This window comes from Arthrobacter mangrovi, assembly GCF_026011795.1.
Lineage (GTDB): Bacteria > Actinomycetota > Actinomycetes > Actinomycetales > Micrococcaceae > Crystallibacter > Crystallibacter mangrovi.
In genome coordinates this window covers 1-54,586 of record NZ_BRVS01000004.1, presented here as the reverse complement: position 1 = coordinate 54,586, position 54,586 = coordinate 1, and the positions used below count along the sequence as shown (strand labels likewise).

Sequence of the window (54,586 nt, the reverse complement as noted above, 5' to 3'; positions counted from 1 at the left end):
CTCTCGTCCGCCGTGTTCGGGCTCTCCGGGTCTTTCGCCAAGTCGCTGCTGGAGGCGGGCTGGACGCCCGGTGCCGCCGTCGCCGTCCGCATGATCGGCGCCGCGCTTGTGCTGGCTATCCCCGCCATGCTGGCCCTGCACGGATACTGGCACCAGGTGCGGCGCAACTGGAGGACGATCGTGCTCTTCGGCCTGATCGGCGTAGCGGGCTGCCAGCTCTTCTACTTCAACGCGGTGATGACCCTCTCGGTGGGCGTGGCGCTGCTGCTGGAGTTCCTCGCGCCGGTGCTGATCGTGCTGTGGCTGTGGCTAACCAGCCGGCGCATGCCCCGGCCGGCGACACTGGCCGGGACCGTGCTGTCCGTTGCCGGGCTGATGCTGGTGCTGGACGTGTTCGGCTCCGTCCGCATGGATCCCGCCGGCGTGCTTTGGGGGCTGGGCGCGGCCGTCTGCCTGGTCATCTACTTCTTCATAACCGCCAAACAGAACGATTCGCTGCCGCCGCTGGTGCTTGCGGCCGGCGGGCTGCTAGTGGGCGGAGTGGTGATGCTGGTGCTCGGCGCCGTCCGCGCCGTGCCCATGGGGTTCAGCACCGCCGATGTCTCCCTGGCCGGCTGGAGCACCGAATGGTGGGTCCCGATGCTCGGACTCGTGCTGTTCTCCACGGTCTTGTCCTATGTCACGGGGATCATGGCGGCGCGGATTTTGGGCTCCAAGGTGGCCTCCTTCGTGTCGCTGACGGAGGTGCTCTTCGCCGTGCTCTGGGCCTGGCTGCTCCTGGGCGAGCTGCCCGCGGCCATCCAGTTGCTCGGCGGCGCGCTGATTGTCGCCGGCGTCGTGCTGGTGCGCCTCGACGAACTGCGGTCGCAGCCGCGCAGGATCAAGGCGGTGGAGCCGGTTCCCGTCCCGAAGCGCGGCGGCGCCGGAGCCTAGGCGGGCAACGCCGTCGTACTTCAGCTCCACCCGCCATTTGGTTCCGCCCGCCGGAACCGCGCCGCCCCCGGGTGTACCCCGCCACGCCGAACCTAGCGGTGAGCTTGCTCACAATGTGTGGCGGTCGACACGCGGCGGCGTGCCGGGGGCCATATACTTTTTCACTGATACCGAACGTTCGTTCACCTGTCGAACCGATCTTCTTCCCGAGCTGCACGGTTGGTCCAGGCATCAGCAAGAGTTAGGCCCCGAATGGATATCAAGTCGCGGATCGAAGCCGCACCCATGAAGCGGACGCAGATCGGCATTATCGCCGTCTGTGCCGCCCTGTACATGATCGACGGCTTCGACGTGCTCGTCATGGCGTTCAGCGCCAACGCCGTTTCCGAGCACTGGGGCCTGAGCGCCGGACAGCTGGGTATGCTGCTCAGCTCCGCGCTGGTCGGCATGGCCCTCGGCTCGATCTTCGTCTCCACGATTGCGGACATCATCGGCCGCCGGAAGACCCTCCTGCTGGGCGCCACCGTCGTCGCGCTCGGCATGCTGGCCTCGGCCTTCGTGCCCAGCTACGGCCTGCTGGTCGTGCTGCGCTTCGTTACCGGCCTGGCCGTCGGAACCCTGCAGGCCACCGCCAACGTGCTCGCCTCCGAGTTCGCCAACGCCAAGCGCCGTTCCACCTCGCTGGCCCTGGTCAGCATCGGCCAGCCCATCGGCGGCGTGGTCGGCGGCCTGATCACCGGCGTCCTGATCCAGGCCTACGGCTGGCGCGCGGCCTTCATGTTCGGCGCCATCATCACCCTGGTCATGATCCCGATCATCTGGCGCGCCGTGCCGGAATCGATCGACTACCTGCTGGTCCGGCGCCCGGCCAACGCACTGGATCGCGTCAACAAGGTGCTGGCCCGCATCGAGCAGCCGGCCGTCTCCGTGCTGCCCGATGCCGCCCCGGCCCCCGCCAAGAAGAAGTCCCGCTTCGGCGACGTGCTCACCGGAGCCAATGCCCGCCGCACCATCCTGATTTCGCTGAGCTACTTCGTCCTGATGGCCAGCTTCTACTTCGCCAACTCCTGGACTCCGAAGCTGGTCACCGCCAGCGGCTTCAGCCAGCAGGACGGCATCAACGCGGGTGTGCTCTTCAGCGTCGGCGCGATCGTCGGCGCCGTGACCCTCGGCTTCTTCGGTGCGCGTTTCCCGATGCGCAAGGTACTGGCCGTCTTCTTCATCCTCGGCGGCCTGACCTTCGGTGCCTTCTCGCTCTCCACCGGCTCCCTGGACGGCGCCCTGCTGGCGGCGTTCCTTGTCGGCTTCGGCTCCAACGCCCCGATCGCCGGCATGCTGGCCATCAGCCCGACCTATTACTCCTCCGAAGTCCGCGGCACCGCTCTGGGCCTGGTCATCGGGATGGGCCGGGTCGGCTCCATCGCCTCGCCGATCATCGCCGGCGCCCTGATGGACGGCGGGTGGCAGCCGACGGATCTGTACTTCCTGTTCATCGTTCCGATGCTGCTCGGCGCGGCGTTCATCTCGATGCTGGGCAAGCCGGTGCTGGCCGCCGCGGCCCCCTCCGGCGAGTCCAAGCCCGCCGGCCACGAACTCAGCGCAAGCCGCTGATCCCGCCGGGGCGGGCCGCGCCACAAGCGCTGTCCGCCCGGCTTTCCCCTAACGACGGCGGGGCCCGGCTTAATCAGCCGGGCTCCGTTTTCGTGTGCGCGGCACGGGCCCGGCTGGGGGATGGTGCCGGAATTGCTCCCCGGGGACGGTAGCGTGCGGCGACCGGGCGGGGCAGACTGGAAGGAGCCAGCCTGAGCCCGTTCCCGTCGAGGAGGCAATATGTGCCGCAACATCCGCCAGCTCCACAACTTCGAGCCTGCCGCCACGAACGCCGAGATTGAGGCCGCAGCCCTGCAGTATGTGCGCAAGGTCAGCGGCAGCAACAAGCCCTCCAAGGCGAACGAGCAAGCCTTCAACGAGGCCGTCCACGAGATCGCGCACATCACGGCGCATCTGCTCGACTCGCTCGTCACGACGGCGCCGCCCAAGAACCGGGATGACGAGGCGGCAAAGGCCAAAGCACGCGCGGCCGTCCGCTACGGCACCTAGCCGGACTCCCGCCGGATTGCCGAGGCCCGGGAGAGTCGACGCTACCCGTGAAAAGGCGCTGCCGGTGGAAAGGTACGCTGCCCCGTGAGGGGCGGCTAGCGGGCGAACCGGCGCAGCCGCAGCGAGTTGGCCACCACCAGGACCGAGCTGGCGGCCATCGCGGCCCCGGCGATCATCGGGTTGAGCAGGCCAAGCGCCGCCACGGGGATTCCGAGCGTGTTGTAGGCGAAGGCCCAGAACAGGTTGCCCTTGATCGTGGACAGCGTCCGGCGGCTGAGCTCGATGGACTGCACCACCTGGCCGAGCTCGCTGCCCATCACGGTGATGTCGGCGGCCTCGATGGCCACATCCGTGCCTGCGCCCATGGCGATCCCGAGATCCGCCTGTGCCAGCGCCGCCGCGTCGTTCACGCCGTCGCCCACCATCGCCACCGTGCGGCCGCCGGCCTGCAGCTGCTTCACCGCGGCGACTTTGCCTTCGGGCAGGACATCGGCCTGCACATCTTCGGGGGCAATACCGACGGCGGCGGCTACCTGAGCGGCCACTGCGGCGTTGTCGCCGGTCAGCAGGACCGGCCGCAAACCGAGCTCCTTGAGCCGCGCGACGGCGGCGGCCGAGCCCGGCTTGACGGTGTCCTTCAGGCTGAGGATGCCGGCCACCGCACCGTCCACGGCAACCCAGATGGCCGTCGCGCCCGCTTCCTGCTGCGCCCGGAAGGCCGCCAGCTGTTCCTCGTCCGCGGCGATGCCGTTCTCCTCGAGCCACGAGCCCCGCCCCGCCACCACGGTGACGCTGCCGCCGTCCGGACTGCCGCCGTCGTTCGCGGACACGGTGCCGCGCACGCCGCCGCCGGCCGCGCTGTGGAAATCGGAGAGCGCCGGCAGCGCCCCTCCGCGTTCCTGTGCCGCGGCGACCACCGCGCGGGCGATCGGATGCTCCGAGCCCGCCTCGACCGCGGCACCGAACCGCAGCACGTCCGCCTCGGCATATCCGTTCAGCGCCGCCACGGAACTGACCGCCTGCTTGCCGGTGGTGACCGTGCCGGTCTTGTCCAGCAGGATGGTGTCCACGTGCCGGGTGTCCTCGAGGATTTGCGGGCCTTTGATCAGGATGCCCAGCTGCGACGCCCGGCCGGTGCCGGTCAGCAGCGCCGTCGGCGTGGCCAGCCCCAGCGCGCACGGGCAGGCGATGACCAGGACCGTGACGGCTGCCGTAAAGGCGGACTGCAGATCGCCCGTGAAGACCATCCACAGCACGAACGTGAGCGCCGCGATGACCAGCACGATCGGCACGAACACCGAGCTGATCCGGTCCGCCAGCCGGGCGATCGGCGCCTTGCCGGCCTGCGCCTGGCTCACCAGCCGCCCCATCTGTGCCAGCGTGGTGTCCGAGCCGACGCGGGTCGCCCGCACCAGCAGCCGGCCGGAGGTGTTGATGGTCGCGCCCGTGACGGCGTCGTCCGGCTCCACATCGACCGGAACGGATTCGCCGGTGATCAGCGACGTGTCGACGGCGGAGCGCCCCTCCACCACGTAGCCGTCCGTCGCGATCTTCTCGCCCGGCCGGACCACGATCAGGTCGCCCGGCACCAGCTGCTCGGCGGCGACCTGGACCTCCGCGCCGTCGCGCAGCACGGTGGCTTCCTTGGCGCCCAGGCTGAGCAGCGCCTTCAGCGCGTCGCCGGCCTTCTGCTTCGCGTTCGCCTCCAGATAGCGGCCCAGCAGGAGGAACGTGACGATGACGGCGGCGGTCTCGAAGTACAGCGCTCCCTCCGCCATGCCGGAGTGCACCTGCGCCGTCATCATCGGATCCATGGCCAGCTGCCACGTCGAGAAGAGGAACGCAGCCAGCACGCCGATGGAAACCAAGGTGTCCATCGTGGAGGCAAGGTGGCGGGCATTGACCGCGGCGGCGCGGTGGAACGGCCAGGCGGCCCAGAACACCACGGGGACGGAGAGCGCCAGGGCCACCCAGCCCCAGTGCGGGAACTGCGCGCCGGGGACCATGGAGATGATGACGATGGGCACGGTCAGCAGCGCCGCGACCCGGAGCCGCGGGCGGAGCTGCCGTGCAGTGCCGCCGTGGGCCATGTGGTCTTCGTGTCCGGCGTGCTCTGCCCGGTCGGTGGCGACGGCGGCGTCTGCAGCGCCTACGGCACCGTCCCGGTCTTCGGGCGCGGCCGCGCCTTCCTGTCCGCGCGCATCCGGCCCGGGCGCTGCGGGCACCCGGCGACCCGGTACTGCCTTGACGCGTGCCCGGTAGCCCGTGGCGTTCACGGTCTCGACCAGTTGCTGGTCGGTGACGCCCGCGGGCACCGTCACCTGCGCCGATTCCAGCGGCAGGTTGACGCTCGCGTGCACGCCCTCGATCTTGCCGAGCTTGCGTTCCACCCGGTTCACGCAGGAGGCACAGGTCATGCCCTCGATCTCGAGTTCGACCAGGCGCGGCGGTACCGCCCCGCCTGCCACCGATATGTCCATGTCATGGGTCATCGCTGCCCCGTTCCCTCCTGCCAAGTCTGATGACGGCGCGGCACCGCCGGTGCCGCGCCGCGCCTGAAGCTGCGGTGCTTCGCTACGCCTCGTCCGCGACCACGAGGTAGCCGGCCTCGGCCACGGCCTCGCCGACCTGCTCCGGATCCAGCTGGCCCGCGGACTGGACGGTGGCGGTGGAAATCCCGCCCTTGTTCAGCTCGATCGCCACGTCCTGGACGCCCTCGATCGCGGTGAGTTCCTCGGTGACGGCCGCGACGCAGTGGCCGCAGGTCATGCCGTCGATGCTGACTTTGGTAATGGTGCTCATGGTGCTCTCCTTGGGGAAATGGGCGGTTCAGCGGAGCAGGCGGCCGATGGCGTCCGTGGCTTCCTTGACCTTGTCCTGCACGATCGCGGGGTCCGCGGAGGCCTCGGCTTCCTTGGCGGCGCCAACCACGCAGTGCGAGATGTGGTCTTCGAGCAGCCCGATGCTCACGGCGTGCAGCGCCTTGTTGACGGCGGCCACCTGCGTCAGGATGTCGATGCAGTACTTATCCTCATCGACCATCCGCGCGATGCCGCGCACCTGGCCCTCGATCCGCTTCAGCCGGCGCTGGTACGCCGCCTTGTCCGTCGTGTAGGCATGGCCGACGTGGGGGTCGACGGCGGACGCCTCCGCGGGTGCGAGGGCTTCCGTTTCGGCGTCGACGGCGGCCGGTTCCGGGTTCATGGCTGCTCCTTCCGTGTCCTGCCCGCACAGTTTATACCCCCTTGGGGTATGTGGCAACGGGCGCAGGCAGGTTCAGCGGAGGGCGATCCGGCTCAGGCCTGGACGCCCCGGAGGGTCCGGAAAGCCAGCCAGGCCGCGGCCACCATCAGCACGGCGGCGATGCCCGCGGTAATCGAGACGCCGCTGTCGAAGGCGCGGAAGGCCGAGTCCAGCAGTGCATCCGAGCTCCGCGCCGGGAGGCCCGCCGCCGTGTTGATCGCGCCGCCCAGTGTTTCGCCGGCGGCCGCGGCCTGCCCCGGGTCCAGGCCCGGCGGCAGTTCGACGTTGTCGCGGTACGAGGCCACCAGGATGCTGCCCAGCAGCGCCGTTCCGAAGACGGAGCCGACCTCGTATGCCGTCTCGGAGACCGCCGAGGCGGCGCCGGACTTGGCCGCCGGCACGCTGGAGAGGATCAGGTCGTTGGACAGGGTCTCGGAGGCGCCCACACCCGCCCCCAGCACGACGAAGGCCAGCATCAGCCAGCCGGCCAAGCCATCCTCCGAGGAGGCGACCATCCAGTAGGCCGCGGCCGAGAGCAGCAAGGCGCCGGACACCACCAGGTGCGGCTGGATGCGCCGGACCAGCGGGACGGCGAGCAGGCCTGCCGCAATCGTGACCGCGAGGCCGGGCAGCAGCACCAGCCCCGCTTCCAGGGGGCCGAGCCCGAGCACCAGCTGCAGGTGCTGCGAGACAAAGTAGAGGAAGCCCACCAGCGAGAAGATGGCCAGCAGGTTGACCAGCACCGCGCCGGTGAACGGCCGCACCGCGAAGAGGCGCACGTCCAGCATCGGGTTCGTGCGGGAGAGCTGGCGCCGCGTGAACAGCCAGCCGGCGGCCAGCCCGACGGCGGCGCTCGCCGCCGTGGCCGGCAAGCCGCCGTCGTTGGCCAGGTTCTTGATGGCGTAAACGACCGGCAGCATGGTGGCGATCGACAGCACGATGCTGACCACGTCCACGCCGCCCGGCGATGGATCGCGGGACTCGGGCACGAACGCCGGGGTCAGGGCGAGCATGAGCACCAGGACGGGCACGGCGAGCAGGAAGACCGAGCCCCAGTGGAAGTGTTCCAGCAGGAAGCCGCCCAGCAGCGGACCCAGGGCGGCGCCGGCGGAGAAGCCGGCCGCCCAGATCGCGATGGCCAGCCGGCGCTGGCCGCGGTCGTCGAAGATGTTGCGGATCAGCGAGAGTGTGGCCGGCATCAGCATGGAACCGAAGATGCCCAGTCCCGCGCGCGCCGCGACGAGGAGCTCGGCACTGGGGGAGAAGGCGGCGACCGCCGACAAAGCCGCGAACCCCGCCGCGCCGATCATCAGCATCCGCCGACGGCCGAAGCGGTCGCCCAGGCTGCCCATGGCGACGAGCAGTCCGGCCAGGACCAGCGGGTAGATATCGATGATCCAGAGCAGCGTGGTGCCGCTCGTGTTGAAGTCCAGCGAGATTGCCGGCAGGGCAAAGCTCAGGACCGTGTTGTCGACGGCGACCAACAGGACGGGCAGCATGAGCACCGCCAATGCGGTCCACTCCTTGCGGCCGGCGCGTTGGGTGATCGTGAGCATGCTGCACCTCCTGGGTACGAATGGGAACGGCAATACTGTACCGTCCGGACGGTTTAGGTACAATTCGGTGACCCGTAGGATGGGTGCATGGCCAGCGCGAAAGACCGGATCCTCGACAGCTTTGAAGACATCCTCATCAAAGAGGGAGAGCGGGCTGCCACCATGGATGCGGTGGCCGCCGCAGCAGGAGTCTCCAAGGGCGGACTGCTCTACCACTTCCCGTCCAAGGAGGCGATGGTGGAAGGGCTGTGCCAACGGCTCGAGGCGCTGACCGAGGACGACGCGATGAAGATCGGGGCCGCGCCGGAGGGGGCGGCGCGCTACTACGTGCGGACCTCGCACTATGTGGACTCGCCCCTGGACCGGGCCATCGTGGCGGTCGCCCGGCTGGTGCAGCAGGGGCATCCCGCCGCGGCCAAGGCGTTCTCGCGGACGCAGGACCTGTGGCTGGCGGCGCTTGAGGAAGCCCTCGGCAGCCGGCCCCTTGCGCAGGCCGTCAAACTGATGGGCGACGGGCTGTACTACAGCGCCACGTTCTTCTCCGGCAACGCCCAGCCGGCCGACGTCACCGAGGACGAAATGGAAGCACTGCTCGAGCAGGTCGACGCGCTCGTGGCGCGCAACTGACCGGAGCCGGCCTCATCCGGCATTCCCGCACCCGCGCCGGCCTGGTCCCGGTGCACACGGAAGGGGCTGCTGCCCGGCCCGGGCCGGCCGTCAGGCGTGGGTTTCGCTTTCGACGAGGGCGGTGGCAATGCTGTCCGCGTCGTCCAGCGCTGCGAGGTAGCGCTCGGCGTCCAACGCGGCGGAGCACCCCGTGCCGGCGGCGGTGATGGCCTGGCGGTAGCGGTGGTCCACGGCGTCGCCGCAGGCGAAGACACCGTCCAGGTTGGTGCACGTGGTGGGGGCGTCCACCTTGATGTACCCCTCGTCGTCCAGGTCGACCTGGCCCTTGACCAGCTCGGTGCGCGGCAGGTGGCCGATCGCGACGAATAGGCCCGTGGCGGGCAGCTCCCGGGTGGCGCCGCTGACGGTGTCCGTCAGGGTCACGCCGGTGACCTTGGTGTCGCCGTGGATGGCGGTGACGGCGCTGTTGTAGGCGAAGCGGATCTTCTCGTTGTCGCGGGCCCGCATGGCCATGATCTTCGACGCCCGGAGGGTGTCGCGGCGGACCACGACGGTGACGCTCTTGCCGAAGCGGGTCAGGAAGAGCGCCTCCTCCATCGCGGAATCACCGCCGCCGACGACGATGATGTCCTGGTCGCGGAAGAAGAACCCGTCGCAGGTGGCGCACCAGGACACGCCGTGGCCGGAGAGCATCTTCTCCTCCGGCAGCCCCAGTTCCTTGTACGCCGAACCGGTGGCAAGGATGACGGCCGGTGCGGTGTAGGTGTTCCCGCCCATGGTGGAAACCTCCTTGAGGTGCCCCTTGAGCGAGACGGTGGAAACGTCGTCGTACTCGATGACGGCACCGAATTTTTCCGCCTGGGCGCGCATCTGCTCCATCAGTTCCGGTCCTTGGATGCCGTCCGGGAAACCGGGGAAGTTCTCCACCTCGGTGGTGTTCATCAGCGCGCCGCCGGCCGTGACTGCGCCGGCGATCACCCGCGGCGCGAGCCCGGCCCGCGCCGCGTAGACGGCGGCGGTGTAGCCCGCCGGGCCGGATCCAATGATGATGAGCTTGTCAGTGTCCATGGCGGGGTCCTTGCAGGTCTCAGTTGGCGTCTGGGTGGACGGCCGGAAGCAGTTCGGAGAGCAGCTCCTGGATGCGGGCCTTGATGTCGTCGCGCAGCGGCCTGACGTGCGCCAGCGAATCGTTCTCGGGATGCCCAAGCTGCCAGTCCTCGTACTTGCGGCCCGGGATAACGCGCACGGCCTCGCTGCCGGCCAGCGTGATGACCATGTTGGCGTCCTGGAGCGCCTCGTCGGTGAGCTCCTTGGGTGTTTCCGCGGAAATGTCGAGCCCGTCCTCGGCCATGGCCTCCACGACGGCGGGATGAACCTGGGCGGAAGGCCGCGAACCGGCCGACTTGGCAACGATGGCGCCGCGGCCGAGATGGTTCAGGTAGGCCGCGGCGATCTGCGAGCGGCCGGCGTTGTGGTCGCAGACAAAGAGGACGGTGGGTGTGTGGCTGCTGGGCTCGGTCATGGCGGTTTCCTCTTTCTGCGGCGTCGCAGGGTGCAGCCGCGTGCGCTCTAGAACAGTCCAGCAAGAACGGCGGCTACTATCAAGGGGGTCCGCGGCATCCGGCCGCCAGGCCGCGGACACCCCCACCGCGGTGACGGAGGAAGCCCAGCGCGCCGCCGACGTCGTTGTCATCCTCGGCACGAACGCCCGCCTGGATGAGGTTTCCGGGACCCGCTACGAGCGCTGGGAGATCGGCGAGCCGAGCCTCCGCGACATCCACGGCATGGAACGGATGCGCCTGGTCCGCGACGAGATCGACGCCCGGGTCCACCGCCTCTACGAGCAGCTCATCGCGAAGTAGGCGCTGCCGGGTAGGCCGCCAGGCGCGGCGGCGGGCTTAGCCTTCCTGGCCGCCCATGGCTTCGGAGGACATGTAGAGCAGCTCCCAGATGTGGCCGTCCGGATCCGCCACCGAGGCGGCGTACATGCCGGGCGTGCCTTCCTCGGCCGGGTGGTAGACCGTTCCGCCGCTGTCCTGCGCCTTCTGCACCAGGCTGTCCACCTCCTCGCGGGATTCGCAGCTGAGGCAGTTGAGCACCTCCTTGGCGTCCGAGGTCAGGTGCGGAGTGTCGCCGTCGGCCAGGAAGCCCTTGAAGAAGTCCTGCTGCAGCAGCATCACCACGATGCTGTCCGAGATGACGATGGCGGAAGCAACGTCGTTGCTGTACTGCGGGTTCTGCTCGAAGCCCAGGCCCGTGTAGAAGCTGGTGGACTTGGCCAGGTCGGTGACGGGCAGGTTCGGGAAGATCATGCGTGGCATGGGCGGTCCTCACGGAATCAGGTGCGCGGATGACTGCGGACAGTGTTCACCTTGGCACTGCTCCGCGGTCCTGCCAAGGGGCGCAGGGCCGGTGTCGGAACGGGATGCGCTCATCTGAGCGACAGCGCGGGCTCATATGCTAGATTGTGCGGAAAGTAACCCGGCTCACAAGGTGGTAGCATGTCCGCGCTCAACGCCGTAACCCTGCCGCAGCTGGCCTCCCGGCTGGCCGTCCCTTCCTACGACCGCAGCAAGCTGAGGGCCGGAATCGTGCATTTCGGCGTCGGCGGCTTCCACCGGGCGCACCAGGCCATGTACCTGGACCGCCTGATGAACGCCGGCAAGGCCTTCGACTGGGCGATCTGCGGGGTGGGCGTGATGCCCTCGGACGCGGCGATGAAAAAGGTCATGGAGGACCAGGACTGCCTCTACACCCTCGTCGTCAAGAATCCGGACGGCACCCGCGAGGCGCGCGTGATCGGCTCGATCATCGAATACCTGCTGGCGCCGGAGGACCCGGAGGCGGTGATCGAGAAGATGGCCTCGGAGCAAACCAGGATCGTCTCGCTGACCATCACCGAGGGCGGCTACAACTTCCACCACGTCACCGGCGAGTTCGACGCCTCCACCCCCGCCGTGGCCGCAGACCTGGCGCCGGGGGCCGTGCCGTCGACCACCTTCGGGCTGGTCACCGAGGCCGTGGCCCGGCGGCGCCAGCGGGGCCTGCCGCCGCTGACGATCATGTCCTGCGACAACATCCAGGGCAACGGGGACATGGCCCGCAGGATGTTCACCGCCTTCGCCCGCCTGAAGGATCCGGAGCTGGGGGAGTGGATGGACGCCAACATCTCCTTCCCGAACTCCATGGTGGACCGGATCACCCCCGTGACCACGGACGAGGACCGGGCCTCCATCGCCAAGGAATTCGGCGTGGAGGATGCGTGGCCGGTGGTCTGCGAGGACTTCGAGCAGTGGGCGCTGGAGGACCACTTCACCCAGGGCCGGCCGCCCTTCGACGAGGCCGGCGTCCAGCTGGTGGAGGACGTGGAACCGTACGAGCTGATGAAGCTGCGCCTGCTCAACGCCAGCCACCAGGGCCAGTGCTACTTCGGCTACCTGGCCGGCTACCGCTACGCGCACGAGGTCTGCCAGGACCCGACCTTCGCCCGGTTCCTGCTCGACTACATGGACCGGGAAGCCACCCCGACCCTGCGGCCCGTGCCCGGGATCGACCTGGACGCCTACAAACACAAGCTGATCGCGCGCTTCTCCAACGAGTATGTCCGGGATACGCTGGCCCGGCTCTGCGCGGAGAGCTCGGACCGCATTCCCAAGTGGCTGGTGCCGGTGATCCGGGAGAACCTGAAGAACGACGGCGAGATCCACCGTTCCGCGGCGATCATCGCCTCATGGGCGCGGTACGCGGAAGGGGTCGACGAGCAAGGCGAGCAAATCGCCGTCGTCGACCGGTTGAAGGACTCGCTGATGGCCGCCGCAGCCCGGAACCGCGAGGACAAGCTGGCCTTCATCGCCCAGCGGGAGGTGTTCGGCGACCTCGTCGACAACGAGCGGTTCGTCGAGGCCTACACCAGGGCACTGGATGCCCTGCACCAGCGCGGCGCCCGCGCCACCGTCGAAGAACTGGTGGCCGGGAGCTAAACGCCGTAGAGCGAGGTGCGGGCCGCGATGAAGCGCTGGCGCACCTCGGCGCCCCAGTTGGCCCCCGGCTCCGGCTCGTAGGCCGCGTCGAGCGCCGGCTTCCACTCGGGCAGCGAGCCGGTGGCGGCCCACGCCGCCTGCCGCGCCGCGCCCAGGGCGACGTATTCCGCCGCCGCGGGGACCTCGACCGGCACGCCGAAGACGTCCGCGGCGGCCTGGCGCAACGCCCGCGACTTGGATCCGCCGCCGATCAGCAGCACTTTCTCCACCGGAATGCCCCGGACGCGCAGCAGTTCCTGGGCGTCCGCCAGCGAATTGAGCACGGCCAGCACCGCCGCCCGGGCCAGGTTCTCCGGCGTCATATTGCTGCGAGTCAGGCCGACCAGGCTGCCGTTGGCATAGGGCAGGTTGGGCGTGCGCTCGCCGTCAAGGTAGGGCAGCAGCGTCAGGCCGGCGGCGTCCGGAGCGGCGGAGAGCGCGAGCCGGTCCAGTTCCGGCAGGTCCACGCCGAGCATGGCGGCCGTGGCAGCCATGACCCGTGCCGAGTTGATCATCGCCAGCAGCGGCAGGTAGGCGCCGGTGGCATCCGCGAAACCGGCGACCGCGCCGCTGGGATCGTTCACCGGTTCGCGCGCGGAGGTGAACACGGTTCCCGACGTGCCGACGGAGACCACCACGTCCCCGGGGCTGATGCCCAGGCCCAGTGCCGCGCCCGCGTTGTCGCCCGCGCCGGCGCCGACCGGCACGCCGCCGGCGTCCCAGTCCGGAAGGAGCGTGCCGCCTGACTCCTGGGGGGCGAGCACGGGCGGCAGTTCGGGCAGCCTGCCGAAGTACTTGCGGAGCAGGTCGGGCCGGTAGGCCTCCTCCGCGGCGGAGTAGTAGGCGGTGCCGGAGGCGTCGCTGCGGTCGGTGAAGAAGCTGCCGGTGAGGCGGTAGTTCAGGTAGTCGTGCGGCAGGACCACCCGCTCCACCTTGGCCGCGAGTTCGGGCCGGTTCCGGGCCAGCCAGGCCAGCTTGGTGAGGGTGAACGAGGCCACCGGCACCACGTTGACGGCCGCGGCCCACGCTTCGGCGCCGAGCTCGGCCACCATGTCTTGGGCCGCTTCCGCGCTGCGCGTGTCGTTCCACAGCAGGGCGTCATGGACCGGGCGGTTCCCGGCGTCGAGCGCCACCATGCCGTGCTGCTGGGCCGCAACGCTCACCCCCGCGACGTCCGCGGAACCGCGGATGCCGGCGTCGTTCCAGGCCTCGGCCAGCGCCCGGTCCCAGTGGGCCGGGTCCACCGACGTCCCGTCGGGGTGCGGCGCGGACCCCGAGGAGCGGATGGCGCCCGTCTCGATGTCGACGGCGAGGACCTTGCAGGATTGGGTGGAGGAGTCGATGCCGATCGCGATGCTCATGTAGCCGGTGCCTGCCTATGCTCGTAGGATTCCTGCTCTTCCAAAACCTCGGCCAGCTCCTCGTCGACGATCAGCGTCCCGATGATGCCGGCCCGTGCCGCGGCCCGGACCGCTTCAGCCCGGTCCGCGCCTTGGGCCACGACGATGACGTGGGGGGTGTGCCGCAGCTGCTCGATCGTCACGGCGATGACCCGGTCGTCCAGGTCCGTCAGGACGGGGTTGCCGTCCGCGTCGAGCAGGCGGCCGGAGCACTCCGCCACGGCGCCCGCGTTCGTGCAAACCAGCCTCGTGGCGTTGTCCACACGGTCCCACACGGTCGAGGCGCCGGGCTTCCAACTGCCCAGCGCGACGACGGCGAGGTCGAGGGTGTCCGCCTTGGTGAGCGCCTGCGAGATTTCCGGCTGCCGCTTCAGGCTTTCGGCGGTCGCGGTGTTCTCGACGACGAGCGGGGCCCAGATAGGCCAGGTGCGGCCGGAGGTGGCGTGGCCGAGCACGCGGAGGAGCTCCATCGAGTTGCCGCTGCCGGGAACGGGAAGGGCCCCGGCGAGCTGGACCAGGTCGCACGGCGGCAACGTGTCGATGTGCCGGGCCGCCAGGTCGAGGGTGCGCGACCATGCGATGCCGACGGTGAAACCGGGACGGGTGCGCTTCGCGAGTTCCTTCGCGGCCGCCTGGGCCATGCGGTCCCGCGTCCGGGCGTCATCGGCGCCGGTCGGAGTCACGATGACTGCTTCGACCCCCAGCGCTTCCCTGAGCCGGCGCGGGTCCGCGGCTGTGTGGCTGTTGGGGAAGACGACCTCGATCCGGACGATGCCCTTGGTCCGGGCCTCTTCGAGCATGCGGGCCACCTGGAACCGCGAGATCCCGTAGTTCGTGGCAATTTCCACCTTGGACATGTTCCCGAGGTAATAATCCCGGCCGATCAGAGCCAGCGTTTCATCATCGGATGGCTTGGCCAACGGGCTAGGACCTCCAGTCTCACGCTTGAGCAACCCCTCTTGCTCAAATGAGTATATATGACTAGAGTCACATACCAAATGAGCGCGGACGGGTTCTCAGATGAGCAAAGGTGGCCACGTGAAATTCCCATTCAAGCCGGCCCGCCGGGCCAGTCGACGGCAGCGCCGCAGGACCGGCCTCCTTTCGGCGCTTAGCGTCTTCCTCCTCGTCCTGACCGGCTGCGGCGGAGATTCGTCCGCGGAAGGCAAGGAAGAAATCGTCGTCGCGATCGTCTCGAACCCGCAGATGCAGGACGCGATCTCCCTGAAGGACGATTTCACCGGCAAGTACCCGGACGTGGACGTCCGTTTCGTCTCGCTTCCGGAAAACGAGGCCCGGGCCAAGATCACCGCCTCGGTCGCCACCGGCGGCGGAGAGTTCGACGTCGTGATGATCTCCAACTACGAGACGCCGATGTGGGCCGCCAACGGGTGGCTCACCAACCTGCAGGACTATGCAGACAAGACCGAGGGCTACAACCCCGATGACTTCATCCCCACGATCCGCGAGGCCCTCAGCTACGAGGGAGACCTCTACTCCGTGCCGTTCTACGGGGAGTCGTCCTTCCTGGCCTACCGGTCCGATCTCTTCGAGCAGGCCGGGCTGACGATGCCGGAGAAGCCGACGTGGGACGACATCCGCCGGTTCGCGAAGGAACTGAACGACCCCGAAAAGGGAATGTCCGGGGTCTGCCTGCGCGGCCTGGCCGGCTGGGGCGAGGTCATGGCGCCGCTCGACACGATGATCAACACCTACGGCGGCCGGTGGTTCGACGAGGACTGGAACGCCACCCTCGATACGCCCGAGGTGAAGGCGGCGGTCACGGACTATGTCGACCTGGTCCGCAGCCACGGCCAGCCCGGCGCGGCCACCAGCGGCTACGGCGACTGCCTGACGCGTTATGCGCAGGGCAACGCGGCGATGTGGTACGACGCCACCGCCATGGTCTCGAGCGTCGAGGATCCGAAGTCCTCGCTGGTGGTCGGCAAGACCAAGTACGCCCCGGCCCCGGTCAAGGAGACCGAGGACGCCGGCTGGCTGTACAGCTGGTCGCTGGCGATCCCCCAAACGAGCCAGCACAAGGACGCGGCCTGGGACTTCATCTCCTGGATGACCAGCCCCGATTACATGAAGCTGGTCGGCGAGAAGGTCGGCTGGGAACGGGTGCCTCCGGGCAGCAGGCTCTCCACCTACCAGCTCCCCGGGTACGCAGAGGTGTCCGAGGCCTACGCCAAGCCCACCCTGAGCGCCATGGCCGGCGCGTCGCAGGAGACCTCGATGGTCCTTCCGGTTCCCTACACCGGACTGCAGTTCGTCGGCATTCCTGAGTTCCAGGATCTGGGCACGCGGGTCGCCCAGCAGATCTCGGCGGCCATCGCCGGACAGAAGTCCGTGGACGAGGCCCTCGACCAGGCACAACGGTACGCCCGCACCGTGGCGGACAGCTACCAGGCAGGAGGACGCTGATGGCAACCCTGGTTGATTCCCACAACCGCCGGGAGCGGGCACGGCGGGCGGACCGCGGAAAGGAGAGGGCCGAGGGCTGGCGCCGGCGCGGACCGCTGCTGCCCGCACTGATCTTCACGATCATCGTGACGCAGCTTCCGTTCGTGTTCACGCTCTGGTACTCGCTGCTCAACTGGAACCTGCTCCGTCCGGACGGCACGGAGTTTGTCGGCCTGCAGAACTACGTGGACATCTTCGCGGACTCCACCTTCCGCCAGGCGGCGCTGAACAGCGTCATCTACACGGTGGGCTGCGTCTTCGCCGCGATGGTCCTCGGCATCATCTTCGCGCTCCTGCTGGACCGCGAATTCCGCGGACGCGGCCTCGTCCGGACGCTGCTGATCACGCCCTTCCTGATCATGCCGGTGGCGAGTGCCGTCCTCTGGTCGGTCTCCATGCTCAACCCGAGCTACGGCCTGGTGAACTGGATCCTCAGCCTGTTCGGCATCCCCGCCGTCGACTGGACCTCGTCCTACCCGGTGCTTTCGGTCCTGATGGCGCTGGTCTGGCAGTGGACCCCGTTCATGATGCTGCTGGTCCTGGCCGGGCTGCAGGCCCAGCCGCGCGATGTCCTGGAGGCAGCGCAGATGGACGGCGCCGGCTGGTGGCGCACGTTCACCTCGATCACCCTGCCGCAGCTGCGCCGGTACATCGAGCTGGGCATCCTGCTTGGCGCGATCTACGTGGTCAACACCTTCGACCAGATCTACATCATGACCGCAGGCGGCCCCGGTACGGCAAGCGCCAACCTGCCCTTCTACATCTACCAGCGCGCGTTCCTCGGCTTCGACATCGGGCAGGCAGCTGCCATGGGCGTCGTCGTCGTGATCGCCACCATCATCATCGCGACCTTCGCGCTGCGCCTGATTTTCCGCAGCTTCGACGTAAAGGACTGAAGACGTGGCTATCGATACCGCACCGGCGCCCGCCAGGCCGGCCGAAGCGCCCCAAGGGCGCCGGAAAGGGGGCGGCAAGCCCTCGTCCCTGCTCACCGTCCTGACCTGGATCCTCGCCCTTGGCTTCTTCTCGCCCGTGATCTGGATGGTCCTGACTTCCTTCAAGCAGGAGTCGGCGGCCGCATCGAGCCCGCCCACGTTCTTCTTCGAGCCGACGCTGGACCAGTACCGTGCGGTCCTCGGCGCGGGCGCCGGACCGTACTTCCTGAACTCGGTGATCGCCACCGGCGTCTCCACGGTCCTGGTGATCATCCTCGCCGTGCCGGCGTCCTACGCACTGAGCATCCGGCCGGTGAAGAAGACCCAGGACGTGCTGTTCTTCTTCATCTCCACCAAGATGCTGCCCGTCGTCGCGGTCATCATGCCGATCTACGTCATCGCCGGGCAGCTCAACATGCTGGACAATATCTGGACCCTCGTCATCCTCTACACGGCGATGAACCTGCCGATCGCCGTCTGGATGATGCGTTCCTTCTTCCAGGAGGTTCCGGCCGAGGTGCTCGAGGCCGCCCAGATGGACGGCGCCGGGCTGCTCAAGACCCTGCGCTCGGTGCTGATGCCGATGGTTGCCCCCGGCCTCGCCGCCACCGCGCTGATCTGCGTCATCTTCGCGTGGAACGAGTTCTTCTTCGCCCTGAACCTGACCGCGGCCAAGGCCGCCACGGTTCCGGTGTTCCTTGTCTCGCAGATGACCAGCGAGGGGCTGTTCCTGGCCAAGCTCTCCGCGGCATCGGTGCTGGCATCCCTGCCTGTGGTGCTGGCCGGCTGGGTCGCGCAGAAGCAGCTGGTGCGCGGCCTGTCCATGGGCGCCGTCAAGTAGGCGGGCGGCACGGACGGCAGAGGCAGACGGCACGGAGGAAGCCTAACCGTGCCCGGATCCCGCCGCACCCTTGAAGGGATGGTGGGCCGCGCCTACGGTTGAACCAAGACGACCACGGAAGGTGCCCATCATGGCCGAGAAGAGCATTGAACAGTGGTGGCCGGAGCTGCACACGGCGACCAAACAGTGGTTCCGCGCGAACCACGGGGCCGAGGAAATCGATCCCGACGCTGCCCTGGATGTCTACGACGCCGGCGGCCCGGACCTGAAGGAGCAGTCGCTGTCCCGGCAGGACTGGGACTTCATCGAAACGCAATCCGAGTTTGTCGACTGACCGGTCCGCAGGGGCCGGTTCCTTGGCGGTTGTCGCGGATTTCAACTGCTGTTTGGCGGAAGGGCAGGCGGCTGTTCAACCGCCGACAGGTAGTGTGAAGCATGACTTTGGGCTACGACGCTGATTTCCTGCAGACCGCCGTTGAGCTGCCCCGCGCGGCCACCGCGGCCAAGGTGCTGGACTACACGCACTTCACCATTCTCCTCAATACCTCCCGCCGGTTCGCCGAGCTGACGGCGGCCAATATCGACGGCGGCCAGCTGCGTGACGTGGGCCGCGAGGACACGTGGCGGCTGGATCCGCGGGTCGCCTCCGCGCTGCAGGCCGGGGAGGAGCTCTACCGCAACAACAACCTGGACCGCGGGCACCTGGTGCGCCGGCGGGATCCGGTGTGGGGACCGCCGGCCGACGCGGCGAAGGCCAACATCGAGACCTTCTTCTACACCAACGCCGCCCCGCAGGTGGACACCTTCAACCAGTCCAAGCTGCTCTGGCACGGGCTGGAGGACTACGTGCTCAACCACGCGGACCAGTACGACGCCCGGCTGAGCGTGTTCACCGGACCCGTCCTCGACCCGAAGGACCCGCCGTACCGGGGCTTCGCCATCCCGCTGCTGTTCTGGAAGGTCGTCGCGTGGCAGGGGGCCGACGGCCTGGCCAGCACGGCCTACATCCTCGACCAGTCGCCGCTGCTGGGCGAACTGGAGGAGGAGCGGCTCACCGCCCTGCGCGCCGCGGCGGGCGCCACCCCTCCGCTGGGCCCCTACCGGACCTTCCAGGTGCCGGTCGCGGACGTCCAGGACCTGACGGGTCTGGGTCTGGAGCAGCTGGTTGCGGTGGACCGCTTCGTGCCGGCCCCCACCGCCCGTGCCGGCGAACCGCGCTGGCAGCTGCTGGTCAGCTTCGAGCAGATCGTGCTGCTGCCCCCCGAAAGCTGAGCGGGGGCTCAGCCGCCCCGGAGCACTCCGCTGGCCATGCCGCTGGCCGACGGCTGCCCGGGCCTGCTGCGGATGTGCGAAGCTGGTGGCTCCAGCCCAGCCCTACGTCCGCAAGGAGCCGCCACGTGAGCCTCAAGGTCGCCGACCGCGCCCGGGTGCCGCACTTCGAAGTCATGAACATCCTGCAGCGCGTGGCCGACATGCGCGCCGCGGGACGGGACGTCATCTCGCTGTGCGCGGGAGAGCCGTCCGCGGGCGCCCCGAGCGCGGTGTCGGCCAGGGCCGCGGAGATCCACCGCCTGGCGCTGCCGCTGACCTACACGAGCGCGCTTGGCGTCCGGGAACTCCGGGAGGCGATCGCGGGGCACTACCGCCGCTGGTACGGGCTGGAGATTACTGACGACGACGTCGCCGTCACCACGGGTTCATCGGGCGCCTTCATGCTCGCGTTCCTCGCGGCGTTCAACCCCGGCGACAGGGTGGCCCTCGCCCGCCCGGGTTATCCCGCCTACCGCAACATCCTGACCGCGGTCGGCTGCGAGGTGGTCGAGCTCGACTGCGGCCCGGCCGAGCGGTACCAGCCGACTCCGGAGCTGCTGGACGCGGCGGCGAAGGCGCACGGCGAGCTGTCCGGACTGGTCCTGGCCTCGCCCGCGAACCCGACGGGCACCATGGTCTCCCGCGCCGAGCTCGCCGCACTGACCGACTGGTGCCGCGCCAACGGCGTGCGGCTGGTCAGTGACGAGATCTACCACGGCATCACCTACACCGACCCGCAGGCACCCGACGTTAAAGGCGTGTGCGCGTGGGAACTGGACCGGACCGGCGTCGTTGTTTCCTCCTTCTCGAAGTACTGGGGGATGACGGGCTGGCGGCTGGGCTGGGCGCTGATGCCGCGCGACCTGGCGCCAGCCATGGACGCGCTCGCCGGCAACGTGGCGCTCTGTCCGCCCACCCCCGCGCAGCTGGCCGCCGTGGAGGCCTTCAGCCCCGCCTCCTACGCCGAGGCGGACGCCGCGGTGGCGGAGTTCGCCGGGATCCGGCAGGTGCTGCTGGACAACCTGGGCCGGCTGGAGTGGGGGACGGCCGCCCCGGCGGACGGTGCGTTCTACCTCTACGCGGACCTGGGCCGCCAGCTGGCGGGCTTCGCCGATTCCGCGGAATACTGCCGCGCGCTGCTCCAGGACGAGGGTGTGGCGCTGGTGCCGGGTTCCGACTTCGACGCCGCCAACGGCCGCCGTTCGGTGCGGCTGTCCTTTGCCGCGGGCAAGGACGCCGTGGCCGAGGCCGTGGAGCGGATTGTCCGCTTCCAGGAACGCCGCCGCTGAGCGTGGCGGTTCGGGCAGCCGCCGCCGGGCCTCAAACCGCCGGGCCTCAGACCGCCCGTTCCCAGTCCTCGACCGGCCCGCCGATGACCCGGAACAGCGGGTGCGCATCCGGGACGCTTCCGGCCATCGCGGGCGAGAGCTGGTGCCGTCGGTCGGGGTCGCGGGTGGCGAGTTTCGCCAGCAGATGCTGCCGTTCGAAGTTCAGCTGCCCCTCGGTGACCAGGATGGGGGCGGCCGACGCGGGCTCGGCTGAGAGCACCAGCGCGGTGTTGAAGCGGTAGCCGCGGCCTTCGGCCTCTACGGCCAGGCCGACCAGGTAGGCGCCGATGGCCGCTTCCGGGTCTGCGGCGGCGCGGAAGCGGACCAGCTGCGGATGGTTGCGGTAGCCCTTGGTGGCCCCGGCCAGCACTTTCTGCGCCAACAGGCTCTCGCGCCAGCACGCAACCAGCCCTTTCTGGTCCAGGTACCGGGGGTGCAGGCTCCACAAGCGCATGCTGGATACTCTAGGCGAAAGGGAGAACTGTAGTCCGTGTGAGACAATAGTGCCAATGTCTTCGCAGAAAACTTCCCCCCAAGTCATTCCAGACCGGCCACAGGTGCGCCCCGCGACCGAGGGTTGGAACCAGGCCGTCACCGCCGAGGGACGGCCGCTGCTGCAGTTCAAGTCCCCGCGGGTCAAGCAGCCGCCGGTCCACCTGGCCGACCTGACGCTGGCCGAGCGGCAGGAGAAGATGAAGGAGCTGGGGCTGCCCGCCTTCCGCGCGAAGCAGCTTTCCACGCACTACTTCCAGCACTACACCACCGACCCGGAGCGGATGAGCGACCTGCCCAAGGAGCGCCGCGCCGAGCTGGCCGAGGCGTTCTTCCCGAAGCTGCTGACCGAGGTCAAGCGGCTGACCACGGACAAGGGCGACACCATCAAGTTCCTGTGGCGGCTCTTCGACGGTTCGCTCGTGGAGTCCGTGCTGATGCGCTACCCGGGTCGGATCACGCTGTGCGTCTCCAGCCAGTGCGGCTGCGGCATGAACTGCCCGTTCTGCGCCACCGGCCAGGCCGGGCTGACCCGCAACATGTCGACGGCGGAGATCCTGGACCAGATCGTGCAGGCCAACCGCGTGATCGCCGAAGGCGGGCTCGGCGGCAAGCGCCGGAACAAGGACGCGGGCGCAGGCACCGATGCGGAGCGCGTCACCAACATCGTCTTCATGGGCATGGGCGAGCCGCTGGCCAATTACAAGCGCGTCATGAACGCCGTGCACCGCATGGTGGACGAGGCACCGGAGGGGCTGGGCATGAGCGCCCGCGGCATCACGGTGTCCACGGTCGGCCTGGTTCCGGCGATCAACAAGCTGGCGGACGAGAACCTGCCGTTCACGTTCGCGCTGAGCCTGCACGCGCCGGACGATGAGCTGCGCGACGAGCTGATCCCGGTCAACTCCCGCTGGAAGGTCGATGAGGCGCTCGATGCGGCCTACGGCTACTACCAGCGCACCGGCCGCCGCGTTTCCATCGAGTACGCGCTGATCAAGGACATGAACGACCACGCCTGGCGCGCCGACCTGCTGGCCAAGAAGCTGAACAAGCGCGGTCGGGGCTGGGTGCACGTGAACCCGATCCCGCTGAACCCGACCCCGGGCTCCATCTGGACCAGCTCGGAAGCGGACGTCACCCGGGAGTTCGTCGACCGGCTCAACGATGCCGGCATTCCGACGACGCTGCGCGACACCCGCGGCAAGGAGATCGACGGCGCCTGCGGCCAGCTCGCCGCGGCGGAATAGCCTTTCCAGCCAACACAACGACGACGGCGGCTTAGGTTTTAGGACCTAAGCCGCCGTTTGCTATTCGGCGTTGCGCCTGCGGACGGAGCCTCGCTGGCTCACTTCTCCTCCAGAGCGAAGCCGCGGCCGCCCTTGTCCACAGCTGGGAGTCAAACACTGCCGCTGCGGGGGCGGCCGATGGAAGCCTCTTCCTCAACGAAAGGGTGACTTCCATGGACCAACAACCCGTCCCGGACATTGGGGACCAGCTGCGGCAGCTGTCCGACGAACTGACGCTGCCCAAGCCGGGCGAATGCCTGCTCTGCTACACGTACCGGATGCTGGAGTTCGGCTGCAACGGCCTGGTCTGGGCCAGGCGCTACCGGGACGTGGCGGCACCTCGGGCCACGGCGCTGGAAGACAGGCTGGCGGCCAAAGGCGGCTACTGCGATTGTGAAATCTTCGCCAACGGCTACGAGCCCAACGCGGATCTGTGGGACCCCCGCGGGTACTGCGAGGAGCACCAACCGGATCCGCTACCACCGTGCCAGCAGGTGCGCCCTGGCTCCACGCAGCCGTGCCGGCTCTGGCGGCCGCGCTGGCGCCCGCCCGGCGGACGGATTTATCGCTGGTGGTGAGCGGCCAAAGTATGGGTGGCAGCTAGCGGGCTGCAGCCTCGGCAGGTTGGGCAGGGGACCGTCGCAGCGGGCAGGCGGGGATGGCGTAGCGGCAGGCGAGGGCGGCTGTTGCCAGGATGGCGGCGGCGACGGCGAGGATGGTGTTGGCCGGTGCGGGGAGTTCCTGGACGAGGACGAAGACGCCCATCACGAGGACGAAGATGCCGAAGCCTTTGCGGAGCGCGGTTTCGGGGATCCGGCCGGCGAGGCGGGAGCCGAGCACGGAGCCGACGATGGCTGCCGCGGTGACGGCGGCGACGAGGCTCCAGTCGAGGCTGACGCTGGTGAGGTAGCCGCCGAGTCCGGCGAAGGATTTCAGTGCGATGACCACGAGGGAGGTTCCGACGGCGACGGGCATCGCGAGTCCGCCGAGGAGGGCGAGGGCCGGGACCACGAGGAATCCGCCGCCGGCGCCGACGAGACCGGTGACGAGGCCGACGACGAGGCCTTCGAGGATGACCTTGAGGACGGGTAGTTCGTTGTTGTGGGTGGCGGTGCCCTGGGCCTTGTTTTTGCGGCCGCGGATCATGGCGATGGAGGTTGCCACCATCATGAGGGCGAAGGCGATCATCAGGATGGTGCCGGGGATGTGTCCGCCGAGCAGGCCGCCGAGGAAGGCTCCGGCCATGCCGGCGGCGCCGAAGATGAGGCCGGTGCGCCATTTGACGCGGCCGTTGCGGGCGTGGGCGATGGCGCTGACGGCGGAGGTCGCGCCGACGACGAACAGCGACGCGGCGATCGCTTCCTTGGGATCGAGTCCGGCGACGTAGGTGAGGATGGGGACGGTGAGGATGGAGCCTCCGCCGCCGAGCAGGCCGAGGGAGAGTCCGATGACGACGGAGAGCAGCAGGGTGGCCGTGAGGGCGAGGCTCATGGGGTCGGTCCTTTGCGTGGAGGGGGCGGTCGGCCCGGCGGGTCAGCGGGTGGGGAGGCCGGCGCGCTGCCAGGCGGTCATGCCGCCGGTCATGGTGTCGGCGGTGTAGCCGGCGGTGTTGAGCGCGTCGGCGACCCGGGCGCTGCGGTTGCCGCTGCGGCAGACCACGATGATCGGGCGGCTGCGGTCCAGTTCGTTCAGCCGGCGGTTGAGGTCGCCCATCGGGATGTGCACGGCTTCGGGGATCATGCCCTCGGCGACTTCGAAGTCTTCGCGGACGTCGAGGATCTGGTCGCGGGTGCGGCGGTCGTTGGTGTCCTGGATGGTGGTCTCGGCCATGGTGTGCTCCTTGGATGAGGGCTGGCGGGGGTGGTTCCCGCCCGGGCGGGGGAGACCCTGGGGGGTGGTCTGTACCCGGGCGGGAACCGGCTTGGGGAGGTGCGCTAGGCGGCGGGCAGCTGCCGGATCGCGCTCTCGGCGGTGGGTTCGGCGGCGGTCTTGTTCCAGGGCATCTTGGAGAGCATGTTGCCCATGGCGCAGGTGTTGGTTGCGGCGGAGAAGGTCAGGCCGGTGCCGATGGCGCCGGCGAGCAGGCGCAGCTTGGGGGAGACGAACTTGCCGGCCAGCAGGCCGCCGACGACGAGGGTGCCGGCTGCCATTCGGACCTGGCGCTCGAGGTCCCAGCGCTGGGCGCCGCGGACGACCTCGCCTCCGGCCGAGGCGAAGCCCGGTACGCCGCCGGTCAGGACCAGGGCGGTGTCGATGCCCGCGGTGCCCAGGCGCTGGCGGGCCTGCTCGGCGCGGACGCCGGACTGGCAGACCAGGACCACGCGCTTGCCGAGGCGTGCGGCGAGTTCGTCGGTGTGCTCGGAGAGCAGCGGCAGCGGCACATTGTAGGAGCCGCGGATGTGCTGCGCTTCGAATTCTGCGGCGGAGCGGACGTCGATCACGATCAGGTCTTCGTGCCTGTCCATCCACTCGCGGAGGATCTGCGCATCGAGTGCGGTCACGGTAGAAGTCTCGGAAGCCAAAGGGGTTCCTTTCCGGTTAGGCGGGTGTGTCCCCATAAGTCTGCCACATACCCCAGGGGGTATGCAAGACACCCTGGGGGGTATACAATTGGGGAAGGCTTTCATTGTGAGGAGAAGATCATGCAACTCGATGCCACCGAGCTCACGCCGGTCATCAACCGGCTCAAGCGTGCGCAGGGACAGCTTGCCGCGGTGACGCGGATGCTGGAGGAAGGCCGGGACTGCAAGGATGTGGTCACCCAGCTGGCCGCCGTGTCCAAGGCCCTGGACCGCGCCGGGTTTGTGATCATTTCGACCGGCCTGGAACAGTGCCTGGCCAAGCAGGACAACTCCATCGACAAGAAAGACCTCGAGAAACTCTTCCTCTCGCTGGCCTGACACGGCGACCGGCAATGCGGCAGGCGGCCCTGGATCCATGCGGACCAGGGCCGCCTGCTGCATTAGTTGGCCTCGGTCGATCCGGCGCCGTGGCTCAAGTGGAGCGGGGAGCCAGCGTTTCGTACATCCGCGCAGCGACGATTCCCGCCGTCGCCGCACTGAGGACCGCGGCCGCCCAGACGGCGGCGTGCAGGCCCAGCCAGTCGGCGATGATGCCTCCGAGAACGGCGCCGACGGCGTAACCGAGGTCGCGCCAGACGCGGTAGACGCCGACCGCGCGGCCGCGCCAAGCCGGGTGTGCCACGTCTCCGACCACCGCCAGGAGCGTCGGATAGACCATCGCTGTTCCCGCTCCCAACAGCACGGTTCCCAAGGCCCAGCCGGCGAATGAGCCGGATGCTGCGATGACAGCCAGGGCCGCGGCCTGCAGCCCCATGCCAGCGGCGATGAGGTGCTTGCGGCCGATCCTGTCGGAGAGGGCGCCGGTGACCAATTGTCCCGCGCCCCACACGCCCGGATAGAGGGCGAAGAGCAGGCCCACCTGCTCCACCGGCAGGCCAGCGGTGGCGAAAAGCAGCGGGAACAGGCCCCATGAGAGGCCGAAATTGAGGTTGTTCACGAGTCCGGCCAGGCTCGCCGAGGACAGGGCGGGCTCCCGCAGGCTGGTCTGGATCAGGATCTGCCGGTTATCCAGGTCCTGGTGCAGGTGATCGTGCATCCCGTCGGCGCGGGGGCTGTGCTTTTGGGATTCCAGACGCGCGTGGCCTGCGGTTTCACGGATGAAGACGCCGGAGAGCAGTAGGGCCAGTGCGGTGTAGGAAAGGCCCAGCAGGAACGGGGCCGGCCGCAGCCCGTAGTGCCCGGCCAGATAGCCGGCCACTAGGGAGGATGCCGCGACGGCGCCGTAGCCGGCCGCCTCGTTCAACCCCATGGCCAGACCGCGCTGCCGCGGGCCGACCAGGTCGATTTTCATCACGACGGTGGTGGACCAGGTCAGGCCCTGATTAATGCCCAGCAGTACGTTGGCCGCGATGACCCAGCCCCAGTTCGGGGCCAGGATCAGCATCAGCGGCACGGGCACGGCGAACAGCCAGCCGGCGAGCAGGACGGGTTTGCGGCCGTGCCGGTCGGAGAGTGTGCCGGCGAAGTAGTTGGCGACCGCCTTCGTCACCCCGAAGGCCGCGACGTAGGTGAAGATGAAGGTGAACCCTGTCAGTCCAAATTCCTCCGTAGCCAGCAGCGGCAGCACGGTCTGCTGCTGGCCGACCATGCCGCCGACGAGGGCGTTCACTGCCACCAGCAGGGTGAACTGTGCCGCGTTTGCCCGCAGCCCGAGGACGGGGGAAGGGGTTCTTGCTGCTCTGGTCACGGTTGTCCTCCGCGGGGGGTAGGGCGATCATAACGCCGCACGGGCCCGCAGTGTGTGCGGGCCCGTGCGGTGGTGTTTGCCGCTTAGCGGATGGCGGCCGTTTCGCGGGAGGCGTGGAAGTTTTCCCAGGCGGCGTAGCTGCCGTCGAGTTCGACGACGTTGTAGCCGGCGCGGCGCAGGGTGCTGGCGGCGACGGAGTTGCGCACGCCGCTCTGGCAGTAGGTCACGATGGTGCCGTCGGTGGGGAGCTTGTCCAGGTTCCAGAGCACGCGGCCGGCGTTGAGCTGGTCGGAGCCGGGGATGTGGCCGGCGGTGTGTTCGGTCTTGTTCCGCACGTCCAGGACCAGGGCGGCGTCGAAGCCGTCGAGTTCCTCGGGCTGGATCAGGGCCGGGATCGTGGTGGGCAGCCCGTCCAGGGTTGTCGTGTAGCCGGCGACGTTGTCGATGCCCACCCGGACCAGGTGGTCCCGCATGTCCTGTGCGGTGTCCCGGTCCGGGGCGAGCAGGACCAGGGGCCGGTCGTCGGTCTCCGGGTCGTAGGCCCAGGCGCCGAAGCTGGCGGCTTTGTTGCCGGCCGGGATGTTCAGGGCGCCGGGCACGGTTCCTTCGTGGACCTGGGCGTTGGGCCGGGTGTCGACGAAGGTGATTTTGTCGGCGTCCAGGTCCGCGGCGATGGTCTTGTTGTCCAGTTCGGGCAGCGGTGCGCGGTCGCCGATAACGGCCGGGCCGAGGCGGTTCTGGCGCTTCATGCGGCCGAAGTAGGCGTGGGCGTCGGGCTGGCCGTCGAGGAGCTCGTCGATGAAGCCCTGTTCGTCGTTGGCTTCGAGGTACTTGCCCCACCAGGAGTAGAGGCGTTCGTAGCCGACCGTGGTGGAGGGGATCGCGCCCAGGGCCTTGCCGCAGGCGCTGCCGGAGCCGTGGCCGGGGTAGACCTGGACGTGGTCGGGCAGGGTCAGGAACTTGGTGCGGAGGCTGGCGAAGAGCTGCTTCGCGCCCTCGAAGCGGGTGTCGATGCCGCCGGCGGCCTCGTCCAGGAGGTCCGGCCGGCCCAGGTCGCCGGCGAAGACGAAGTCGCCGGAGAGCAGGTAGCCGGGCTGGTCGCTGAAGGCGCCGTCGGTGACGAGGAAGGACAGGTGTTCCGGGGTGTGTCCGGGGGTGTGCACGGCCTGCACGGTGATGTTGCCGATCGAGACGGCGTCGCCGTCGTTGAGGCGTGCGGCGTCGAAGCCGTACTGCCAGTCCGTGCCACCCTCGCCCGAGACGTAGATGTCCGCGCCGGTGGCCGCGGCGAGTTCGCGCGTGCCGGAGAGGTAGTCGGCGTGGATGTGGGTTTCGGTCACCGCGACGATCTTCATCCCGTTGGCCTTGGCCAAGTCGAGGTACACATCGATGTCGCGGCGGGCGTCGACCACCACGGCCTCGCCCTTGCGCTGGCAGCCGATGAAGTAGCCGGCCTGGGCCAGGTCTTCGTCATAGATTCGCTCGAGCAGCATCTCGTCTCCTTGTCATTGCTTCCGGGTACCCCCGGGGGTATCTTTCCGAGCTCAACGATAATACCTCGGGGGGTATAGTGCAAGTGCCGGCGGTGAAGTGGAAAATACCCATGGGGGTATATAGGATGGGGGCCGGCGGCCGAGCGCGGCCGCCTTCTCATGAAGCTGATGGAGGACTGATATGTGCAGGGTGGCGACGTGCGGGCACTGTGGAAAAGCGACGTGGGCCGGCTGCGGCAACCATGTGGAGCAGGTGATGCGCAATGTTCCGCAGTCCCGGCGCTGCACCTGCTCCCGGGCGGCCGGGCGGCAGGGCGCTCCCGTGTCCGCGGGCAGCGGCGGTGGCTGGTTCAGGAAGCTTTTCGGGCGCTGACCTGCGGGCCTGTTTAGCGTGCCTGTTAAAGTGGCCGGCATGGAGAATACCGAACTTGTCCTGCACCTCGCCGGCCCCGGGACCCGGCCGTTCCCCGACCTTGAAGCAGCCCTGCGCACCGCGCGTAATGCGCGCGCCGAGTTGCCCGAGGCCGGGATCGAACTCGTCGTGCAGGGACCGGTCGTCGCCCGGCTCGCCGGTGATGCTGCCGAGGCAGCAGCCTTCGCTGCCGAAGAAGGAATGACTGTCACTGCATGCCGGAACAGCCTCCGCTCGGCCGGAATCGACGAAGCGACCCTGCCCGCGGGCATCACCGTGGTCCCCGCCGCGGTCGCCCATCTCGCCCGGCGGCAATTCGGCGGCGCCGCCTACATCCGCGTCTAGGATTTGCCCGGGCTAAGCCGCGGTGTCTCCCGGGCCGGCGATCGGTGGTTCAGCGCGGCGGCATACGGTCCAGGTGCTGGCGCGGCACGCGGTCCCGGGAGTAGGTGATCTCGGTGTAGCCGTGGGGGGCAGGCTTGCCGTCCTCGCCGAGATTGACGAAGACGATTTTCTCAATCGTTAGGATCGACTGGCGGGTGAACATGTTCCGTACTTCCGCACGCATCGTCAGCGACGTCCGGCCGAAGTGCGTTGCCGTCAGGCCCATCTCGATCAGGTCGCCCTGCTGTGCCGAGCTCACGAAGTTGATTTCGGACATGTACTTGGTGACGGCCATCCCGTTGCCCAGCTGGATGATGGCGTAGATGGCGGCCTCTTCGTCGATCCAGCGCAGCAGGCTGCCGCCGAACAGCGTGCCGTTCGCGTTGAGGTCTTCGGGCCGCACCCATTTGCGGGTGTGGAAGGTGATGTCGCCGTTCTCCATAGGGACGACAGTAGCGGAAACCCTGAAGATTCCTGCCTATGAAGCGGCGCGGGCGGCGAGGATCCGGGTCCCGATGGCCTTGGCAAAGCAGCGGGAGGTTACCGCGTCCGTGTAGGGGCCGAAGTTGGGAACACGCGCGTAGCCCGCGCTTTCGTACAGCCTGATGCCGTCGGCCTGGACGGAGCCCGCCTCGGCCCGCAGTTCCGCGTAGCCCAGCTGCGTGGCGCACTCCTCCAACACGGCAAGGATCGAGCTTGCCACCTCGGAGCCCCTGGCGTAGGGAAGCACATATACGCGCTTGACCTCCCCGGTGGCTGCATCCAGGCGGCGGATACCGCCGCAGCCCAGAGGCTGGCCGCTGCAGCGTTCGTACGCGATCAGGAAGACGGCCACATCCGCGTCCGACGGCGGCGGGCCGGCTTCGTGGTCGGGCGTCCCGAAGCGCGCGGCCAGTTCCGCTTGCTGCGCCCTGCGCAGCTCCGCGCCCACCGGATTCTCCCAGGGGACCTGCCTAAATATGAGCCGCCTGCTACCGTGCATCCTGTCCTCCGACCCGTAGAAGAGGTGATGGAATCAACGCTAGGCGGCCGCGGTTTCACGGGTGTTTCGGGCAGATGGAGAACGCTTAAACGTCGGGCCGCTCGGCGTCGTCGGACTTTGCCTCCACGTGCGGAATCGACCCGGTCGCCGGAGTGACCGCCGGCGTGAGGACCGAGGCGTAGGCATGTTCGCTGGAGTACTTCAGGAACGCGAGATGCGCCTCGTAGCGGTCGAGGACGTCGTCGATAATCTGCTGCCTGCTCAGGCCCATGAGGTCGTACCCCTCGGTGCCCGTCTGGGTGAACACCTCAAGCCGGTAGTAGGTGTCGATTTCGCGCGACATGCTGCGGGCACCGAACATCGGCACGGGTGCCTCGACGGCTGCCACCTGGTAGTGGAAGTTCCGGTGGTTTGCCATGTTCACCACCAGGGTATGCTCGTCGACGCCGGTCTCAGTGTTGGGTGCCGTTGTCAGCTCGGCCTCATAGCCCAGCTCCGTGAACTCCCTGGCCACGTCCTGCAGCGCGGGCTGCACGACACGGGCGGCGAACTGTGCCACGGACTTGTTCGACGGATAGGACCGCAGGCCGGCAAGCCGCTGACGCCACGTTTTTTCCGGTGCATGGCCGCCGTGGGCGGCCGCCGATCGCCGGCGCAGCACCAGGCCTTCTCGCTCGGCCCTCTCCATTCTGAGCACCTTGGAGAACGAGGCCATCACCAGGTAGGCGATGATGGTAACCGGCAGGGCGAAGATCAGCGTGGCGTACTCCATGGTCGTGACGCCTCCGGCCACGAGCATGGCGACGGTGAGGAAGGCCGTGACCAGCGCCCAGAAGATGCGCAGCCACTTGGCGCCGTCCACCGAGGGGTCGGGGATCGAGGAGGAGAAGTTCGACATCACCATGGCGCCGGAGTTGGCGCTGGTGAGGTAGAACAGCAGGCCGGACAGCGTGGCCAGCCCGATCAGGAACGGGGCTCCCGGGAACATCTCCAACAGCGCATACCAGCCGTGTTCCGGGCTGTCGATGGCGAGTTGCGCGAATTCCTTGTTCCCGCCGAGCACCTCGCTCATGGCGCTGTTGCCGAAGATCGAGACGATGAAGAAGTCGCAGAGGACCGGAGCGGTAATGGCGGCGATGACGAACTCGCGCAGCGTCCGGCCGCGCGAAATGCGCGCCAGGAAGAGCCCGACGAAGGGTCCCCAAGCCAGCCAGAATGCCCAGAAGAACAAGGTCCAGCCGGCCATCCACTCCGAGCCGCCTTCCTCATAGGCCAAGGTCTGCAGCGTCCGCTCGGGGAGGGTGAAGACGAATCGGCCGATGTTTTCGACCATCGCGTTGAGCAGGAAGGATGTCTTTCCGGTGACCAGGATGTAGAGCATCATTGCCCCGGCGGACCAGAGGTTCAGCTCGGAGATCAGCCGGATTCCCTTATCCACGCCGGAGGTGCAGGCGGCGATCGTCATGACCACGGCCACGAGCACGAGGGCGATCTGCAGCGCCAGGCCCTCGGGAAGTCCGAACAGCCAGCTGAACCCGACGTTGAGCAGGACTACGCCGATGCCCATCGAGGTGGCGACGCCGAAGACGGTGCCGACGAGGGCGAAAATATCTATCACGTCGCCCGTCGCACCGCGGACGCGCCGCCCCAGGAGCGGGTAGAGGGCTGCCCGGATGGACAAGGGCATGCCCCACCGGTAGGCGAAGTAACCCATCGCCATGCCGAGCAGTGCATACATCGACCAGCCGGCCACGCCGTAGTGGAACATCGTCCAGACGACGGCGTCCTGGGCGGCCGCCGCGGATTCCGGGCTGGCCGTCGGCGGAGTGATGTATTGGGTGATGGGACCGGTCACGGAGTAGAAGAGCATGTCGATGCCCACGCCGGCCGCGAACAGCATCGCGACCCACGTGAACAGGCGGTACTGCGGGCGCGAGTGGTCCGGGCCGAGCCGGACGCTGCCCTCCTTGGAGAGGGCCACCCACAGGACGAAGATGATGACGAGGGTGACGGTGACGACGTAGTACCAGCCGAGGTTGGTGGCGATCCAGCCGACCACGGACTGCATGGTGCCCGCCGCCGTCGTCGGCGCAAGCATCGCCCAGAGCGAGAACAGGACGACGATGATCGAGGAAATGATGAAGACGCGCCAGTTGACCCGCGGGCCGGGGCTCTCGGCGAGTTCGGTGGGACCCTTGCTCAGTTCGGTGCTGGAAATCGGAGGACGCCTGGCCTCGACCTCCGGGTCGTGGTTGCGGCGCCGGTCGGTTCCGCCGAAACGCTCGCGTTCAACGAGCGCCTTCGATGGCTCATCGCCCGGAGTCGGTGTTTGCTCCACCTTGGCCATACATGCTCCATCTCTCGCGGGCGTGCCCGCGGTCCTCGAATTCAAGGCCGCATCGCTGAAGGAAGGGCCGCGCTCCTTGGCGCAGCACAGAGGCGGTGCGGCAAACCAGGCCTTTGCCCCGGCCGGTTCGCAGGGCCGCTTCGGCGGGCCCCGGCGCCGGACCCAGCCGGCGGTGCTGATTATCTGTGGCGGGCAGTCCGCCATCGGGCAAGCATTGGAAACAACTGAACCCCGGACCGGTATCCCGGGCCGGGGTTCTGTCGTGGAAGTTGCGGGGACAGGATTTGAACCTGTGACCTCCGGGTTATGAGCCCGGCGAGCTACCGAACTGCTCCACCCCGCGGCGTGATATCCACATTAGCGCGCGGGGTGTCCATCTGGCGAATCGAGTGAGCAGACTCACGCCTAGGGCAGCGGGAGCGGCTCGTCCAGCGGCTGCTTCTTGGGATCCATATCGATGCCGAGGTCCTTGGCGAAGACCGTCCGGGTGGCCGTGTAGACCTTCTCGGCCTTCTCGTCCAGCTCGAATACCCGCGCGCCGCGCAGGTGGTGTTCCTTGTCCCCGCCCAGGCCGTACGTGCCGAAGCCGGTGCCGGGTCCGTAGCCCAGCTCGATACCGAAGTAGTCGCCCGAATACGTGTTGATGTGGTCGTGGCCGACGAACACGCCGCGGACGTCCCCGCGTTCCTGCAGGGCGGCGTAGAGCCCGGAGTTGAAGGCGCCCGTGTAGACGCCTTCGTTCTTGACCCCGACGATGCCGTGCTTCTTAACCGCGGCGGCGTGGCCGGCGTCGTCCGAGCTGAACTGCGAGCCGAACCACATGTGGTGGTGCTCGAAGAGCGGGATATGGAAGAACATCAGGGACTGGACCTTGCCGTACTTCTGTTCGGTGGCGACGGACGCGTCCCGGTACCACTGGATCTGGCTCGGGCGGATCCAGTCGTAGCCCATCAGCCCGTCGAAGTCCTGCCCGCCGACCGTGTCCGGGGCGTACCGGCCGGAGTCCAGCAGCCAGATGCCGAACGCCGGCTTGTTGCTGCTGCCCGAGCGGATCAGGAGCTGCGCGTTCGAGGAGCCTTCGACGCCCTTTTCCGGCCCGGCGTTGACGTTGTGCTCGTAGCCGCGGACGAACTCGATCATCCTGGCCTCGGTCATCCCGGTGCCGTTCTCCATCGAATCCTCGTCGTGGTTGCCGAAGGTGAGCGCCCACTTGACGCCGCGGGATTCCATCGGCTGGACCACGTTGTTGATGGCCTGGCGGACTTCCAGGGCGCTCTTGGGCGAGCCGTTGATCACGTCGCCGTTGATGAGGGCGAAGCCCGGCTTCTCGGCATCCAGCACCCTGCCCATGAACTCGATGGTCCGGCGGTCCGTGCGCGGGCCGTCCTGGGTGTCGTTGAACTGGACGATGCGGAACTTTCCGTCGCTGCCGAACGCCAGCGGCATGCCGGCGCGGCCCTGCCGCGCGGGCACGGCGGCGTTGGCTCCGGGGGCCGAGGCCAGCATGCCGGCGAGGATAGCAGCGGAGCCGCCGGCGATCAGGCCGCGGCGTCCGAGGTTGGGGGAGTTGGTCATCTTCGGTGCCTTTCGTGCATCCGGCCATGAGCCGCGCTGCGGCGGGGCCGGGGGAGGACCCGCAGGCCGGAGTTTCGACCGTAGGCGCCGAAGATGGCGGCAGGTTGCCGCTTGGTTGAACGATTCCCAAACAGAAGTACGACGCCGGAAGTCGGGCCCCGGCGTCGTACGTTCCCTTTGGCTGGGGCTACTTGAGGTGGTCCACCAGCTGGCCGGCGATGCCGTTGTAGGTGGCCGGGGTCAGCGCCAGCAGGCGGGCCTCGGCGTCGGAGCTGAGGCCCAGCCCGGAGACGAATTCCTTCATGCGCTCGGCGTCCACCCGGTGCCCGCGGGTCAGCTCCTTCAGCCGCTCGTACGGGTTCTCCATGCCCTCCACGCCGGCGATGGCCTCGGCGCGCATGACCATCTGGATGGCTTCGCCGAGGACCTCCCAGTTCTGGTCGAGGTCCGCCGCCAGCACGTCGGCCGGGACGTTGAGCCGCTCCAGCCCCTTGGCCACATTGGAGATGGCCAGCAGCGAGTGGCCGAAGGCAACGCCGATGTTGCGCTGCGAGGAGGAGTCGGTCAGGTCGCGCTGCCAGCGGGACGTGACGAGCGTGGCGGCGAGGGTGTCCAGCAGACCGCAGGAGATCTCGAGGTTGGCCTCGGCGTTCTCGAACCGGATCGGGTTGACCTTGTGCGGCATCGTGGAGGAACCGGTGGCGCCCTCCACCGGCACCTGCGCGAAGTAGCCGATCGAGATGTAGCTCCAGATGTCCGTGCAGGCGTTGTGCAGGATGCGGTTGAAGCGCGCCACGTCGGCGTACAGCTCGGCCTGCCAGTCGTGCGACTCGATCTGGGTGGTCAGCGGGTTCCAGGTCAGGCCCAGGCCCTCGACGAAGCTGCGGGAAACGGCCTGCCAGTCCGCGCCGGGAACCGAGGCGTAGTGCGCCGCGTAGGTGCCGGTGGCGCCATTGATCTTGCCCAGGTATTCGGTGCGCGCGATCCGGTCCAGCTGGCGGCCGAGGCGGTGCGCGATGACCGCCAGTTCCTTGCCGAGGCTGGTCGGCGTGGCGGGCTGGCCGTGCGTGCGGGAGAGCATCGGCACGTCCCGGTGCTCCTCGGCCATGGCGGCGAACTGGCCGACCAGGGCCCGGGCGGCGGGCAGCCAGACCTGCTCGACGGCGCCCTTGATCCCCACGGCGTAGGAGAGGTTGTTGATGTCTTCCGAGGTGCAGCCGAAGTGCACCAGCGACTTCAGGTTGCCGATCCCGATGTCCGGCAGGCGGTTGCCGATGAAGTACTCGACGGCCTTCACATCGTGGACGGTGATGGCCTCGGTCTCCGCGAGTTCCTTGATCGAGTCGGCGTCGAACCCGGTGACGATCCGGCGCAGCGCCGACTTCTGGTCCGCCGTCAGTGGGCTCGTGCCGGGCAGCACGGACTGGTCGGTGAGGTGGATCAGCCACTCGACCTCCACATGCACGCGGTCCCGGTTCAGGGCGGCCTCGGACAGGTAGTCGACCAGCGGAGCGACGGCCGAGCGGTAGCGGCCGTCCAGGGGGCCGAGCATGATGCCGGGGGTGAGTTCGGCCAGGGGAACGCGGGGAGTTTCAGACATGCTCTTCATTCTTCCACGACCCTGGCTTCCGGGCCGATCGATGACCCGGCCTCCACAGGAGGCGCCGGCAGCGGGTTATCGGCCCGGTTATCGACATAGCCGAACAGGCCTCCTGTGCGCCTAAGAACCCGCTGCCTAGCGTGGTGGCATCGGAAAGGAGCCATCATGTGCAGTCTCTGGGCAGGTACGACGCCGGGGCTACCGGGCGGTGCGGACGGCGTGAGGGCGGCGGCGCGGACGCTGTTCGGCTGCGAGGAGGCGCTGCTGAGGCTGAACGGCGAGCTGGGCGGGCTGGAACTGGGCGCGTGGGTTTCGCCGGCCGGCCGCGCCTTCCGGGAAAGCCTGCAGCTGCGCAGGCTGCGGCTCGACCGGGCGGCAGCCGAGGTGGCGGAGGCCGCGGCGGCCGTCAGCGCGTTCGGCCAAGCCGCAGAAGCCTCCCCGGTGGTTCCCCGGACATGACGGGGATCCTGTTCCCGCCCGGCGGCCTGGCGTGGCCGAAGCCGCCGGATCCCGGCGGGGCCTTCAGCGTCCGTGGCGGCGTGGGCGGGATGCAGTTCCAGTGGCAGGAGCTCACCGATGCCGCGGCCAGGCTGGGCGCGGTGGCGGATGACGCCGACGCCGTCTATGGAGACCTCATGCTGGCCCAGCTGGCACTCCAGGACCCGCGCCTGGCCTGGGTGCCCTCGCGCGTGGCGGCACAGTCCGCGGTGGCGGAGGCGGCGGAGGTGCTGGACAGGTCCATCGCGGAGATCAGGGACCTGGCCGGGGAGGTCGCGGCTGCCCATGTGGCCTACCGCCTTGCCGAAGAAGCAGCCGCGTGGGGCATGGACCAGGTGCACGGAGCCACCTGGTGGGCCAGCGTCCCGCTCGGCATGGCGGGTAATGAAGGCCGGCCGACGCGGGACGGCACGGAGCTTGCGATCGTCCACGGTCCGGCCGCCCTGGCCGCGCTGATGGGGCTTCCGCCGTCGCTGGCCCGCAGTTCCTGGACTGCTGCCTCGCCGCGGGAGGCTGCGGCCGTGCTGGTCGGCACGGCTAATACCTTCGGGCTGCTGCGGACGGCTCCGGTCTCCGTGGCGAAGACGGACCGGCCCGCCGGCGAAATGAGGCTCGAGCCGACGGCCGCAGCCCTGCTGGAACGGGCACAAGCGGCAGCCGACGCTGGCCCGGGGACCATCGAGATCCTCGAGGTCCGGACGCCGCAGGGAACCCGCTGGGTGGTTACCCTGCCCGGCACCCAGGCGGCAAGCTCGGCCGAGGCCACGGCCAATCCGTTCGACGAGACCGGCGTGGCCGAAGCGCTCGCCGGAAACAGCCGGCACACTGCGGCCGCGGTCTCCGCGGCACTGGCCGAAGCCGGCGCCGCTGCGGCCGACCCGGTGGTGCTGGTCGGCTACAGCCAGGGCGGCATGCATGCGGCGAACCTTGCCGCCAGCGAGGAGTTCCGGGCCGCGCACAACGTGGCCTACGTGCTGACCGCCGGCTCGCCCGTCGGCGGGACGGCGATCCCGGAAGGAACCGCCGGGCTCCACCTCGAACATGTCCAGGACTGGGTTCCCGGAGCGGACGGCCGGCCGAACCCGGATACCCGGGACCGCGTCACCGTGACCCTGGCCGGCAGGGCGGCCACCCCGGAGGGCGAAGGCGCCGGCCTGGGGCCGGGACATGACTTCGCCAACTACGTCGAAGGCGCGCGGCGGCTGGAAGGCAGCCGGGATCCGTCCGTCGCCGCCGGCTCCGCCGTGCTTGGCGCCGCGCTCGCCGGCGGGGGAGCTGCCCGCAGGCATCTGGTCACCCTCCGGCGCGAGCTTCCGCCGAAGAACGTTCCGAAGGCCGCGCCGCTCCGGCTGCCCTCTCCTCCTACCCCGCCGGCTCCTACCCCGCCGGCGCGGCCGCCAGCCCGCGGTGCGCCTCGATGAGTTCCTTGATCCGGGACTTGCAGCCGCCGCAGCCGGTGCCGGCCCGCGTGCAGGCCGACACCTCCTCCGCCGTAGCGCAGCCGTCCGAAATGGCGTCCTCGACGCTGCCGAGCGTGGCCCCGGTGCAGCGGCACAGCGTCGAGCCGGGATCGGCAGGCCCGGCGCCGTCCGGCAGTTCTTCGACCGCATCGAGCCGGAACATCGCCGTCCGGTCGGCAGGCAGTTCCGCTTGGCGCTCGAAGAGCAGCACGAGTTCGGCGGCGGTCCTCGGCATGCCCACGCAGACCAAGCCCTCGAGCACGCCGCCACGGGTGACCATCTTGGCGTACCGGCCGTGTTCCGGGTCCGCCCACTGGGAGACGTGGCACGGAACGGTGCCCGGTCCGTGCGGCACGTCCTCCCACAGTTCGGCACCCACATTGCCCGCGGCCGCCATGTCCACCCCGCGCGCCTTGAGCAGGATCACGGGCGGGTGCTCGGCCGGCAGCCGGTCCGGGCCACCCGGTTCCGTTTCGGGCGGCAGCATGCCGGCGCCCTGCGGTCTCCCTCCGGCTGTTGTCCCGCCTGCGGCGGCAGCGGCGAGCAGCTGTCCGGCGAGGAACTCGGCCTGGCGCCAGCCGGGGCCCAGCAGTCCCAGTGGAGCGCCGGAGCCGGGACCGCACTCGGGGCAGTCGTCCTGCCCGCAGTTGACCTGGGCGCAGTCGCCGATCGCGAAGACACGGCTTTCGACATCGGCTTCGAGCCGGTGGTTGACCACGATGCCGGTGTCTACGGCGAGCCCGCAGCCTTCGGCGAGGCCGGTTCGCGGCCGGACGCCGCAGGAGAGCAACAGCAGGTCGGCCGGCAATTCGCTGCCGTCGTCGAGGACAAGCGCGTCGAAGCGGTGCCGGCCGCCGGGCTGGTTGCGGAAGCGGATGCCGGACGAGCGGGCGTTGGAGACCAGCCTGATGCCGCGTTCCCGCAGCGCCCTGGCGAGGACGGCTCCGCCCCCGGCATCGATGTTCCGTCCCAGCGGCCGCGGACCATGATGGACCACCGTGACCGCGGCGCCCTCGTCGGCAGCAGCGAGGGCGGCCTCGATGCCCAGGATCCCTCCGCCGAGCACAACGACCTCTCCGCGCGCCGCGACCACGCTGCGCAGCCGGGCGGCGTCGCCCAGGTCGCGCAGCGCGGTGACGCCCGGCGGGAGCAGGTGCAGGGCGGAGGGGTCCGGGTTGAGGCCGGTCAGCGTCGGAACCACCGGGCGGGCACCGGTGGCCAGCACGAGCCGGTCGTACGCTTCGATGCTGCCGTCGTCGAGCAGCAGTTGCCGGCGCGGGCGATCAATGCGCCGCACCGTCCGGCCCAGGCGAACGACGGCCCCCTGGCGGCGCAATCCGGACTCGTCCGCCAGCGAGATTGCCTCGGCCGTGGTCCGCCCGACTCCAACATCGGCGACCAGCACCCGGTTGTAGGCAGCCCCGGTCTCCGCCCCGATCACGGTGAGCCTTATCCGTCCCTCAGCCGCCGCGGGCAGCAGTTCGTCCACCAGGCGGGCGGCCACGGGACCGAAGCCGACGACGGCGATCCGTTCGGGTTGGCGCGTCACAGGGCACCCGCTTTCTCCAGCACGCTCACGGTCACGGAGCTGGTCTTGAACTCGGGCATGCCGGACACCGGATCGGTGGCGGCCGGCGTGAGCCGGTTGGCGCTCTGGCCGCCGGGAAAGTGGAAGGGCAGGAAGACGGTGTCCGGCCGGATGTCCTGGGTAACCTCGGCGACGCCGGTGACGGTACCGCGCCCGTTGCCGATCGTGACCCGGTCTCCGGCCTCGATGCCCAGCCGGTGGGCGGTCACCGGGTGGATCTGCAGCGCCAGCCCGGGCTGCGCGGCGGACAGCTCCGCGACCCGGCGGGTTTGGGTGCCCGACTGGTAATGCTCCAGCAGGCGGCCTGTGACAAGGGTGAGCTCGCCCGGCCGGTGCAGCTCGTCCGTCGGCACGGCCGGAGCCACTGCGATCAGCCGGGCACGCCCGTCGGCGTGGGCAAAGGAGTCCATGAACAGCCTCCGCGTGCCGGTTGACCCCGCCGGGTAAGGCCAGTAGGCCTCGGCACCCGAGTCCAGCAGGGGATAGCCGAGGCCGGAGTAGTCGGCCGGCCCGCCCGCCGACGCCCGGGCGAGCTCGTCGAAGACGGTCTCGGGATCGGTGCTGAAGTTCGTGGGCGCCTCCAGCCGCCGCGCCAGCTCGGACATGATCCACAACTCCGAGCGGGCGCCCGCCGGCGGGTCGATGGCGGCGCGGCGCCGCAGCACGCGGCCCTCGAGGTTGGTCATCGTGCCCTCTTCCTCGGCCCACTGCAGGACCGGCAGGACCAGGTCCGCTTCGGCGGCCGTCTCCGACATGAAGAAATCGGCAACCACGAGGAAGTCCAAGCGCCGCAGGCCGGCGATCACCTCGTTGGCATCGGGGGCGGAAACGGCCACGTTGGAACCATGGACAAAGAGGCAGCGGACACCGCCGGGCCGTCCGAGCGACATCAGCATCTCGACGGCGGGGACGCCCGGACCGGGAAGGTCCTCGGGCCGCACGCCCCAGACCGCGGCGACATGTTCGCGGGCCGCGGGATCCGTGATCTTCCGGTAGCCGGGCAACTGGTCGGCCTTCTGCCCGTGCTCCCGGCCGCCTTGCCCGTTGCCTTGGCCGGTGAGCGTCCCATAGCCGCCGTGGGCGCTGCCGGGCAGGCCGAGCAGCAGGGCCAGGTTGATGGCCGCCGTGGCGGTGTCGGCGCCGTCAACGTGCTGCTCCACGCCGCGCCCGGTGAGGATGTAGGTTCCCCCGGTCCCGTTCACCGGTTGGCCAGAGGCCCGGCGGGCACCGCCGGCCAACCGGTGGGCCGTCTCGCGGATCAGGGCGGCCGGCACTCCGGTAACTTCCTGGACCCGGGCGGGCCACCAGCGGTTGAGGCTGCGGCGCAGTTCCTCGAAGCCGGCGGTGCGCCGGGCAATGTAGTCCGTGTCGGCGAGCCCCTCCTGCAGCACCACGTGCGCGATTCCCATCAGCAGGACCATGTCGGTTCCCGGCGTCGGGGCCAGGTGCAGCCCGGCCCCGGCCCCGGCCAGGGCGGCAGTGGCGGAGCGCCGCGGATCGACCACGATCAGGCCGCCGGCATCGCGGGCGCCCTTCAGATGCTGCACGAATGGCGGCATGGTGTCGGCGACGTTGGAGCCCAGCAGCAGGATGGTGCCCGCGTCGTCCAGGTCCTGCAGCGGAAAGGGCAGGCCGCGGTCCAGGCCGAAGGCCCGGTTCCCCGCGGCCGCCGCCGACGACATGCAGAACCGGCCGTTGTAGTCGATCCGCGAGGTTCGCAGCGCCAGCCGCGCGAACTTTCCGAGCTGGTACGCCTTTTCATTTGTGAGGCCGCCGCTGCCGAACACGCCCACGGCATCCTGCCCGTGCATCGCCTGGGCGCTGCGGACGGCGCCGGCGGCGAGGTCGAGCGCCTCGTCCCAGCCGATCGGCCGGAAGCTCCCGTCGTCACCGCGCAGCAGGGGAGCGGTCAGGCGTTCCGGCGAATTCAGCAGTGCACTGGACGACCAGCCCTTGCGGCACAAGCCGCCGCGGTTGGTCGGGAAATCGCGCCCGGCCACCGCCAGTCCGGTTCCTGGCGCAGCGAGGCCGGTTGCCGCCTCCGCCGGCCCCGCGCCCGCTGCCACGGTCAGGGCCGGTCCCTGCGCGGCGACCGGACCGGACATGCCCTTCGAAGCCGCCGCACCGCCGTCGTTCATGGAAACGCCCTCCGCGGCCGGGGCCAGGCGCATGGCGCACTGGAGCGCGCAGTACGGGCAATGCGTCGCGGTAGCCATCAGACGCCGCCCTTGGCCATGGCGGAACCGGGCCGCAGGTAGCACGCCCACGTCACCGCGAGCATGAGCATGTAGGCCGCCACGAAGCCGTAGAACGCGGCGTTGTAGTTGCCGCCGGCGGCATGCGAGGCGCTCAGCACCTGAGGAATCACGAAGCCGCCGTAGGCGCCGATCGCGGAGATCAGGCCCAGCGCCGCGGAGGACTTGCGCTGGCTGTCCACCTCGCTGCGGCCAAAAGCCACGGACTCGCGCTGCCCGCGGATCGAGAAGATGCGCGGGATCATCCGGTAGGTGGCGCCGTTGCCGAAGCCGCTGGCCGTGAACAGCGCGAGGAACAGGGCCAGGAAGAGCCAGAAGTTGCCCAGCGGCAGCGTCCAGACCACGGCCAGGGCGATCACCGCCATCGTCGCGAACGCCGCCACCGTCATCCGCGCCCCGCCGAACCGGTCGGCCAGCTTGCCGCCGAGCGGACGGGTCAGCGAACCGACCAGCGGGCCCAGGAAGGCCAGCGAGAGCGCCGCCGTGCCCACGGCGAAGGAGGAGAACTCGGGGAACATGTCCTTGATCAGCTTCGGGAAGACTCCGGAGAAGCCGATGAACGAGCCGAAGGTGCCGATGTACAGCAGCGCCATGATCCACAGGTGCGGTTCCCGCAGCGCCGCCACGGAACCGGCCACGTCGCCCGTGGCGTGCGACAGGTTGTGCATGTATTTCCGTGCGCCCCACGCGGCGACCAGGATCAGCGGCACCCAGATGAGCCCGCCCAGCGGCAGGTTCAGCGACGCGGCCGCGCCCACGGTGATCGCCAGCGGCACGACCAGCTGGGCCACCGCTGCCCCGAGGTTGCCGCCAGCCGCGTTGAGCCCCAAAGCGTAGCCCTTTTCCGCGGCGGGATAGAAGTAGGTGATGTTGGCCATCGAGCTGGCGAAGTTGCCGCCGCCGAATCCGGCGAGGCCGGCCACCAGCAGCATGACGCCGAACGGTGTCTGCGGATTGGCCACGCACAGGGCCAGCCCGATCGACGGAACCAGCAGCAGCAGCGCCGAGACGACGGTCCAGTTCCGCCCGCCGAAGCGCGGGACCATGAAGGTGTAGGGGATCCGCAACGTCGCCCCAACCAGGCTCGGCATCGAGATCAGCCAGAAGATCTGCGAGGTGCTGAAGTCGAAACCGGCCGCGGGCAGTTGCACCGCCATGATGGACCAGAGCTGCCAGACCACGAAGCCGAGGAACTCGCAGAAGATGGACCAGCGCAGGTTGACCGTGGCGAGGGGGCGGCCCTCGGTCTCCCAGAGCTGCTTGTCTTCCGGATCCCAGCCGTCCACCCAGCGTCCGGGCCGGATCCGCAGCCGGGAAGCCGCGGCAGCCGGTGCGCCGGCCGGGCCTGTCCTCAGTTCAGTCTGATCAATACTCACGCGGTCCTCCAGGGGGAGCAGTTTTCACCGATGGAGAAGACTGTAGGAACCGCGTGTTTCGTCCCCTGCGGCGGGACGTTACGGCCGCATCAAAAGTGCCTCACGGCGGCCTCGAGGCAAGGTGAGGACGACGCCGGGAACGCCGCCCTGGCGCGCGGGTGCGGCTTGCGCGCCGGTCACCGCGTATTCGTGATGGCCCCGGCAATCAGCGAGACGACGCTGATGATCAGGGAGCCGAGCACGGCGGTCCAGAAGAACGAGTCCACGAGAAAGTGCACTGGTGTGAACTCGGAGAGCCAGGCCGTGAGCATCAGCATGAGGGCATTAATGACGATCGTGAACAATCCCAGGGTCAGGATCGTCAGCGGGAGCGACAGCAGGCTGACGATCGGGCGCACGAAGGCATTGACCAGCCCGAAGATCAGGCCGATGAACAGGTAGCCAAGGACGATGCCGACCGTCTCGTTTCCGCCGGAAGCCTCCGCGGCCGCGCCGGCCTCCAGGGTAATGCCCGGGAGCAGCCAGCTGGCCACCCACAGCGCGAGGCCGTTGATCAGGACGCGCACGATGAACTTTCCCATGGCCTCATGCTGTCATATGCACCGCCGGAGCACACGGGGCAGGGCTGTGCCCTGGCCCACGTATTCTTTAACCCATGACTTCTGCAAGGAACTTCACCGATGACGCTGCGGTCCAGGAAGATCCCCGCGCCGCTGCCGTCGCTCCCCGTCCCGTGGTGGCCCAGCTGCCCAAGTACGCCGCCGGGAAGCCGCCCGCCGTGATCGAGGGGCTGCAGCCCTACAAGCTCTCGTCGAACGAGAACCCGCTGCCGCCGCTGCCGGAGGTGCTGGCCGCGATCAATTCCCAGCACAGCATCCAGCGCTACCCGGACCCGTTGAGCACCGCCCTGCGCACCGAACTGGGCCGCTTCCTGGACGTGCCGTCGGAGGACATCGTCACCGGTGCCGGCAGCCTGGGCGCACTGGTGCAGATCCTGCAGACCTTCGCCGGGCGGAACCCGGACGGTACCGCGGACGAAGTGGTCTACGCATGGCGTTCCTTCGAGGCCTACCCCATCATGGTGGGACTGGCGGGCGCGGAGAGCGTCCAGGTGCCTAACCGGGCGGACGGTGCGCACGACCTTGACGCCATGGCCGCCGCCCTTACCGATCGGACCCGCGTCGTCCTGCTGTGCACCCCGAACAATCCGACCGGTCCGGCGCTGACCACGGCGCAGGTGGAGGACTTCCTCGCGAAGGTGCCGTCCGACGTCGTTGTGGTGATCGACGAGGCTTACACCGAGTTCGTGCGCGACCCCGAGGCAGTTGACGGCATCCGGCTCTACCGCAACTACCCGAATGTCATCGTGCTGCGGACCTTCTCCAAGGCCCACGGACTGGCGAACCTGCGCGTCGGCTACTCCGTGGCCAACCAGGGGCTGACCCGGCACCTCCGGGTCGCCGCCACCCCGTTCGCGGTGTCCAGCCTGGCCGAGGACGCGGCGATCGCCTCGCTCAAGCACTACGACCAGGTTGTGGAAAGGGTACAAAGCCTGGTGGACGAGCGGGAGCGCGTGGTCGCCGGCCTGAAGGACTTGGGCTGGAAGATCCCCGAGACCCACGCCAACTTCGTCTGGCTCCCGCTGGGCGCGGATTCGCAGGACTTTGCGGAGTTCGCGGGAACGCAGGCGCTCTCCGTGCGCGCCTTCCCCGGCGAGGGGGTGCGGGTGAGCATCGGTGAGGTCGAGGCCAACACCCGGTTCCTGGCCCTGTGTGCGAACTATACAAAGGGTCCGGGCGTTTCCTGACCGTAATAGGAACAGGCCTGCTGCCCGGTGGCAGTAGGCTAGGGAGCGGAAAACGACCGATATATGCCCCGCGGGTCATCTATTCCTTCGGGGGAATATAACAGCACAGGCGGCGCTGCGAAGCGGCCGCCGGCGAGGAGTTCGTATGGGCGCTGAGCACCTGCCCACCTCGGAATTCGAGATTGTGGAGCTGGAGCAGGCCCTGGCCGCCAGCGATCCCGCTGACGCGCCGGACATGGTGCAGCTGCTCGACGCCGACGGCGTCCTGCAATTCGACGCGCGCTTCAGCCCCTTCGCAGAGCATCTTGATGCGGAGGCGCTCCGCGGGCTGTACCGGGACATGTTCCTGGTCCGCCGCTTCGACCAGGAGGCGACGGCGCTCCAGCGCCAGGGCCAGCTGGCCCTGTGGCCGCCGCTGCTCGGGCAGGAAGCCGCCCAGATCGGCTCCGGCCGCGCCCTGCAGCCGCAGGACTACGTGTTCCCCACCTACCGGGAACACGGCGTCGCCCTTACCCGCGGCCTGCAGCTGTCCTCGCTGCTGAAGCTGTTCCGCGGCATCACCAACGGCGGCTGGGACCCTCGGGAGAAGAACTTCCACATCTACACGCTGGTGCTGGCCGCACAGACGCTGCACGCCGTCGGCTATGCGATGGGAATCCAGCGGGACCAGGAGGACGCCGTCAGCGTCGCCTACTTCGGCGACGGGGCCAGCTCCGAGGGCGACGTCCACGAATCGATGGTCTTTGCCGCCTCCAACCAGTCACCGGTGGTGTTCTTCTGCCAGAACAACCACTGGGCGATCTCGGTGCCAACCGAAGTGCAGTCGAGGATCCCGCTGTCCAACCGGGCCAGCGGCTACGGGTTCCCCGGCATCCGCGTGGACGGCAACGACGTGGTGGCTGTCCATGCCGTGACCCGCTGGGCCCTCGAGCATGCCCGCTCGGGGAAGGGGCCGGTGCTGATCGAAGCCTTCACCTACCGGATGAGCGCGCACACGACGGCGGATGATCCCACCAAGTACCGGCTGTCCTCGGAAGAGGCGGAGTGGCGGCAGCGGGATCCGCTATCCCGGCTGGCCAAGCACCTGCGCGGGGCCGGCACCGGGGACACGTTCTTTGACGAGGTGGCTGCCGAGGGCGAGGCCATGGCTTCCGCGGTCCGTGCCGAGGTGCTCGCCATGGAGGGACCGGAGTTCGAGCAGAGCTTCGAGACGGTCTACGCGGACCCGCACCCGCTGGTCGCCGAGGAACTGGCGTGGCACCGGAAATACGAGGCGGGCTTCGCCGACACCGACCGCTCGGGGGAGGGCAACTAATGGCCACGATGACCATCGCCAAGGCGATCACCGCGGGGCTGCGCCGCGCCCTGGCCGAGGACCCGAAGACGCTGCTGATGGGCGAGGATATCGGCGCCCTCGGCGGGGTCTACCGCGTGACGGAAGGGCTGCAGGAGGAGTTCGGGAAGGACCGCGTCGTCGACAGCCCGCTGGCGGAGTCCGGCATCATCGGCACCGCCATAGGCCTCGCCATGCGTGGCTACCGTCCCGTCTGCGAGATCCAGTTCGACGGATTCGTGTTCCCGGCCTTCAACCAGATCACCACCCAGCTGGCGAAGATCCATGCGCGCACCAGCGGGCAGGTCTCGGCCCCCGTCGTCGTCCGCATTCCCTACGGCGGCGGCATCGGCTCCATCGAGCACCACTCGGAATCCCCGGAAGCCCTCTTCGCCCACACCGCCGGCCTGCGCATCATCACGCCCTCCAACGCGCACGACGCGTACTGGATGACCCAGCAGGCGGTGGCCTCGAATGACCCGGTGATCGTCTTCGAGCCCAAGCGCCGGTACTGGCTCAAGGGCGAGGTGGACACCGAGCAGGCCGGGCTGGATGCCTTCAGCGCCGCCGTCCTGCGCGAAGGCACGGACGCGACGGTCGTGGCCTACGGCCCCCTGGTGCCCGTGGCCCTCGCCGCTGCCGAGGCCGCCGAGGAGGACGGCAACAGCGTCGAGGTGATCGACCTGCGTTCCATCTCGCCGATCGACTTCGACACGGTCACCGCCTCGGTGCAGAAGACCGGCCGGCTCATCGTCGCCCACGAGGCCCCGACCTTCGGCGGCATCGGCGGCGAAATCGCGGCGCGGGTCAGCGAACGCGCCTTCCTGAGCCTGGAGGCCCCGGTGCTGCGGGTCGGCGGTTTCCACATGCCGTACCCGGTGGCCAAGGTCGAGGAGCACTATCTGCCGGACATCGACCGCATCCTCGAGGCCCTCGACCGCTCGCTCGCCTACTGATCCGGAGTTTCCATGTCGAACACACTCATCTTCAACCTGCCCGACGTCGGCGAAGGCCTCGTCGAGGCGGACATCGTGTCCTGGAAGGTCAAGCCCGGGGACACGGTGGCGATCAACGAGGTGATCGTGGAGATCGAAACGGCCAAGTCCCTGGTGGAGCTGCCCAGCCCGTACGCCGGCGTGGTGGCGGAACTGCTGGCCGAGGAAGGCCAGACCGTGGAAGTGGGCGCCCCGATCATCTCCGTGCAGCCGGCCGGTGCCGAGGCGCAGGCCGAACCTGAGAAGCCCGGCGGGGACGCCCTCGCCGAGGCGCTGCCCGCCGCGCCGAGGGAAACTCCGGCGACTGCAACTGCGACTGCGACTGCGGCTGCGGCTGCGGCTGCGGCGGCGCCGGAACCGGAACTGAAGCCCCTCGTCGGGTCGGGGCCAAAGGCGGACGCGGTCAAGCGGCGGCCGCGCCGCAGCACCGGGGTTACCTCTCCAATAACGACGACGGCGGACGCCGCAGTGGGGAACGCCGCCCCGGAGGACACATCGCTCGCCAACGCCCCCGCCGGCCACCACCACGGCGTTTCCGACTCCAGCCCGGCCCACCACGCTCCGCACGTCCCGCCCGTTCCCGCGGCGCCCTCCGCCGAGCCCGCTGGCCTTCGGCACCGCCGGGCGGACGCGCAGGCTGCCGTTTCCCGGCTGCTGAACCGCGTGCTGGCCAAGCCGCCGGTGCGCAAGGCAGCCAAGGATCTCGGGATCGACCTGGCGGACATCGTGCCGACGGGCCGCGGCGGTGAAGTCACCAAGCAGGACCTGCTCAGCTACCAGGCCCAGCGGGACGCCGAGCTGGACCAGGCCGAGACCTTCTGGGCGCCCAGCAGGAAGCCGCAGGAGCAGCGGATTGAGCGCCTGCCCGTCAAGGGCGTCCGGAAGGCCACCGCCAAGGCCATGGTCGAATCCGCCTTCACCGCGCCGCATGTCAGCATCTTCGTGGACGTCGATGCTTCGCGGACCATGGAGTTCGTCAAGCGGCTCAAGGCAAGCCGGGACTTCGAGGGGATCAAGGTCTCCCCGCTGCTGATCCTGGCCAAGGCCGTTATCTGGGCCGCCGCGCGCAACCCCTCGGTCAACGCGACCTGGACGGACGACGCGATCCTGGTCAAGCACTTCATGAACCTGGGCATCGCAGCGGCCACCCCCCGCGGCCTGATGGTGCCCAACATCAAGGACGCCCAGGACCTCTCGCTGAAGGAACTGGCCATTGCGCTGAACCAGCTGGCCGCAAGGGCCCGCGAGGGCAAGACCCAGCCGGCCGAGATGCAGGGCGGCACGCTGACGATCACCAACATCGGCGCGCTTGGCATCGACACCGGGACGCCGATCATCAACCCGGGCGAAGTGGCCATCGTCGCCTTCGGCACCATCAAGCAGAAGCCGTGGGTGCTCGACGGCGAGGTCATTCCCCGCTGGGTAACCACCCTCGGGGGCTCCTTCGACCACCGCGTGGTGGACGGCGACCTGTCCGCGCGCTTCATGGCGGACGTGGCGGCGATCATGGAGGAGCCGGCGCTGCTGCTCGATTGAACCGCGCAACCCTGGCGCCGGTGCTCCTGCGCGACTGAGCGATGGCGCCGGCGCCCCGCCGTCGTTCGCTATGATCGACAGCAGTGGCGAGGAGGAGCGAACCATGACCGAGACGACCGGCACCGCTGTGCAGACTGCCGACCTTTACGACGAGCGGGGCGAGGAACTGCAATCCGTCGCCCTGCAGTTCCTGAACCTTGGCGCGCACGCGGCCTTCAGCGGGCCGATCCGCACGATCCGCTGCCACGAGGACAACGGCCTGGTGAAGTCCGTGCTGAATTCGCCGGGCGGCGGCTGTGTCCTGGTGGTCGACGGCGGCGGTTCGCTTAAAACGGCGCTGATGGGGGACCTGATCGCAGCGGCGGCCGTGGAGAACGGCTGGGCCGGCGTCGTGATCAACGGCGCCGTCCGGGACCGTGCCGTGCTGGCCGGCCTGCCGCTGGGCATCAAGGCGCTGGGCAGCAATCCCCGCAAGAGCGCCAAGGAGTCGGCCGGTGAAGTGGACGCGCCGGTGGAGTTCTCCGGCGTGCGGTTCCGTCCCGGCGCGATGCTCTACGCGGACCTCGACGGCATCCTCGTGGAGCGCTGAGCCGGGAGGGCAGCACGTCTGTGAAAGACTGGGAGGCATGAGCAGCAACCGCCCCACGCGCCGCAACGATCCCGGCATCCCCCGCATCGACTGGCGCGGCACGCTCTGGGCGATGCTGTTCGTCTTCCTGCTCAGCTACGTCTTCATCGCGCTGTTCCCGGGCATGCACACCATCCTGCGCATCGTGCTGGTGCTGGCCCTCTACTTCGCCGGCCGGTACGTGTACCACCGGTACCTGAAGAAACGGCGCTAGGCGCACTTAGGCAGCCTAGCCAGTCCGCTCGGCTGTCCCCGCCTCGATGGCCTCGGCAATGACCGGGGCCAGCCGGCGGACGCCCTCGCGGATCCGGTCGCCCGCCACGGCGCTGAAGGCCAGCCGGAGCCGGTTGGACGGCTCGTCGGATGGCGTGAAGGCGGCCCCCGGGATGAAGACGACTCCGGCGTCGATGGCGCGGTGGAGCAGCGGGTACGTGTCGATCCCCGGCGGCAGCGTCACCCAGACGAAGAAACCGCCCTCGGGGCGCGTCCACGTGACCCCCGGCGGCATGTATTCCTCCAGCGCGGAAAGCATGGCGAGGCAGCGTTCCGCATAGAGGTCGCGGTAGTTGGTGATCTGGCCCCGCCAGTCGTGGCCGTCCAGGTACTCCGACACCAGCATCTGGTTCAGAGTGGGCGGGCACAGCGTGACGGCTTCGCTGGCCAGGTAGAACCGGCGCTGCAGGTGGGCCGGCACCAGCGCCCAGCCGATCCGCAGGCCCGGCGCCAGGATCTTGGAGAACGAGCCCATGTAGATTACGTCCGCTGGATGCCCCGCCCTGAGGGGCGGAATCGGCTGGCCGTCGAAGCGCAGCAGCCCGTAGGGGTTGTCCTCGATGATCAGGATGTTCGCTTGCTGGCAGATCCGCACGATCTCCTCGCGCCGTTCGGCCGCCAGCGTGATGCCCGAGGGATTGTTGAAGTTGGGGATCGTGTAGAGGAACTTGATGTTGCCGCCCGCGGAGCGGACCTCGGCGATGCGCCGCCGGAGTTCGTCCGGAACAAGCCCGCGGTCGTCCATGGCGACGGCTTCGACGTTGACCTCATAGGCTTCGAAGGTATTCAGTGCCCCGACGTAGGTTGGATCTTCGCACAGGACCGTGTCCCCGGGATTGCAGAACACCTTGCAGGCCACGTCCTGCGCGCTCTGGGAACCTACGGTAACGACGACGTTCCCCGGGTCGGCATCGGTGATGCCTTCCTCGGCCATGACCTCGCAGATCTGTTCCCGCAGCTTTTCCATGCCTTGGCCGCCGCCGTACTGCAGCGCGGTGAGCCCGTGTTCGGTCACGAGCTTGTAGGCCATCCCGCCGATCTTTTCCAGCGGCAGCGACTGCAGGAACGGGTTGCCCCCGGCCAGCGAGACCAGCCCGGGCCGCAGCGAGATGTCGAAGACGTCGCGGACTGCGGACTGCTTGATCTTGGACGCCCGCGCGGAAAACAGTTCATGGTGGCGGTGGGAGGTCGCGGCGCGCTCCAGGGCGACCTCGGTCTCGGTGGAAAGGTCGGCGGGCGCGGTCGGCTGGTGTGCTGTCACTCACACAGGATAACCCGCGGTGTTGCTTTCCATGCAACTCCTGTTTACTTCGCGGCTTGGTTATCGGCTGGTGATCGGGCCGCCGGCCGGCCTATCCGTCCCGGTCAGAGCCAGCCAGCGTCCTTGGCCTTGAGTGCCGCCTGGAAGCGGCTTTCGGCGCCGAGCTGCTCCAGCATCCAGGCGATGTGCCGGCGGCAGGTCCGGACGCTGATGTCGAGCCGTCGGGCGATCACTTCATCGGAGTGGCCGGCCGCCATGCCCCGCAGGATGGACTGCTGGACGCTGTTCAGCTGGGCGGTGTTGCCTGCCTCGTCCGCGTTGTAGGGCGTAGCCAGCTCCCATGCCACATTGAACAGGTGGGTGAAGACGTGGATGAGCTTCGGGTCGCGCACCACGAGCGCCCCGCGGTCGTCGGGGTAAAGCTGGCGAGCCACGAGGGCCAGGTTCCGGTCGAAGATCAGCACCTTCAGCGGAACGTACGGCAGGGTCCGGTACTCGAGCCCGGCCGGAGCTGTTGCGGCCACGGCTTTGCGCGTCGGCACATGGTCCAGGGTGCTGTTGCTGTAGAGGTTCTTGCGGACGACGCCGCGATCGAGCAGTTCCAGGTCCTTCTGGATGCTCTCCTCGTGCACTTCCGCGGTAGAGCCTGTGCCCGGCTGGCTGATCAGAACCTGCTCGCTGACGTCGCGGCCGTAGTCGATCAGCAGCTTGCGGATGACTCCGGGGTCCTCCAGCACTTCGACCGTCGAATCAAGGCCGACGTTCTTCCGGGCCGCGAGGTAGGAGGGGACCAAGGTGGCCATATCGCTGCGGTGCGCGCTGATCTTGGCCCGCAGGTCGATCAGCAGCCTCTCGTCCGCGTCCACCAGCTGGGAGAGCGCGACGTCCGGCGGGATGGCGATGTAGGCCTCGACATGCGGTGCCGGCTGCTGCAGAAGCTTGCGGGTCACGAGTTCCGCGATCGCGGCGTTGAGGTCGCGTATCGTGTAGCCCAACGCCGTGGAAGCGGACTCTTTCGTCCACTCCGGATTGGCTACGGCATGTTCGTACAGTTCGAAGGCTGTGCCGCTCAGCATCCGCTGCCCCCTCGGCTGGTTTTGAGACTAGTAAGTAAATGCCATGTCCGGTTGTTGCCAATCGGTTTAAGTAGGCACGTTCAAATCATACCTTTGGCGCTAAAACCTTGGAATCTCAGGCGACTTCCGGGCCGGCCCCGGATGGCATCAAGCGGACACCCGTTGGCGCCTGTCCCAATGTGTGCATGTCCGGTTCCTGCCCCTCCTCCGGCTGGACACCGCCCGGGCTGACACGGAACTCTTGAAGTTGTCGGGGGGCATTCCCCGATGGTTTGCCACTCACACCCAAAAGGGGAATGACATGTTCAAGAGGATCGCCAGCATCACGGCAGGTCTGCTGGTTGCCTTCGGTGCGATCTCGGCAGCCACTCCTGCAGTGGTAGCCGAGCAAGGGCCCAAGCCCAACAGCACACCGGTCGCAGCCTGGGACTGGTAAAAAGCCGCCCCATCCCCAAGCATGAAGCTGATCCTGTAACCAGGACGGCCAGGCTATTCCTCCCCAACCACCAGCGAGCTAACCAAGGAGAAGCGCATGAGCCAGCTGACAGCCATCCGCACCTCGGAAACGCTCAGTCTCAAATCATACTGGTGGGTCCTGTCTATATACACGGGTAGACAGGACGTAGCCGAAGCCGTCATAGGAGAACTGGTTACGCCGCTGGTGGCCCACGCTCGCCGCGAAGGCGTGGGCCGCTGGTACTTCGGTCATCATGTTGACGAGGTGGGGCCTCACATAAAGGTCCGGTTCCTGGGCCACCGCTCAGTCCTCGATAGCCTCCAGAGGTTTGAGTTGGCGGCCCGGGGCCGGCTCCTTGAAGCCGTGCCTACGGCCAGGATCCAGCAGAACTACGTACTGCCTCCAAACTGTGAGGACCTGGCCGGCCTTCTCGGGCCCGAGCCGGTGTCGATGGTTCACGAATCGGAGCTGGACAGGTTCGGCGGAGCCGACGGCCTGGTCCTGGCAGAGGAGGTCTTCGAGCTTTCATCTGAATTGGCGAGCTGGGCGGTTGGACGCTTCAGCAAGTCGCAGGGGCGGACGGCCCTGGGAGCGCTGCTGCTCTCGGACGCTGCCTGGGCGATGATGAATGGTCCGAAGTCCGCCCAGTGGCCGGACCGGCGCAGGCTGTCCTGGAACTACTGCTGGGACAACCACTTGAGGGTCTCGACGTTGGAGCTTGGGCGCGGTGCTGCAAAGGCGCGCGCCGGCCTGGCGGCCAGTCTTGCCCCGAGGACGGCCCCGATGCACCGGCTGATGGCAGCGACAGCAGCCGAAGGTTCAGTGCAGAACTGGCGCCGTCGCTGGAAGCGGGCAATCGATGCTTACCTTTACCGGGCTGACAAGTCACGGGTAAGCCGCAGCGCCCAGAACCTGATGTTCAGCCAGTCGCACTACATGATGAACCGGCTTGGCTTCACGATGTGGGAAGAAGCAGCCTTGGGAATCTACGCCCGCGCGTGGACGCCTGATACTGAATCCGCTCTGTTGGAGAAGAGAAGAAGATGACCCCGTTCACGTCGGCCAACGCCGTCTACCTGCGCTCGTCCGAAACTACTGACCAGACCAGCACCGAAGCCCTGGAAGAGATGGGCGGGCTCGCCTCGCACGGACCGGACGGCGACCTGTGGAACCTGACCGGAAGCGACTACTCGCGGGATGCGGCCTGGGCGGACCACGCCTGGCAGTAATCCTCGATCCTCATAACCTCATAAGCCACTGGCTGGAACTCCCCCCAACGGTTCCGGGCAGTTAAGGGCAACTGGCCGGAACTCCCCCCAACGGTTCCGGCCAGTTGCCTGTCCGGAAACAATCGCTTCCAAAGGGAAGCGGCCCATTTGGGGCTGCAGGCGCCGGAGGATCCTCCACTATGCCGCGTTTGTGACGTTCCACGGCGCAACGAATTTCATGGAAACGCAAACAATTGAGAATTTCAACTTGATTTGTTGGCCCGCGTCACAGAATATCTTGTGTGTAACGATCATCACGCCGTGTTTGACCGCGACAAGTGGCTTATCTCACACTGGCTGGTGAACAGGTGTTCAATAAGCGAACACCAAACGCGGCATCCCGCTCGCTGAGGGGGCACGAAGGAGTGGAAATGGAACGACCGAGGACCGCATCGGCATGACGGCGCAGGCGGTTGACAAGAGCGGTGCCGCGCACGCCGCACCTAAGCGGCCGGCCAGGAAGCTGCCGGGCAAGCAATTGCTGGGTGTTGCCGGCATTCTGGGCTTTCTGCTGGTCTGGGAGCTGGTGCCGCGGGTTGGTTTGGTCGAGCCGCGGTTTTTGCCGCCGGCGTCCGAGGTGATTGGGGCGTTGGCCCGGGATTTCGGGTTGACGGCTTTCTGGGTCGCGGTGGGTGAGACGATGCTGGCCTGGCTGTTGGGTCTGGTGATCGCGATTGTGCTGGCGACGGTGCTGGGCTTCATTATCGGGTCGTCGTCGTTCCTGCGGAAGCTGACCAATTCCACTGTGGAGTTCCTGCGGCCGATCCCGTCGGTGGCGCTGATCCCTTTGGCGGTGCTGTTGTTCGGGGTGAAGATCGAGTCCACGCTGATGCTGGTGGTGTATGCCTCGTTCTGGCAGGTCTTCATCCAGGTGCTGTACGGGGTGGCGGACGTGGACAACGTGGCGATGAATACGGCCAGGTCGTACGGGTTGGGGCCGGTGGCGCGGGTGCGGTACGTGGTTTTCCCGACCGCGCTGCCGTACCTGATGACGGGTGTGCGGCTGGCCGCGTCGGTGGCGCTGATCCTGGCGATCACGGCCGAACTGGTGATCGGCTCGCCGGGCCTGGGCCGGGAGATCGCCCTGGCTCAGTCCGGCGGCGCGATCTCGGGCATGTATGCGCTGGTCCTGGCGACCGGCCTGATCGGGGTCGCGATCAATCTGGTGATGCGCTG

55 protein-coding genes and 1 tRNA gene (1 of these 56 cut by a window edge) are annotated in these 54,586 nt (G+C 68.6%); 29 read left to right on the top strand and 27 right to left on the bottom strand.

Annotated features, from left to right (window positions below; genetic code table 11):
* The 3 genes from AHIS1636_RS04380 to AHIS1636_RS04370 all read left to right on the top strand — a co-directional run.
* Nucleotides 1–933 carry the 3' portion of an EamA family transporter gene (locus tag AHIS1636_RS04380; protein WP_264794598.1) on the top strand. 78 nt of this gene lie to the left of the window's left edge, so only the last 933 of its 1,011 coding nucleotides appear in the window; its start codon lies beyond the left edge, outside the window; its stop codon occupies nucleotides 931–933.
* Between the two features lie 186 nt (nucleotides 934–1,119).
* Complete coding sequence (locus AHIS1636_RS04375; protein ID WP_264794902.1) at nucleotides 1,120–2,544, top strand: MFS transporter; 1,425 nt, start codon at nucleotides 1,120–1,122, stop codon at nucleotides 2,542–2,544.
* Between the two features lie 219 nt (nucleotides 2,545–2,763).
* Nucleotides 2,764–3,033 (top strand): DUF2277 domain-containing protein, encoded by a 270-nt coding sequence (locus tag AHIS1636_RS04370; protein WP_264794597.1) that lies wholly within the window; start codon nucleotides 2,764–2,766, stop codon nucleotides 3,031–3,033.
* A gap of 95 nt (nucleotides 3,034–3,128) precedes the next feature.
* Here AHIS1636_RS04370 and AHIS1636_RS04365 read toward each other — a convergent pair whose 3' ends face one another.
* The 4 genes from AHIS1636_RS04365 to AHIS1636_RS04350 form a co-directional block, all read right to left on the bottom strand.
* A complete protein-coding gene (locus AHIS1636_RS04365; RefSeq protein ID WP_264794596.1) occupies nucleotides 3,129–5,525 on the bottom strand; it encodes a heavy metal translocating P-type ATPase in 2,397 nt (798 codons plus the stop codon).
* An 82-nt stretch (nucleotides 5,526–5,607) separates the two neighbouring features.
* Nucleotides 5,608–5,835 carry a heavy-metal-associated domain-containing protein gene (locus tag AHIS1636_RS04360; RefSeq protein WP_264794595.1) on the bottom strand — a complete coding sequence of 76 codons (228 nt, stop codon included), beginning with the start codon at nucleotides 5,833–5,835 and terminating at the stop codon, nucleotides 5,608–5,610.
* A 27-nt stretch (nucleotides 5,836–5,862) separates the two neighbouring features.
* Nucleotides 5,863–6,237: a metal-sensitive transcriptional regulator gene (locus tag AHIS1636_RS04355; protein WP_264794594.1), complete on the bottom strand. Its 375-nt coding sequence runs from the start codon at nucleotides 6,235–6,237 to the stop codon at nucleotides 5,863–5,865.
* A 92-nt stretch (nucleotides 6,238–6,329) separates the two neighbouring features.
* On the bottom strand, nucleotides 6,330–7,832 hold the full coding sequence (locus tag AHIS1636_RS04350) for an MFS transporter (protein ID WP_264794593.1): 1,503 nt from the start codon (nucleotides 7,830–7,832) through the stop codon (nucleotides 6,330–6,332).
* Between the two features lie 87 nt (nucleotides 7,833–7,919).
* Between AHIS1636_RS04350 and AHIS1636_RS04345 the strand changes: the two genes are divergently transcribed.
* On the top strand, nucleotides 7,920–8,459 hold the full coding sequence (locus AHIS1636_RS04345; protein ID WP_264794592.1) for a TetR/AcrR family transcriptional regulator: 540 nt from the start codon (nucleotides 7,920–7,922) through the stop codon (nucleotides 8,457–8,459).
* Nucleotides 8,460–8,549: 90 nt separating this feature from the next.
* Here the strand turns inward: AHIS1636_RS04345 and trxB are convergent, their stop codons facing one another.
* Together trxB and AHIS1636_RS04335 are read right to left on the bottom strand one after the other, a co-directional pair.
* Entirely contained in the window at nucleotides 8,550–9,527 is a 978-nt protein-coding gene (gene trxB / locus AHIS1636_RS04340; protein WP_264794591.1) for a thioredoxin-disulfide reductase, read from the bottom strand.
* Nucleotides 9,528–9,546: 19 nt separating this feature from the next.
* Nucleotides 9,547–9,981, bottom strand: coding sequence for an arsenate reductase ArsC (locus AHIS1636_RS04335; RefSeq protein ID WP_264794590.1), 435 nt, complete (start codon nucleotides 9,979–9,981; stop codon nucleotides 9,547–9,549).
* Nucleotides 9,982–10,111: 130 nt separating this feature from the next.
* On the opposite strand from AHIS1636_RS04335, the gene AHIS1636_RS04330 reads away from it, so the two are divergent.
* On the top strand, nucleotides 10,112–10,321 hold the full coding sequence (locus AHIS1636_RS04330) for a hypothetical protein (RefSeq protein WP_264794589.1): 210 nt from the start codon (nucleotides 10,112–10,114) through the stop codon (nucleotides 10,319–10,321).
* A 36-nt stretch (nucleotides 10,322–10,357) separates the two neighbouring features.
* Here the strand turns inward: AHIS1636_RS04330 and AHIS1636_RS04325 are convergent, their stop codons facing one another.
* Nucleotides 10,358–10,780: a VOC family protein gene (locus tag AHIS1636_RS04325; RefSeq protein WP_264794588.1), complete on the bottom strand. Its 423-nt coding sequence runs from the start codon at nucleotides 10,778–10,780 to the stop codon at nucleotides 10,358–10,360.
* Between the two features lie 180 nt (nucleotides 10,781–10,960).
* On the opposite strand from AHIS1636_RS04325, the gene AHIS1636_RS04320 reads away from it, so the two are divergent.
* A complete protein-coding gene (locus AHIS1636_RS04320) occupies nucleotides 10,961–12,439 on the top strand; it encodes a mannitol dehydrogenase family protein (protein ID WP_264794587.1) in 1,479 nt (492 codons plus the stop codon).
* Here the strand turns inward: AHIS1636_RS04320 and xylB are convergent.
* Nucleotides 12,436–13,839, bottom strand: coding sequence for a xylulokinase (gene xylB, locus AHIS1636_RS04315; RefSeq protein ID WP_264794586.1), 1,404 nt, complete (start codon nucleotides 13,837–13,839; stop codon nucleotides 12,436–12,438). The genes AHIS1636_RS04320 and xylB overlap by 4 nt on opposite strands.
* Nucleotides 13,836–14,798, bottom strand: coding sequence for a sugar-binding transcriptional regulator (locus AHIS1636_RS04310; RefSeq protein WP_264794585.1), 963 nt, complete (start codon nucleotides 14,796–14,798; stop codon nucleotides 13,836–13,838). The genes xylB and AHIS1636_RS04310 overlap by 4 nt, the downstream gene beginning before the upstream one ends.
* A gap of 118 nt (nucleotides 14,799–14,916) precedes the next feature.
* Between AHIS1636_RS04310 and AHIS1636_RS04305 the strand changes: the two genes are divergently transcribed.
* The 6 genes from AHIS1636_RS04305 (at nucleotide 14,917) to AHIS1636_RS04280 (ending at nucleotide 20,720) form a co-directional block, all read left to right on the top strand.
* Nucleotides 14,917–16,305, top strand: coding sequence for an ABC transporter substrate-binding protein (locus AHIS1636_RS04305; RefSeq protein WP_264794584.1), 1,389 nt, complete (start codon nucleotides 14,917–14,919; stop codon nucleotides 16,303–16,305).
* Entirely contained in the window at nucleotides 16,305–17,240 is a 936-nt protein-coding gene (locus AHIS1636_RS04300) for a carbohydrate ABC transporter permease (protein WP_264794583.1), read from the top strand. Before AHIS1636_RS04305 ends, AHIS1636_RS04300 begins: the two co-directional genes overlap by 1 nt.
* Before the next feature lie 4 nt (nucleotides 17,241–17,244).
* Complete coding sequence (locus AHIS1636_RS04295) at nucleotides 17,245–18,120, top strand: carbohydrate ABC transporter permease (RefSeq protein ID WP_264794582.1); 876 nt, start codon at nucleotides 17,245–17,247, stop codon at nucleotides 18,118–18,120.
* A 130-nt stretch (nucleotides 18,121–18,250) separates the two neighbouring features.
* The gene (locus AHIS1636_RS04290) at nucleotides 18,251–18,454 is read left to right on the top strand and encodes a hypothetical protein (protein WP_264794581.1); all 204 of its coding nucleotides are present in this window, start codon (nucleotides 18,251–18,253) and stop codon (nucleotides 18,452–18,454) included.
* Between the two features lie 101 nt (nucleotides 18,455–18,555).
* The gene (locus tag AHIS1636_RS04285; RefSeq protein ID WP_264794580.1) at nucleotides 18,556–19,392 is read left to right on the top strand and encodes a DNA/RNA non-specific endonuclease; all 837 of its coding nucleotides are present in this window, start codon (nucleotides 18,556–18,558) and stop codon (nucleotides 19,390–19,392) included.
* 125 nt (nucleotides 19,393–19,517) lie between these two features.
* Entirely contained in the window at nucleotides 19,518–20,720 is a 1,203-nt protein-coding gene (locus AHIS1636_RS04280; protein ID WP_264794579.1) for an aminotransferase class I/II-fold pyridoxal phosphate-dependent enzyme, read from the top strand.
* A 46-nt stretch (nucleotides 20,721–20,766) separates the two neighbouring features.
* Here AHIS1636_RS04280 and AHIS1636_RS04275 read toward each other — a convergent pair whose 3' ends face one another.
* On the bottom strand, nucleotides 20,767–21,213 hold the full coding sequence (locus tag AHIS1636_RS04275) for a pyrimidine dimer DNA glycosylase/endonuclease V (protein WP_264794578.1): 447 nt from the start codon (nucleotides 21,211–21,213) through the stop codon (nucleotides 20,767–20,769).
* Nucleotides 21,214–21,268: 55 nt separating this feature from the next.
* Here AHIS1636_RS04275 and rlmN point away from each other — a divergent pair, with 55 nt between their 5' ends.
* Nucleotides 21,269–22,498: a dual-specificity RNA methyltransferase RlmN gene (gene rlmN / locus AHIS1636_RS04270; RefSeq protein ID WP_264794577.1), complete on the top strand. Its 1,230-nt coding sequence runs from the start codon at nucleotides 21,269–21,271 to the stop codon at nucleotides 22,496–22,498.
* A 212-nt stretch (nucleotides 22,499–22,710) separates the two neighbouring features.
* On the top strand, nucleotides 22,711–23,115 hold the full coding sequence (locus tag AHIS1636_RS04265; protein ID WP_264794576.1) for a DUF2695 domain-containing protein: 405 nt from the start codon (nucleotides 22,711–22,713) through the stop codon (nucleotides 23,113–23,115).
* A gap of 22 nt (nucleotides 23,116–23,137) precedes the next feature.
* Here the strand turns inward: AHIS1636_RS04265 and AHIS1636_RS04260 are convergent, their stop codons facing one another.
* The 3 genes from AHIS1636_RS04260 to AHIS1636_RS04250 all read right to left on the bottom strand — a co-directional run bounded on the left by AHIS1636_RS04260 (nucleotide 23,138) and on the right by AHIS1636_RS04250 (nucleotide 25,095).
* On the bottom strand, nucleotides 23,138–24,028 hold the full coding sequence (locus tag AHIS1636_RS04260) for a sulfite exporter TauE/SafE family protein (RefSeq protein WP_264794575.1): 891 nt from the start codon (nucleotides 24,026–24,028) through the stop codon (nucleotides 23,138–23,140).
* 42 nt (nucleotides 24,029–24,070) lie between these two features.
* Nucleotides 24,071–24,367: a rhodanese-like domain-containing protein gene (locus AHIS1636_RS04255; protein ID WP_264794574.1), complete on the bottom strand. Its 297-nt coding sequence runs from the start codon at nucleotides 24,365–24,367 to the stop codon at nucleotides 24,071–24,073.
* 104 nt (nucleotides 24,368–24,471) lie between these two features.
* Complete coding sequence (locus AHIS1636_RS04250) at nucleotides 24,472–25,095, bottom strand: rhodanese-like domain-containing protein (protein WP_264794573.1); 624 nt, start codon at nucleotides 25,093–25,095, stop codon at nucleotides 24,472–24,474.
* A gap of 84 nt (nucleotides 25,096–25,179) precedes the next feature.
* Between AHIS1636_RS04250 and AHIS1636_RS04245 the strand changes: the two genes are divergently transcribed.
* Nucleotides 25,180–25,437: a metal-sensitive transcriptional regulator gene (locus tag AHIS1636_RS04245; RefSeq protein WP_264794572.1), complete on the top strand. Its 258-nt coding sequence runs from the start codon at nucleotides 25,180–25,182 to the stop codon at nucleotides 25,435–25,437.
* 94 nt (nucleotides 25,438–25,531) lie between these two features.
* Here AHIS1636_RS04245 and AHIS1636_RS04240 read toward each other — a convergent pair whose 3' ends face one another.
* A complete protein-coding gene (locus AHIS1636_RS04240) occupies nucleotides 25,532–26,806 on the bottom strand; it encodes an MFS transporter (RefSeq protein WP_264794571.1) in 1,275 nt (424 codons plus the stop codon).
* An 83-nt stretch (nucleotides 26,807–26,889) separates the two neighbouring features.
* Nucleotides 26,890–28,299, bottom strand: a complete 1,410-nt coding sequence (locus AHIS1636_RS04235) for an MBL fold metallo-hydrolase (RefSeq protein ID WP_264794570.1) — start codon at nucleotides 28,297–28,299, stop codon at nucleotides 26,890–26,892.
* 181 nt (nucleotides 28,300–28,480) lie between these two features.
* On the opposite strand from AHIS1636_RS04235, the gene AHIS1636_RS20455 reads away from it, so the two are divergent.
* Both AHIS1636_RS20455 and AHIS1636_RS04225 read left to right on the top strand, forming a co-directional pair.
* Complete coding sequence (locus AHIS1636_RS20455) at nucleotides 28,481–28,672, top strand: DUF8730 family Cys-rich protein (protein ID WP_264794569.1); 192 nt, start codon at nucleotides 28,481–28,483, stop codon at nucleotides 28,670–28,672.
* 39 nt (nucleotides 28,673–28,711) lie between these two features.
* Complete coding sequence (locus tag AHIS1636_RS04225; protein WP_264794568.1) at nucleotides 28,712–29,056, top strand: DsrE family protein; 345 nt, start codon at nucleotides 28,712–28,714, stop codon at nucleotides 29,054–29,056.
* 49 nt (nucleotides 29,057–29,105) lie between these two features.
* On the opposite strand, the gene AHIS1636_RS04220 is transcribed toward AHIS1636_RS04225, so the two are convergent.
* The 6 genes from AHIS1636_RS04220 to purB all read right to left on the bottom strand — a co-directional run bounded on the left by AHIS1636_RS04220 (nucleotide 29,106) and on the right by purB (nucleotide 35,599).
* Nucleotides 29,106–29,537 carry an acyl-CoA thioesterase gene (locus AHIS1636_RS04220; RefSeq protein ID WP_264794567.1) on the bottom strand — a complete coding sequence of 144 codons (432 nt, stop codon included), beginning with the start codon at nucleotides 29,535–29,537 and terminating at the stop codon, nucleotides 29,106–29,108.
* 36 nt (nucleotides 29,538–29,573) lie between these two features.
* Complete coding sequence (locus tag AHIS1636_RS04215) at nucleotides 29,574–30,026, bottom strand: GNAT family N-acetyltransferase (protein WP_264794566.1); 453 nt, start codon at nucleotides 30,024–30,026, stop codon at nucleotides 29,574–29,576.
* 136 nt (nucleotides 30,027–30,162) lie between these two features.
* Nucleotides 30,163–32,424: a choline BCCT transporter BetT gene (gene betT / locus AHIS1636_RS04210; RefSeq protein WP_264794565.1), complete on the bottom strand. Its 2,262-nt coding sequence runs from the start codon at nucleotides 32,422–32,424 to the stop codon at nucleotides 30,163–30,165.
* A gap of 269 nt (nucleotides 32,425–32,693) precedes the next feature.
* Nucleotides 32,694–32,767: transfer RNA gene (locus AHIS1636_RS04205), tRNA-Met, on the bottom strand.
* A 62-nt stretch (nucleotides 32,768–32,829) separates the two neighbouring features.
* Nucleotides 32,830–33,999: a metallophosphoesterase family protein gene (locus AHIS1636_RS04200; protein ID WP_264794564.1), complete on the bottom strand. Its 1,170-nt coding sequence runs from the start codon at nucleotides 33,997–33,999 to the stop codon at nucleotides 32,830–32,832.
* Nucleotides 34,000–34,186: 187 nt separating this feature from the next.
* Complete coding sequence (gene purB / locus AHIS1636_RS04195; RefSeq protein ID WP_264794563.1) at nucleotides 34,187–35,599, bottom strand: adenylosuccinate lyase; 1,413 nt, start codon at nucleotides 35,597–35,599, stop codon at nucleotides 34,187–34,189.
* Nucleotides 35,600–35,764: 165 nt separating this feature from the next.
* On the opposite strand from purB, the gene AHIS1636_RS04190 reads away from it, so the two are divergent.
* Both AHIS1636_RS04190 and AHIS1636_RS04185 read left to right on the top strand, forming a co-directional pair.
* On the top strand, nucleotides 35,765–36,058 hold the full coding sequence (locus tag AHIS1636_RS04190) for a hypothetical protein (RefSeq protein WP_264794562.1): 294 nt from the start codon (nucleotides 35,765–35,767) through the stop codon (nucleotides 36,056–36,058).
* Nucleotides 36,055–37,518, top strand: coding sequence for a hypothetical protein (locus tag AHIS1636_RS04185; RefSeq protein WP_264794561.1), 1,464 nt, complete (start codon nucleotides 36,055–36,057; stop codon nucleotides 37,516–37,518). The genes AHIS1636_RS04190 and AHIS1636_RS04185 overlap by 4 nt, the downstream gene beginning before the upstream one ends.
* Here the strand turns inward: AHIS1636_RS04185 and AHIS1636_RS04180 are convergent.
* The 4 genes from AHIS1636_RS04180 to AHIS1636_RS04165 all read right to left on the bottom strand — a co-directional run bounded on the left by AHIS1636_RS04180 (nucleotide 37,475) and on the right by AHIS1636_RS04165 (nucleotide 43,357).
* Nucleotides 37,475–39,106 carry an FAD-dependent oxidoreductase gene (locus AHIS1636_RS04180; protein ID WP_264794560.1) on the bottom strand — a complete coding sequence of 544 codons (1,632 nt, stop codon included), beginning with the start codon at nucleotides 39,104–39,106 and terminating at the stop codon, nucleotides 37,475–37,477. The genes AHIS1636_RS04185 and AHIS1636_RS04180 overlap by 44 nt on opposite strands.
* Nucleotides 39,103–41,361: a molybdopterin oxidoreductase family protein gene (locus AHIS1636_RS04175; protein WP_264794559.1), complete on the bottom strand. Its 2,259-nt coding sequence runs from the start codon at nucleotides 41,359–41,361 to the stop codon at nucleotides 39,103–39,105. The genes AHIS1636_RS04180 and AHIS1636_RS04175 overlap by 4 nt, the downstream gene beginning before the upstream one ends.
* Nucleotides 41,361–42,776: an MFS transporter gene (locus AHIS1636_RS04170; protein ID WP_373875783.1), complete on the bottom strand. Its 1,416-nt coding sequence runs from the start codon at nucleotides 42,774–42,776 to the stop codon at nucleotides 41,361–41,363. Before AHIS1636_RS04170 ends, AHIS1636_RS04175 begins: the two co-directional genes overlap by 1 nt.
* A gap of 176 nt (nucleotides 42,777–42,952) precedes the next feature.
* Entirely contained in the window at nucleotides 42,953–43,357 is a 405-nt protein-coding gene (locus tag AHIS1636_RS04165; RefSeq protein ID WP_264794558.1) for a phage holin family protein, read from the bottom strand.
* 74 nt (nucleotides 43,358–43,431) lie between these two features.
* On the opposite strand from AHIS1636_RS04165, the gene AHIS1636_RS04160 reads away from it, so the two are divergent.
* The 6 genes from AHIS1636_RS04160 (at nucleotide 43,432) to AHIS1636_RS04135 (ending at nucleotide 49,289) form a co-directional block, all read left to right on the top strand.
* Nucleotides 43,432–44,583, top strand: a complete 1,152-nt coding sequence (locus tag AHIS1636_RS04160) for a histidinol-phosphate transaminase (RefSeq protein WP_264794557.1) — start codon at nucleotides 43,432–43,434, stop codon at nucleotides 44,581–44,583.
* 145 nt (nucleotides 44,584–44,728) lie between these two features.
* Nucleotides 44,729–45,898 (top strand): pyruvate dehydrogenase (acetyl-transferring) E1 component subunit alpha, encoded by a 1,170-nt coding sequence (gene pdhA, locus AHIS1636_RS04155; RefSeq protein ID WP_264794556.1) that lies wholly within the window; start codon nucleotides 44,729–44,731, stop codon nucleotides 45,896–45,898.
* The gene (locus AHIS1636_RS04150) at nucleotides 45,898–46,872 is read left to right on the top strand and encodes an alpha-ketoacid dehydrogenase subunit beta (protein WP_264794555.1); all 975 of its coding nucleotides are present in this window, start codon (nucleotides 45,898–45,900) and stop codon (nucleotides 46,870–46,872) included. The genes pdhA and AHIS1636_RS04150 overlap by 1 nt, the downstream gene beginning before the upstream one ends.
* A 12-nt stretch (nucleotides 46,873–46,884) precedes the next feature.
* A complete protein-coding gene (locus AHIS1636_RS04145; RefSeq protein ID WP_264794554.1) occupies nucleotides 46,885–48,447 on the top strand; it encodes a dihydrolipoamide acetyltransferase family protein in 1,563 nt (520 codons plus the stop codon).
* Nucleotides 48,448–48,550: 103 nt separating this feature from the next.
* Nucleotides 48,551–49,036 carry a ribonuclease E activity regulator RraA gene (gene rraA, locus AHIS1636_RS04140; protein ID WP_264794553.1) on the top strand — a complete coding sequence of 162 codons (486 nt, stop codon included), beginning with the start codon at nucleotides 48,551–48,553 and terminating at the stop codon, nucleotides 49,034–49,036.
* Between the two features lie 37 nt (nucleotides 49,037–49,073).
* Nucleotides 49,074–49,289, top strand: coding sequence for a hypothetical protein (locus AHIS1636_RS04135; protein WP_264794552.1), 216 nt, complete (start codon nucleotides 49,074–49,076; stop codon nucleotides 49,287–49,289).
* A gap of 15 nt (nucleotides 49,290–49,304) precedes the next feature.
* Here the strand turns inward: AHIS1636_RS04135 and AHIS1636_RS04130 are convergent, their stop codons facing one another.
* Entirely contained in the window at nucleotides 49,305–50,609 is a 1,305-nt protein-coding gene (locus AHIS1636_RS04130) for an aminotransferase-like domain-containing protein (protein ID WP_264794551.1), read from the bottom strand.
* 104 nt (nucleotides 50,610–50,713) lie between these two features.
* Nucleotides 50,714–51,685, bottom strand: coding sequence for a helix-turn-helix transcriptional regulator (locus tag AHIS1636_RS04125; RefSeq protein WP_264794550.1), 972 nt, complete (start codon nucleotides 51,683–51,685; stop codon nucleotides 50,714–50,716).
* A 301-nt stretch (nucleotides 51,686–51,986) separates the two neighbouring features.
* Between AHIS1636_RS04125 and AHIS1636_RS04120 the strand changes: the two genes are divergently transcribed.
* From AHIS1636_RS04120 to AHIS1636_RS04105, 4 genes are all read left to right on the top strand, one after another.
* A complete protein-coding gene (locus AHIS1636_RS04120) occupies nucleotides 51,987–52,121 on the top strand; it encodes a hypothetical protein (RefSeq protein WP_262106808.1) in 135 nt (44 codons plus the stop codon).
* Nucleotides 52,122–52,217: 96 nt separating this feature from the next.
* Nucleotides 52,218–53,189 (top strand): lantibiotic dehydratase C-terminal domain-containing protein, encoded by a 972-nt coding sequence (locus tag AHIS1636_RS04115; protein WP_264794549.1) that lies wholly within the window; start codon nucleotides 52,218–52,220, stop codon nucleotides 53,187–53,189.
* On the top strand, nucleotides 53,186–53,371 hold the full coding sequence (locus AHIS1636_RS04110; protein WP_264794548.1) for a hypothetical protein: 186 nt from the start codon (nucleotides 53,186–53,188) through the stop codon (nucleotides 53,369–53,371). Before AHIS1636_RS04115 ends, AHIS1636_RS04110 begins: the two co-directional genes overlap by 4 nt.
* Before the next feature lie 436 nt (nucleotides 53,372–53,807).
* Nucleotides 53,808–54,586: ABC transporter permease (locus AHIS1636_RS04105; protein WP_264794547.1), on the top strand; the 779-nt coding region annotated here is incomplete at its 3' end.

Coding starts and splice junctions, on each gene's coding strand:
- AHIS1636_RS04150 (WP_264794555.1), top strand. CDS start 45,898: ATGGCCACGATGACCATCGCCAAGGCGATCACCGCGGGGCTGCGCCGC.
- AHIS1636_RS04365 (WP_264794596.1), bottom strand. CDS start 5,525: ATGACCCATGACATGGACATATCGGTGGCAGGCGGGGCGGTACCGCCG.
- AHIS1636_RS04235 (WP_264794570.1), bottom strand. CDS start 28,299: ATGCTGCTCGAGCGAATCTATGACGAAGACCTGGCCCAGGCCGGCTAC.
- AHIS1636_RS04160 (WP_264794557.1), top strand. CDS start 43,432: ATGACTTCTGCAAGGAACTTCACCGATGACGCTGCGGTCCAGGAAGAT.
- AHIS1636_RS04115 (WP_264794549.1), top strand. CDS start 52,218: ATGAGCCAGCTGACAGCCATCCGCACCTCGGAAACGCTCAGTCTCAAA.
- AHIS1636_RS04200 (WP_264794564.1), bottom strand. CDS start 33,999: ATGACCAACTCCCCCAACCTCGGACGCCGCGGCCTGATCGCCGGCGGC.
- AHIS1636_RS04165 (WP_264794558.1), bottom strand. CDS start 43,357: ATGGGAAAGTTCATCGTGCGCGTCCTGATCAACGGCCTCGCGCTGTGG.
- AHIS1636_RS04285 (WP_264794580.1), top strand. CDS start 18,556: ATGACTTTGGGCTACGACGCTGATTTCCTGCAGACCGCCGTTGAGCTG.
- AHIS1636_RS04225 (WP_264794568.1), top strand. CDS start 28,712: ATGGAGAATACCGAACTTGTCCTGCACCTCGCCGGCCCCGGGACCCGG.
- trxB (WP_264794591.1), bottom strand. CDS start 9,527: ATGGACACTGACAAGCTCATCATCATTGGATCCGGCCCGGCGGGCTAC.
- AHIS1636_RS04220 (WP_264794567.1), bottom strand. CDS start 29,537: ATGGAGAACGGCGACATCACCTTCCACACCCGCAAATGGGTGCGGCCC.
- AHIS1636_RS04300 (WP_264794583.1), top strand. CDS start 16,305: ATGGCAACCCTGGTTGATTCCCACAACCGCCGGGAGCGGGCACGGCGG.
- AHIS1636_RS04125 (WP_264794550.1), bottom strand. CDS start 51,685: ATGCTGAGCGGCACAGCCTTCGAACTGTACGAACATGCCGTAGCCAAT.
- AHIS1636_RS04355 (WP_264794594.1), bottom strand. CDS start 6,237: ATGAACCCGGAACCGGCCGCCGTCGACGCCGAAACGGAAGCCCTCGCA.
- AHIS1636_RS04245 (WP_264794572.1), top strand. CDS start 25,180: ATGCAACTCGATGCCACCGAGCTCACGCCGGTCATCAACCGGCTCAAG.
- AHIS1636_RS04185 (WP_264794561.1), top strand. CDS start 36,055: ATGACGGGGATCCTGTTCCCGCCCGGCGGCCTGGCGTGGCCGAAGCCG.
- AHIS1636_RS04370 (WP_264794597.1), top strand. CDS start 2,764: ATGTGCCGCAACATCCGCCAGCTCCACAACTTCGAGCCTGCCGCCACG.
- betT (WP_264794565.1), bottom strand. CDS start 32,424: ATGGCCAAGGTGGAGCAAACACCGACTCCGGGCGATGAGCCATCGAAG.
- AHIS1636_RS04290 (WP_264794581.1), top strand. CDS start 18,251: ATGGCCGAGAAGAGCATTGAACAGTGGTGGCCGGAGCTGCACACGGCG.
- AHIS1636_RS04345 (WP_264794592.1), top strand. CDS start 7,920: ATGGCCAGCGCGAAAGACCGGATCCTCGACAGCTTTGAAGACATCCTC.
- AHIS1636_RS04120 (WP_262106808.1), top strand. CDS start 51,987: ATGTTCAAGAGGATCGCCAGCATCACGGCAGGTCTGCTGGTTGCCTTC.
- rlmN (WP_264794577.1), top strand. CDS start 21,269: ATGTCTTCGCAGAAAACTTCCCCCCAAGTCATTCCAGACCGGCCACAG.
- AHIS1636_RS04175 (WP_264794559.1), bottom strand. CDS start 41,361: ATGGCTACCGCGACGCATTGCCCGTACTGCGCGCTCCAGTGCGCCATG.
- AHIS1636_RS04250 (WP_264794573.1), bottom strand. CDS start 25,095: ATGGGGACACACCCGCCTAACCGGAAAGGAACCCCTTTGGCTTCCGAG.
- AHIS1636_RS04145 (WP_264794554.1), top strand. CDS start 46,885: ATGTCGAACACACTCATCTTCAACCTGCCCGACGTCGGCGAAGGCCTC.
- AHIS1636_RS04275 (WP_264794578.1), bottom strand. CDS start 21,213: ATGCGCTTGTGGAGCCTGCACCCCCGGTACCTGGACCAGAAAGGGCTG.
- AHIS1636_RS04110 (WP_264794548.1), top strand. CDS start 53,186: ATGACCCCGTTCACGTCGGCCAACGCCGTCTACCTGCGCTCGTCCGAA.
- AHIS1636_RS04260 (WP_264794575.1), bottom strand. CDS start 24,028: ATGAGCCTCGCCCTCACGGCCACCCTGCTGCTCTCCGTCGTCATCGGA.
- xylB (WP_264794586.1), bottom strand. CDS start 13,839: ATGAGCATCGCGATCGGCATCGACTCCTCCACCCAATCCTGCAAGGTC.
- AHIS1636_RS20455 (WP_264794569.1), top strand. CDS start 28,481: ATGTGCAGGGTGGCGACGTGCGGGCACTGTGGAAAAGCGACGTGGGCC.
- AHIS1636_RS04360 (WP_264794595.1), bottom strand. CDS start 5,835: ATGAGCACCATTACCAAAGTCAGCATCGACGGCATGACCTGCGGCCAC.
- AHIS1636_RS04135 (WP_264794552.1), top strand. CDS start 49,074: ATGAGCAGCAACCGCCCCACGCGCCGCAACGATCCCGGCATCCCCCGC.
- AHIS1636_RS04190 (WP_264794562.1), top strand. CDS start 35,765: ATGTGCAGTCTCTGGGCAGGTACGACGCCGGGGCTACCGGGCGGTGCG.
- AHIS1636_RS04325 (WP_264794588.1), bottom strand. CDS start 10,780: ATGCCACGCATGATCTTCCCGAACCTGCCCGTCACCGACCTGGCCAAG.
- AHIS1636_RS04255 (WP_264794574.1), bottom strand. CDS start 24,367: ATGGCCGAGACCACCATCCAGGACACCAACGACCGCCGCACCCGCGAC.
- purB (WP_264794563.1), bottom strand. CDS start 35,599: ATGTCTGAAACTCCCCGCGTTCCCCTGGCCGAACTCACCCCCGGCATC.
- AHIS1636_RS04265 (WP_264794576.1), top strand. CDS start 22,711: ATGGACCAACAACCCGTCCCGGACATTGGGGACCAGCTGCGGCAGCTG.
- pdhA (WP_264794556.1), top strand. CDS start 44,729: ATGGGCGCTGAGCACCTGCCCACCTCGGAATTCGAGATTGTGGAGCTG.
- AHIS1636_RS04320 (WP_264794587.1), top strand. CDS start 10,961: ATGTCCGCGCTCAACGCCGTAACCCTGCCGCAGCTGGCCTCCCGGCTG.
- AHIS1636_RS04335 (WP_264794590.1), bottom strand. CDS start 9,981: ATGACCGAGCCCAGCAGCCACACACCCACCGTCCTCTTTGTCTGCGAC.
- rraA (WP_264794553.1), top strand. CDS start 48,551: ATGACCGAGACGACCGGCACCGCTGTGCAGACTGCCGACCTTTACGAC.
- AHIS1636_RS04350 (WP_264794593.1), bottom strand. CDS start 7,832: ATGCTCACGATCACCCAACGCGCCGGCCGCAAGGAGTGGACCGCATTG.